This is a genomic window from Vibrio sp. NC2, from assembly GCF_025195005.1.
GTDB lineage: Bacteria > Pseudomonadota > Gammaproteobacteria > Enterobacterales > Vibrionaceae > Vibrio > Vibrio splendidus.
On the sequence record NZ_JANVFC010000029.1, the window covers coordinates 1 to 52,469 of the forward strand.

The window sequence follows — 52,469 nt, forward strand, 5'->3', positions numbered from 1 at the left end:
GAGTGCGCTTAATGTAGTGTTTATTTGGAATGGTCATCATTAGTCCTCAATGTGTAAACACATTTCAGGACGGGACAGCTTCAGATAGCAAAAAGCCGCTCATTAAGAGCGGCTTTTTTTGTCGCTGAAACCATAAGGCGTCCAACCAACCAATTTAATTTCAATAAGTTACATAATAACTAAAACCATAATACGTCCAAATTTAAAACCATAAGATGTCTTTTCTATACGTTTCAACGAAAACACTGAAGTTAAATGTAAAAAAGTTACACAACACTAAAAACGGTTACAATTTGCTATGAGTAGAACTTAATAATTAAGGTACGACAGAATCGCTTGGTGATCACAGCATAGTGAGCATGTATGAAACACACTTTTGGACAGAAATGAGCTACAGCTTCCCCTAAATTAGCAATTTATAGATAACTAAAGGTATGGAAAGTCGCTTAACGTATCGTCCAGTATTGATGGTGCAGATCACTTATCAAGCGTGTGTCGATTTAGACCAGTGGATACGTCGACGAGTACGTATGTGCTACTGGCGTCAGTGGCGTAAACCACGGACAAAGGTGCAAAACTTACTTAAACGCGGAGTCTGGATCCAAACTGCCGTTGGTTGTGGTATCACAAGCAAAGGGCCGTGGCGAAGTTCGAAAACACCTGGGATACAGCAAGCACTGAGTAATGATTACCTTAGGAAAGCGGGATTATTTTCACTGAAAGACGGATGGATCGCTGTTCAATATCCAAACCAGAAGATATAAGTTAGGCGTTCTGAATGAACCGCCCTGTGCGGATCCGCATGCAGGGTGGTGTGGGGGCTGGAGGGTAAATACCTCCGGCTACCCGATTATGTGTGTTGTTAATTTTTTTGACTTACCCATTTTTTTGAAAGCGATTAAGTTAGGTATAGAAAGCAGGATAAGTTAAGAATATGATTATTTTACGACTTTAAAACGAATAAAAAACAGACTAGTTTCTTTTGAGTAAATCTTCCGTAAAAGCCACTTTAAAATGAAAACAAATGGTAAATTTTCAGCTCTAGCGTGCGTTCGATTTAATTCATTAAACTCAACTGCTTCAATGCTAAGTATTTCAATCTGGCAAATCTTCTGATTACTCTCATAAGTATACGCATTCAAAACTTGACCTACAGAGAAGTTACTCTCGGAGTGATCACGAATGGTCGCAGTCTTTTTACCAGTGATTATTTGAGTTTCCAACCGTGAGAAAAAAGTGATTTTATCCAATGATTTATACCTATCCTTCAAATCAGTACGAACACATAACATTCTTAATAACAGGCCTGCTCGTTTTTCTGCTTGCCTAACTTTCATTCAGGCTAACATAAATCACTGAAATATAAAAAATATGCATCACATTCAGCATTTTGTCTTCACATAAAAATGAGCGTGCGTGTTATCTCTTTTTAACAATGCTCGTTATCTCAGATAGGACAAACAATAAGCTCATAATTAACAATGGCTTATTGATTTTTCTATCGACAAAACGAGAGTGAATCCTCGACAAAACCAGCCATTTTTATACTTTGCAGTCAGATAAACCCAATAAACTGTACAAACAGTCAGGTCATAAGACTGACATAGCTATTCCTACACATTAGAAAAACTTACTTCGATTGGTAGTAGTAAAATGTGTAGAGTAAATGCTCTAAGTGGTTTTGGGGCACTTTCAAGTTAGAAAGTGCCACGAGTCAAAATTCAGATCTATGAAGCCTCTGGACATTTCCGAGTTAGGGGTGGACTCCAACTCGTTTCATTCGGATAAGGAAAAGTATCTGAAGCCTAAACGCTGTATGCACACACTACTTACTTGTAGCTAAACGGGCAGCAAGTCCCAAAAATACCACACCCAATACACCATCGATATGACGGTTTAAACTAAAGTTACGACCTAGCAAAGAACCCAACTTACTAAAAGAAAGTGAGAAAATAGTATTGATACATAAAACAATACTACTAAGAATGATTCCAAGTATGAGTATCTGACTGGTTAAAGCACCATCAGAATGCGTAAACTGAGGCAAGAACATACTAAAGAAGAGTAACGCTTTGGGGTTCATAATATTGTTAAGCAAACCACGGTAGACTAGCTCTTTATTACCCAAAGACTGAATCGTCTGACTTGCAGATACGTCTCCTTTATTCTTTAGCCATCCACGTAATAAATTTATTCCAAGCCAAGATAGATAAATTGCCCCAACAATTTTGATTAGCAATACCAAAGGTGGCATCGCTTGCATCAGTTTTCCTAAGCCAAATGCTACCAATAGTGTTTGAATTAACCCCGCAATGAAAATACCAAGTGACACCATTACTCCAGCTTTAAAGCCACGAGTCGAAGAATATGTTGATATAAGTACTAAATCTGGCCCCGGAGAAATTGCTAAGAATATAGTGGTAACAAAGAATAGCGGTAATATCGTGGTATCAATCATTTTTTACTGGCTCCTTTCTGTTTGCCAGACTTTACCGACTAATCATTTGAGATGAAAGCTAAATGACTGCCACAGGTAAAAATTCAGCTTGTGAAGTTTCTGGACAGAAACGTGCTACCACTTTTTCTAAATTAGCAAATAATCAACAAGTGCGGGTATGGCAAATAGTATAAATGACATGCAGGACACACAATTTACTTATATAGAGGCTCGGGTTTGTTCAACACTTAGGATTTAACGTCGGCTACGCAACGCTTAATCCTTATTTGTTATAGCGCTTTGCCGTTTACAAGTGACCAATGATGAGGCATTAATTCTCGTATAGTTCTGAAAACCAATGCATTCTCTGGAGTCGTAATTGCTGCTTTGACATCCCCACCCCAGTGGACAAGGCGCTCTTGGCAAACTCCGCATGGTGACAAGATTAGAAATTCATCTCTCTCGCTCTCACGACACAGGCATAATGAGTGGGTCACTCGCTCATTTAGTTTGTGAGCCTCTAAATACGCTCCCACTTCCATGCATAGTGAAAGAGCATCGTTTTTAGTATCAGGAGCAATGCTTGTTAATATTTTTCCTGACTCTGTTCTAACAGCCGCAGCACCACCCCAACCAGAAGGATATCGCATATTTACCAGTTCTATCGCTGCTTGATAGAGCTCTTTTTCGATATTATCCATGACCATCCATATTCAATTTTATCGAGCGCTATAACGCTTTATCTACGGATTTTTTCCGTAACTATATGCAACTAATGGTACACCTAATTCTACTCACGTTCAATCTCATGCTCGTATTGCCTAGGATGTAAACTTCAGAAATTGCGGAAAGTTTCCGTATGACTCCGGCAGCTCCGTAACAATACGATTTTCAACCTACATACGCTCAAAATAAGCTCGGTCTGACTCTCTTTCATTGGATTAGATTTGCTAGGGAAGACGCATGCCCTCTAAAATGAGTAGAGCTTTTATTCTAAGTAGATTTGGGGCAAAGACGTGTTTGCTATAGTCGGTTCACATAACCTCTGCCAAGTGAACTGACAGAGGAAATATGACAAACTTTATTGGAATCGATCAAACATATTATCTTCCGGTAAGTGTTTTGTATTTTAGTAAGGTCTCACCATTAGTCTGAATTCTCATTAATTAGTGTAATTGACATTTACTTACATCAAATTACGCAACACAGCCTCAATGCGAAATAACACTTCTAAGGCACATAGAACTTTTAGCAATTGAATATACTGCAATTAACTTTACGTTAGTTGCAGTTGAACACCACTCTTAATTTGAACAATCGTTCAACAAGATGTATGATTCACCAAAACAACATTCATTTAAACAGAGGTTGCAGATGCCTTTAGCTCAGTTTATTAAAACCGCAGGCGAACCTACGATACTAAAACGCTCACTCAAGGTTTCTTTCATAGTTGGCACCATTCTTATGTTCATTAATCACGGTGACAAATTGCTCTCCAGCAACATTGACGCAACGCTGATCATTAAGATCTTAATGACTTACTGCGTACCCTTTTGTGTGTCTACCCAAGCCAGCGTTTCTGCAACTCTTCAATCCCGAAAGAAGGTCGTCTAATAATGATATTTTCGTTTAAAAAACCGTCATCGGATACTGTCGAAGTTCATACTAGCCATCTTGCAGAACTGAAGAAAACCTCTGAAAAGTACTCTCTATTCAAACAGAATGATCCCACCGACTATGCGAAGAAAATTCACGTCAATGCGGCCAATGTTCATAAAGCGTCACGAAGTCGTGCGAAGTCGATTGAACAGAGCTATGAGTTAGTGAATCACTTCATCGAGCAGTCAGAAAGTATTAACAAGCTGTCTTGTGAGAGTCATCAATACTCTAGTCAAACGGCAGAAACTGCGGCTAATACCATCGACAAGCTGGAGGCTTTGGAAGAACAGGTATTGGTTTCTAAAGAAAAGATCTGCCAATTTAGCGAACTGCTCGAATCACTGGATGAGATTAACAAGAACGTCACTCAATTGGTGGATTCTATTAAAGGTATAGCTGCACAAACAAACCTGTTGGCGCTTAATGCCGCGATTGAAGCCGCTCGTGCTGGGGAGCACGGTCGCGGTTTTGCAGTAGTCGCAGACGAAGTCCGTCAACTTGCGAATACGGCGAATCAGTCCGCTGAGAACATCGATACTGAAATGGCATCGATTTCAAAGATATCAGACAACATTTTCAACAAACAAAAAGAGGTTGAGGACGTCATTATTCTCAGCTCAGAAGTAACCAAAGACACCATGCATAACATGCAGAACTTGATGAACATGTCGCTTGATAGTAAAACAGCTTCTAAAACCATTATGGACGCCATTGAGGCTCAACTGTCCGACTCCAACACGGTTAAGCAAAACATGGAAGCCCTAGTTGAAGACACCAAGCTATCAATAAGCCTCTCGGGCAACAACCATGAACTCGCGGAACAAATCGTCAACTCTTTATCTTATCTGCAACTGAATGATAGAACGGAGCAAAAAAGAAATGCTTAGCTCCGATAGCGTGTAAGCAAATAAGGAAAATTGCGACATGAACCAAAGCCAAACACCACTTGAAACAGGGACTGCTGTTTCACTGAGTGATATCTTAAGTGAGCGTTCACTCTATTCATATGTTCAGTCTATTAGAGATCTTAAACGCCAGACCACTTATGGACATGAGGTTTTAGTTCGTGGTCCTTCAGACTCCTTATGGCATCGACCCGATCAGTTGTTTATCGCTGCTCAATCACAACAGCTCAGCAGGCAATTGGAAATTGTCATCCTCGAAGTTCATCTTGAAAACATTGCCGCCCATACATCTATAGGATGTTACACCGTTAATCTTGCTCCTAACCTGTTGTTAGATAACACAGTATTTCAGATACTAAACCGCTACGCACTGGCTGAAAGAATTAAGATTGAGCTCACTGAACACTTACCGATACAAGACTGGCAACCAATAAAACAGCGAATGGCTCAATTGAGAAAGCAAGGCTATCAGTTCTGGCTTGACGATGTTGGCTGCGGATTTTTTGATTTGGCGCTGATCGATGAAGTCAAACCAGAGGTAGTCAAACTTTGCATTAAAATCATCAGCAGGCTTACGTTTGATCCTACTCTAGTCGATGAAATAAAAGCGGTCGTCAAAGCGGTTCATGACTACGGTGGCGCTGTTTTAGCTGAAGGAATTGAGGAGCAAGTACAGCTCGATATGGCGGAGCAACTGAACATCGATCTAGCACAAGGCTATCTTTTTGATAAGCCACAGCCACTTATTTGAGTCACAAAAAACCAGCCCTCAATAAAAAGCGTACAGTTGGGTTTTGGTATCCTTATTGTTCTATTTATTGAGACTATAGATTGATATAGCTACATTTATCTAAAAATACCGACAAGTATACTTTGCTTCAAGTAGAACAAATCCACCCAACTTGAAGAGGTATACCAAATGTCAAAGCCACTCAACACTATCACTCGCGCATGCTCCGCTCTTTTGATTCTCGCAGTAACGCTGCAACCACAGAACACACTCATACAGAGCAAGTGTAATTGAAATTCCCGTACAATAGGGACACCGTTCTTGCTGGCTTTCTTTCGGTTAGTGCGCAGCTCGTTAAGGGCTACGAACCTGAACATTGTTCAATAATTAGGAAGGTAGATATGACTTTTTGCAAAGTTTTATCCAATAGTGTGCACGATCCTAATCTGGTATGACATTAGGAAATGTATGTAGAACCGGTGACGCTATCTACCGGCTAAAAAATTCTCTGGTTCATAAAGGGGCAGAAATAATTCACGAAACAGGTTGTTTCGCAATTGTGCAAGGACCTCTTGCACAATTGAGTCCGAGAGTTTGTCCAACAGCCTGTTGGGCAATTGGGAAACAGCTTGTTTCACAAATAAATCTCATGATGGTCTCTTGCGTTCTAAACACGCCTTGGGGCACTTTCGAGCTAGAAAATGCCACGGGTTAAATGGCCAATAGACTCGCCTCAGGCTTTTCTGTGCTATAAATTCTTCAACTCTCATTCCAGTGAAACTCTGCATCAACAGTCATTGGGAAACCATTTTTCATCGCGTCCCACAATACAGGAGCAAAGGTTTTAAGCGTTTCTATATTTGAATCTTTATACTGATCACAGCTTGAGTCTTTACCAAGTTCTAGCCATTGCTTTACCGTATATGCATCAGCACCTTCATAGAGCCAGTCTCCTACATCTTTTTTGACTGACTCCTCTGTACCTGTTTTGATAAAGACATGCCGGCCTTCACCAGTTGCATGATAGTCAATCACTACAACCTTAAATAAGTTATGCTCTGCTTGCATGTTCTCTAAAAACTCCTTTTAAAAGAATCACTTTAGCCATCAATACCAAGCCTATGTGTGAAGCAATTTAAAGTTTAGTATAACAAGATAAAGCTCTCACCAACTTTAAAAATAAAAAACCATCACGCCTAAACATGATGGTTTGATTATTAGCTGCTTGTTCAGCAGGTTGGTTGCTTTCTTCCTGGCCTATTCTTAGCTGCCTATGCGGCAGGACACTGATAGTAGCAATGGTTGATGCGTACGTAGAAATTCTTAGCTGCCTATGCGGCAGGACACTGTTAACTATAGTCACTAAACCGTTAATGCCACTGGTTTTACATCACAAAACCCCAAAATACCCTTTTTCTTCTTACTTCTGTAAGTCCTTGTATTTACTTCTCTGGAAAAGGGCTTCCAAAAAAAGGTTAAAAGCGTAAGTCGGGAACTGTTCCTCTTCTTTCTTGATTGGTGGCTAAACCATAGCTATTAAAGTTTGCTGCAACGCTCTCACCGACAAACTCCTTTTGCACGAACAAAATATAATCTTGTGCTGATGAGCCGCTAGAAACGGGGATTCGATGAAAACTATCGATAACTCGCTCTTCATTAGTGGCTGGTAATGATGGTTCATCGCCAGATAGTTCAGCTCTTGCCATACTACGTTTGATTCGGCGTTTCTTAGAGCCCAAAAAGTTTTTCCCAATCGCTTGGTTACGGACAAACCTCACCTCAGCCGCAGTGTCAGGCACCTCACAAACACTAGAAATCTCAAACAAACCTTCATTTACCATCACAGAGAAATAGGGCTGAAAAGAAAGTCCAACCATCATATCTTTATCTTCAGCAACAAAAGCTATGGTTTGGCCAACCGTAACATCACTCCAATCAGGAAAGCTCACACCAATCCTATTCATCGCTTGTCGGTTATTGGCCATAAACAAGTGCATTTGGGATATACACCGTCCTGTCAATAATTCATGGTCGGCTTGTTCAGGCATGTAACGTATTAATAAATAGTAACGCTTAGTCATAGCTCTCCCTTACTTAGCCTTCGCCTTCGCTTTTGACTTTGACTTTGACTCTGGATTTGAGCAATTAAACAGTCCACCCTTGATCAAGACCGACATAATAAAGTGAACGTCATTTGGGATGGTCTGAGAAGTTGTCATTGTATCAATCCAATTCTCTGTATTTCTGAGTAATTGGTAGAAGTCATTTCCATGGGACACGTGTCGCCTTGCTATAACGTATTCTCGGTCTGCCCCATATTCATTCACTCTTAAGGGTTTATCTGCGTCTTCATGCCACCAATCGTCAATCGATTGCAACGCTGCTCCAACTTTTTGACCATGAAAAGCGACTGTTTCCTTTCCGTTTGATAGTTCGACAGTGGCTAACTGCTTAGTAGGAACACCATCTTCTCGGCTATCTAAAAACTCTTGGCTTGGGTAAACCTCATCTCCCCAACCAACTCCAATTTTAGCTTTGACATCCATATAGAAATATTCGGTCGGATCAGAAAGGGCTCGCATCAAATAGGCTGTGAGCTTTTCTAGACACCCTGCTGAAGCTTCGTCCCAATGACCATACCAAGAAAGCCTTGTTGCGTTTTCTATAATCAAGGTTTGTGAATCACTGGTGGTCACTTCTATCGACAATTGTCGACACTCTCTATTTCTCCAAAGCCAAGTGCCAAGCAGGATGTTCTTTGCGTAACGTTGAGCGAGCTCTTGATACCCATTTAGCTCTTTATAAGTATTAGCCAGTAACGAGAGTTTAGAGCGGACTTCATCATCACTGCAGATGTCTGGGGTTAGAGAATTGGCTCGAATTCGAAGGGGGAATGCACAGTAGATATCATCGACACCTGGCTTTACGTAACACTCTTCGATGAACTGAGGATTGGAGTGAGCTAAATCTTGTGGAGCAACATTCTTTTTTACAAACTTGCCCCCTTTATAGGCTTCTGCATAACCACCCTTTGGTGCGCGCAACCTAGTTCTGTCAATTTCAAGGGGACACATCTCACCACTTTTCGAAAGGTGGTAGAAATATGCTTTGCCAGCAGAAAGAGAGCGTACGTAGTTCAGCTGAGTGCAAAGTTCCATAAACGATTAATCCCTATAGGTTTTTATAAGAATAGTTTCGCTACTGCATTCTATCGACCAAAAGGCATGATTTAAAAAGTGATCTCTTCCACTAAAACGTACTTCTATGGGGCTAACTCGCTGAGCAAGTCCTATCGCATTCTCTGCATAAGCGTGACAACTGGTGATTGAGTTGCCCCGTTTAGTTGGACGCTCTAACAAATGGTAACCAATAGAAACTGGTAAGTTATCAGCGTCTTTAGTGATTAAACGTTCTAGCTCATCAAAATCATTCGGCTGTTTTTCACTTGGATATAACCATCGCCCGTATGCTGGTAACCCTTTTAAGACATGGAAAAGCTCACTCCTGCTGGTAAATGTCTTAAGCCACTCAACCTGCGTCGATAGCTGCGGTTGGTATAATGCCCCTCCGGCGAAAGCAACGGGAAGAGCAGTTTTAAGCGCTGACTTAAAATCTGAAATACGACTATCACTATGGACTCTGATAACTAAGTCTATTTCAATATCCGCCAATCGTTCTGTGCGGATAGCAGGCCGTTTTACGCTAGAAACCGTTCGCGCTTTGGCGACTGAGTTAGGTTCTGTAAGCTTAGCTGTCGGTTGAATGTTCTCGCTTCGAACATAAAAAGAGAAACTCGAAAACTCAAACGGGGAATCACAATTAACTAGCTTATTAAACTCTCTTTGGTAATGGTGCATGAACCCCCAAATAGCAGTCAAAGAAGGAGCACCACACAGATATGGGCTACTCATTGCGACCGCATCTTGCACTCTCATTGATGACAAATAGATATACTGCTCACCCGTTACCTTATCTTCATTGCCATTTGGTTTACTGATTTGTTCAAGTACCCATACGATTTGGGCTTTGACGACCTGCATAAGCTTAGGGTGATAGGCAAACTTCGCGGCATACTTGTTATTCTGAAACGTGAGATGCAAGCGACGGTTAAACTCACTAGCTAAGGAGCCTAGATCCGCTTCTGGTCGGATCAAAAAGGCTTGAGCTAAAGTGTCATCATGTTCCAATTGCTGTTGGTTGGGGGCAGCGTCAACGATATCTCTTAACTCAATTAATGGAAGCATCCACAGGGCTATCTGCTTTCGCAATATCTTACTTCTAACCTTACGAGCGCTCTCTCTTTGCTTCTGTGTTTTTGATGGTTCTGATCCAATTAAGTGGTTTAACACCTGACAAATTTTAGCGTTAGTTACCTGATAGTCATCAAAGTAGTGGCCACTCTTTTTGCGACTTTCAGTTAACGTCCCATCCAGCGCTGGTTTGACGTCTAGCGGGTAGTTTAGGACTTTCATATGCCCACCTAAACTGCCACACAGATTCCCGATACTTGCCGAGTTTGGCAGCGATGAAGACACAAAGCTGAGCTCACTTTTTCGACTTCTCGATCTCACTTCTAACTCTCTTTGGATGGCATGACTTACCACTGGGGTCACCGAAACATAATCGTCCCCCCATGGAAACCGCAGTTGCTTGCTGTAAGTACTGACACTGTCAGGAAAACTATTTTCAGGAAGTTGTTCTTCAATTGTATGTTTTAAGCGAGCAAGTGAATTAGCACCTAAACCAAATTCTTTGAGCAGCTCAACCCAAACGGGGGTTTCTTGCTGAACAAGTGAAAGAATACATACGGACTGTGATTGCCAACGAAAAGGATTCAATAACCACAATGTATGACGATACACCGCGGAGTTATGAGCCCACCCTAACCGTTGCTCTAATACTGCGCTTGAAATAAACGCATCGGTTGTCACAAGAGGCTGTGCAACTATCCGCTGATCTTTAACTCGGCAGTCTGGAAACTTGAGATTATGGGTGTGGAACCATTTGATCTCATCAAGGGATGCCTCTAGGTTCTCTGCGGCTTTTAAATGCCTTTTAGCACGGGCAACATCCAACCAATCCGAGCATCTATCCGCTTGATGGCTTGAACTGAAATTAAGCAAGATCGTTAATGCTTCTTTTTCATACCCTTCAACACAGACATCTTCCGTATAGGGCATGAACATCTTCTTTAGCGCAGCCTGCTTTACTGCCTCGTCTTCAATTGCTAATAAGCCACTTAATTTCGTCATAATTACCACTCAGGTAGATACACACTTAAACCATCACTTTCAGATCTCATTCGAGTCAATTTTGTCTCGATGACACTTCTTAAAGTAAACGCCGATTCATGACTCGCTATCTTTGTATGCATTCGCGGTCTGATCGCGGCTTTAATCTCACCAAACTCATACAGCCGATACACTTCATCCGTTGTGCAAGATAGCAATGTAGAAGCTTCTAGAGGGCTGAGCAGTACATCACCGATATTTCCTTTCGCGCTTGAAGGTACTATTGCCATAAGCTGTGTAAAGTAAGCTAACACCTGTGTCAGCACGATATTGTGACTCAACTGCCGACTGGGTAACTGACGACAATCTTTAAGCAGAGCGCCAAATGCTTCATTGAAAAACATCATCTTCCAACCTTTGACTCGAACAAGTTCAGCCTTCTCTTTCAAGACATCAAGGTCTTGCCACAATGCTGTTGGCCAAGCGCCACAATATTCAATGAATGACTCAAAGCTGAGGTTTTCGATATCACCATAGCGATTTACATACCACAGTAAAAAACCATAGCGCTCAGAGAGGGTCATTTCTTCCTTCAGCAATCCCAAGGGTTTTGAATCATTTCCTGACAACCATCGGGCAACCAAAGTCTCAGCCTCTGGAGCATCTTCGACTGACGAGTTTCGGAGTTCAAAACCACATTCACATTGGCTAATACTCTCGGTACTTTGGTATTCAAGCCTCGACTTACACTCAGGGCAGTGATGAATCAGCTTACAGCCATGATGTTCACAAGCTTGGTGAGAGATAAATTGCCACTGCTGGCGAATGTAGGGTGCTTCGTTAACACACAGAGAGCAAATAGGCGTGAAGCGTTTGCGAAGAAAAGCATAAGGGTAGTCAACGCCAAATCTATGAACAGCTTTGTATTGCGGAGAGAATTGAGCTTTTGAATGTGATAGCGCTAGGCGCAATACACCAAAATTGTTGAGCTTTAATTGGTTCTCAAGATGGATAAGCACTCTCACCCGCATTTGGCTTGTGGTTTGAGCGTGGTAGATATTGACTCGTTCGAGCTCTAAGGGGAAAGAACCAGCAATCGCTTCATGCTGATCCATGGTGTCGAACCAAATGTCTTCTGCGAAATGAGAAAATCGCTCGTAACCTTGCTCTTGCGATAAACGCAACAAGAAGCTTTCGAGCGATTCGTCAGGGTAAAGTTGAATGTCCGTTTCCACATGCCACCACTAAAACTTAGAATTTCTAAGTTTTAGTATTGCCGAAAATCTCATTAGGTCAATTGAATCAGCGAAAAATTATCATTTAATTTTTTCAAAACATGAACATTACTCAACAAATGGCAAAAGCAAAGCTGTCAGCGTAAACGTAGGCTTTTCATAAGGTAAACTCATTGAAGCAAGTTGTTGTTCTAAATACGAATCATAACGGGGTATTTCCTCGTCAGCATCGAACACATAACTTGTATCCCAACAGATCTCTCTCGTTGTTTTCGGCATATGGTCATACAACCCGATAAGCTGCAACATTAGAGCTTCATCTGAAAGAACCCTCAGGTCTTCGGTTCCAGTAACAGCTATCGCCGTAAATGACTGGTTACCATCATCACCAGTAATCAAATCTTTTACCGTATAGACAAGCACTGGATCTTCAATCCCTTTAGCTACCGCAACACTTCCCTCAAACTCTTCTGCTTCGGCAATTGCTTTATTAAAGATCATGTGACCAATACCAAGAACATCAACATTCTTATCTTTGATTGAACGATCAAATGTCAGGCTCTCATAGCGTCTCTTTATACCATACTGGCTTCTCCAAGCACTCGGTGTTTTAAAGCTCATCAAACCGTCTTTATTTTCCAACAAATGCCCATTAAGCTTTAACATACTCTCGAAAAATTGCTGCATATTGATTAGATCTAATTTTGGCACTTCGTCTAGGTTTTGGTATTCAAACTTATCAGCATTACCAACCAAATCTTTGACAACTTTAACAGCAGATTCCCCTCCAAACGTCCCAGACCTAGCATCGAACCATTCTCTCAACTGCCCAGAGCCTTGAGCAACACCTTCGGCAAACAGTTGATTGAAGAAACCTTTGTCTGTCATCCCCAGAATCAGTTGCAGAAGATCTTCAGGCTCATCCATAGCTGACCCTAATGAACGCATAACACTTTCGATCTTCGAGTTAAGCAAACTCCAAATTCGCGACTCTACAGTTTCAGGATTTCTAAGCGTATAAACTTCAACACCATGTTGTTGCCCATAACGGTTCAAACGACCCACTCGTTGATGCAAGCGCATTGGATTCCATGGAAGATCAACATGTACCATCGAAAAACAATTATCTTGCAAATCAATACCTTCACCACCCGCTTCAGTACAGACGATGAATCTGACTTTCCCTTCTTTAAACTGACTTGCAGCCTCATACCTATCAAGTGACCAAGTGTAGGTATCTCCTTGTTCACTCAAAACATTGTCTAAACGACCGTCTCCGTTAATAAAGCTACTGCAACCAAATCCAAATTTACTATTCAAGGTGTTGATAATGAGTGCTTGCGTAGATTTATATTCGGTAAAGAACACAACTGTTCTATCTTTAAACTCATCATCCAACAGTTCGATTAAAGTGCTGATCTTTGTCTCGGATTGAACCTTGCCAGACAACTCTTGCAACTCTTCTAGCATTGGGAGTTCATTTTCCATCAAAGAGACTTTAACTGATGTGCTAACGTACTCAGCTTCTAGCTCCACGTATCTATCATCAAGCTCAGGGGCTTCTAGATCTTCACCTAGATTAATCAGTTCCTGACCGATAACCTCTAAGAGCCGTTTGCTATCTCCAAGTCTATTAATACGCCTACTTATTGCAGAATGGATAGCAGATACGGAGCTCGCGGCCAATTTTTGCATCGCAATTAAAACAAGCTGCACAGCTCGCTGATCGACTTTTGCTAAAGATGACGCATAGGCTTGCCCAGTTAAAATAAAGTTTGTTAATTTGTCATAGAATGCTTGTTCTTCAGAAGAGTAGAAATAAGTCTTAGAGCTAACATTAACTGGCTTAAAAAGCGTATTACCATCCATGTCTGTCACAGACTGCTTATTATTTCTAATCACCACATCCTTAACGTATTGCTGTTGTAAATGAGCCTTTTTCTTCGGATCAAAACAATCTGGGCGCAGCAACTTTAATAGTGCAAAGAAACCATAATCTTTTCCTCGGTGAGGCGTCGCGGTAAAAAATAACTTTGACTGAAACTTGTTATGCTCGATTAGTGACTGAACGAAACGATAACCGAGTGTCGCACCAGAATCTTCTTGTGCATTCAGATGATGCGCTTCATCAACAATCAGCAAATCCCAATCTTCCGCCTTAAGCATCCTTTCATGCCTACCGTTAATATCCTTTCGCAGAGTTGGCAAAGAAGCTACGACAAAATCATGCGTATTCCAGTAATCTGAGCGCTCTGTATCCAGCTCTCCAGAGTACATCGTCAAACGAATATCAAACATGATTCGTAAACGCTCTTGCCACTGAGGAGCAAGAGAGGCCGGTGTTAATATCAGAATACGGCGCACTCGCTTCTTAGCAATTAACGGCCATAGAATCAGCCCAGCTTCAACGGTTTTACCCAAACCAACATCATCTGCGATAAGTTTATTAACCGGCCACTTTCTAAGTGTCTTATGGCAAACCCAAAGTTGGTGTGGCAGGAGGTTTATTCGGGATGTAGAAAATACTCCCCAACTATCATTGATCGATCGAATTGCTAATGCCTGGCAACGGGCAACGACTTCTCTGAGATTATCCTTCTCCCCTTCAGACACGACATCAAGTGCTGTTTTCACTAGCTCTAGCTCTGTAATTGGCCGCTCTTCAAAGCCACTTTCAAATCGCACTAAAGCAGTATCGCCTCGTACCAGTTGTACTTCACCAATACCAAAGCGTTGGTGACGAACTGTGCTGCCATCTTTTAACTCAATATTTGATTCAATCATTTCAGTTCCACACACCAATTTCTAAGATGTTTTCAAGTAGCTTATCATCCCTCGCAAGCAAGCGAAGCGGTATATCGAACCCTCCATCGAAAGTGGCAAATTCTTCTCCCATGTGTAAACACAAGTAGCTATAAATCTTCTCTGAACTGTCCGCAGATGCCTTATCGAGTTCTAAAGGATCATGTAATTTTTTACTCAAGATATCTCTCACACCTTGAGATGCAACAAAGCAATGTTTCTCAACCGATTCATCTGAATAGACACCATAGCGATATAGTTCTCGCAGTATAAAGTTAGCACCTATCCCCAATGTGGCTTTTAACTCTGGTGGAGCAAAACTACTACCGGCACCAGAGAGTTCAGCACTTGATGCTGGTTGTATTAGTGCTTTGATATTCGGCATTCCCTGTTCAGCCATCCAAAACAGTTCTATGTAATCCTCTAAGTGACTCGAGAATCGGTATAGAGGCAATATCTGAAGCCATGTTCTATACATATCTGATGTAACGGCTTGTTCGAGATACTGATCCATAACATCAAACCATTTAGAGGGATCGTTCACATCTGAGAATACAGACCACCAACCTTTGTCCTCGAAGTGCTTAAGAGCTGCGCTATGTTGCTGTTCTGTAGTACGCCCAATCGTCTGACATGACCCCAAAAAGAATAATTTTAGCCATGCCGGCTTGTAAACATCTGGCTGCTCATCTAACTTAATCGACTCCCAATCAAAAACACCTGATGGGTAAAGTCGATTCTGGTAGTTGGTAAGTTCTACATCCCGGTTAGACACCCACCAATTATAGATCTTCATCAAGGCTTCTTTTGTCGATAAGCTCGATTGCCCCTCGGATTTCAACTGCTGGCTAACTCGACGTTCGACCTCTTTGTCTGAAACCAAACGTACGTTCCTAAACATATCTATTTGCTTTTTATTCCAACCCCATTTTTCGAGGTGCTTCACATCTATATCCCAGATCCAATTCGGTTTGGCGTGTGTCTTTATAAGCTCAGCGAGTTTGCCAGATAAATCTCCGCTTACAATGTACTCACAAAGCGCTCGTACCTTATTTGGGTTTTCCTTGAGATCATTACGACAGGCCCAGTCATGCAACATATCAACGTTGTATGGCGTGGTATCTCTACGACAGAATTCAAGCAGCTTCTTAGAGTTGGTGTATGACTCTGCTGCAATATATTCATCCGGAGTAAATTTGATTACTTTCTCCTCATCTGAATTTGCAGCTTGTTTATCAGTAAGTAATGTATGCTTTATCCCTCGATAAGAGCCATTGCGGGTTTGAATTTTTAACTCACCAAGCTTTTTACGGAAATCGTCCACCTGCTCATGTGTCGCCTTGTTATTTTTAAGAGCCTTTTCAAATTCAGGGTTAAAAACAGGCTGCAACTGCTCTGCTAAAGCTGGCGTAAGTTCACCATTATCAAGTGTCATGTCGAGCACCTGACTCAAATCGAGAGTGGCTAGTTCTAAACCAAGCTTATTTAGTTGTTTACCGTAGTTGTTACAAACTAATTTGTTTGATTCTAGTAATCGAGAAACGGTAGGAATGCGTTCCAAATGAGCTAAAAGTTGTTCGAGTAGATCACTCGTTTGATACGTGAAAGATTTAAGTGTCGTAAGTTTGGTGCTGCCCGACTTTAGTCCCGTCGGAAAAACAGGGAAAGAGTAATAAAAGTCCACGATCCCCCCCTCGCCTTGGAAAAGGCGATAAGTATGATCAACGGTTTTCTCTCCATCGACTGGTAGTTTCGGCCCACCGCCCCACATTGCTTTCCACAAACTACCCCAGAAATCGATAATGCTTAGGTCTTCATCCAACTGGAGCTCAGTTCTGACTGCTTGCCAGTTTAGTTTGGTTTCTTGGTATATCGCTTCTAATCTTGATTTTAATTCACGCCCCAGCTTTTCAAACAAAGGGTCATTGCTTGTTGAAGATACATGAAGATGGTTGCGTCCCTTGTCGACTTGAAAATCTGCATTAATAGCGATTCCGATACCAAAATCCCCCATCAATGGTGCTAAATTCCAGAGCTTCGGAATCTTTTTACCTAAGGGGGTAAAGCCTTTCCCGCTAAGCCCAAAAATAAATCGCCCTGAGTCAGTCTCAATTTGTAGAATTTTAGTTAGTTGATAGCCCTTCTTGGACGGAAGTTGAATATTGCCGACTTTCAAGCCTTTCATTGACGACAGTAAGGTCGGCTCCCAGGTAAATAACTCGCCATTAAGTTCAATAGTATGAATTTTCTTGGCAAAAACAGAAACTAAACCCGCTCGTATCTTAAAGCTTTCGAGCACTCTGTTCGCATTAACGCCCTTATTCAAAGGAAGTGAAATGATAGTCGGTCGAATCGGCTTGTTTAGAGGCTCATTCCTGGCTTGCTCAAACAGTTCCTCGTGCTTAGGGCTCAATACAGGTAGCAGTCCGCCTTCAATTTGCACAGCCAAGCGACCAGAAATAATATTAGGCGTATCAGAAATCAGTAGGCAGCTCTTAAAACCTAAACCAAATTTACCCGTCGCTGAGCCTTCTTTATCAGATTGATTTCTTACAAGCATCTTTTGCAAGTCCATTTTGAAGGTACTGCTTTTGGGCGATGAGGAAATGTGTGAAGAGCTATGTTGGTTAACCTCTCTCCCCCAATGCATAAAAGATAAAACTTCATCATTTACAGAAACCTTGAATACACCACGTCGATGTATTTCTTCCTTAGGATAACCAAGGTCTTCAAGCTCCAATACGGCATCATCGGCATTTTGGAATAGTTCAAATGGAACACTTGCTGGCTCGTACTGATCACCCAGTACCTTTTCTTTGATTGCTGTCAACAGCTCTGCTTTTGTACTCTCTTGTTCGATTTCTTCACCGATCTCAACTAAGACCCTATGTTTAGCATCTTGATCGTATAAGCAGTTGCTTTCTGCACTTGCAACCAATAAGTCATTGTTTTCGGATAACAGGCTTCTAATTTTAGGAGCTTCTAAACGCAATTCTTTAAGCTGTTGCACAATCCCATCTAAAACAATCAACTTCGCAGCATGGATATCTAACTGCTCCGCACCGGAGAACTTATCCCAAATATGATCGAGAGTGATTCTTTGGAGGTAAATTTTCTCAAGAAATAGCTCTGCACTTCGTTTTAAGATTTTAAGTAGCTTTTCCTCGCTCATTTCATAAATGGGCAATTTTCTCAATTGCACAGTTATCGGAGCAGAGTAAAACACTCGTGTTGCGCTCCAAACGAAGATTGAGTCAGCTTCTTCACTCAAGTTAACCTCAATGCGCTCTCCGAGAATAGAGTCTTCCTCTATGGTCGACCCACTATCTGGTCGAATATCAAAATCGACCTTCGATACAAAGTTAGCTAGATTGTCGGGGGTCCCTGACTTTGGTCTCCAGTTTTCACCAATGGAACCAATAAACTGCTCAATGTTTCTAGATCCTATGTAACCCTCACACAGAGCTCTGATACCTGGGTTTCCAGACATAAGAGCGAGAACCGAACCAATGGCAGTTGTATTAGTGATAAAGGGGGCCCAGTCAACGAAGTATCGCTTTATTTGCTCGTAGGAAGAAGTTTGGTGACTAGTTTGATTTCTTGGCGCATTGAAATGCTGCTCCAACTCCTCCCCACTGATACTAGACGGTTCAACGATCTTAAGTACATGCTTGATGGCAGAGTAATCTTGTTCGTGTAGCAGCGACGAATGAGTTATACCTTCCACACCAAAACACAACATTCGGCTTTCGATAAACTCATTGCTTTTTGAACGCAATGTGAGATTAGCAATAGATTTCAAAGGCTCAGGCTGACGACAGATCATCGCTAATATAACCGCACGCAATTCCTGTACTGAATCAGGGCTTGAGATTGCCTTAACCAATGCCTCATGCAGAGCGACCAATTTATTCGTATCGTCGGCTGAGCTACTCAATTGACTTAACTCATCATCACTCAAAATCCCCTCTGGTGCGTTGTTAAAGCACTCAACAAGTAGTTCCCAGCCTTTGTAGTCAAGCTGCCTAAATATTTGTGGATACTTACAAGCTTGTTGAAGCACACTAGTAGTGACTGGTGCCTGGCCTATCGCGTAGCCTTGTGAGCGACTGGCTGCCTTAATTGCTAGCTTTGCAATATCAACGTCACTCACTACCAACATATTTCGGATACTATCAAAGCATGTTGAGCCATAAGTATCGAGTTCATCAACAAAACAAAACTCACTATTTACTTTGCTTAGTTCTGATATCGCTGGCCAATCGGTTTGCTTTGAATCTAAAACCATATTCGGCGAAAGTACTTTGTTACCGCTAGTTAGCCAATTGGTGGTAACAAGTAACTCAAACACAGGATCGTCTGAGGCTAGCTTGCCAACCAAGGTCAAGATGTAGTCTTGAAATTGTGAAGGGTTTTCGTGTTTCAAAACCAACTCGATGATCTTTGAGTGATCAAGCTTCTTAATATTATCTTTTTGTTGTCTCTGCACAGCTTGCGAGTGTGCAGAAACTATCCAGGTGATCTGATTTCTGATTTCGTCAGGGAGCTCAATATTTGTTTCTAGGAAGCAATTGTCATTGACTGAGTGATATTTTCCTTCCACGCAGCGATGAAGAGATAGTTTTCGCCATAACTCAGCATCTTCTATCTTCTCGAGGACAATTTCTGCATCATGCTCATCGAGGCTTAGCTCATCAAATTCAAGATATTGAATATCTTCACCCAACTCAGCAAGAACAGATTGCGCATTTACTTCCTCTAGATTAACTACTTTTTTCTCCTGCGGAGTGAGCTTTAAAGTAGCTGCCAACTCGTGTGAAATAAGAGTCCAGCTTTGCTCTATACTGAGACAATTTTTGTGAAGTCGAGACCAGACCTCATGATCTCCACCGATTGACCAAAGTTGCTCTGACAGGCTGTAATCATTCTTGTGACCATGTATGAGGTACCGTACTGCGAGCTTTTGCTCAGAGCTAAGACTTTCCGAAATTTCCAGTTTTGAAATTAGATTCGAACGGTCTTTGGGGGCCTTCAATTCTGGCTTTGTGGCAAGCAATTTTAGTACAGGAACCGTGTTACAAAGCTCAACTCTCCCGTCGAATAGTTGTTGGTTTACTTTGCTATTGATAAAAACAATTTTGTTGTGTTCTAAGGCTTCACCGAGCACTTCGCCAAGTATGAATCTTTCACCTGACGATATCGAAAATAAACGTTTTTGTTGGAATAGGCTCATTAAGTTTGCGAGAGACTCTCGGTACGCACTTTGACTTCCAGCCACATAAGCAAGAAACAGTTTCAATGAATCGTGATGCTGAAGAAGACGTTGCTTTTCTTTACCTTTGAAGTTATCCAGAATCGTGTCTGTTACTTTACCTAACTGCTTGTCGTTTAGCTCTTGCATCCCTAGCTGTGAAAGTACGCCGTCTGCATCATCAAAGCTAAGTGCTCCCGAACTTCTTCTAATCTCACCATCTAAGAATGCGGGTACAAACAACTTACTAGATTTGACCGATGCAAATACATTCCAAAGTGGCTGCTCTTCTTTGTCTAATTTCACAGCCCATCGTGACGAGCTTCGTATATATCCGACAAACCTTCGAATTGCAGCGCCATTTAGTGACAACTTTGTGAGCGGTATTGATTTGAATGCGGATTGTGCTAACTGAATCAACACAGATTGACAGCGATCTGAGTATATGGATTCGTGGTTTAATGAATGTAGAAAGTCAGCCAGGTAGCCCAATAACTTTTGAGACTCAAATATTTCACTTTTCACTGACTCGAAAAGTCTAACGAGCTCATGCTGTTGCCAGCAAGCATTATTGCTCGAGATAATGTTTGGCTTTTCGTTTTCGATATATACGAATTCGTCAGCGCTTTCCATCAAGGCTGGTAAGGTTTGCCAAATACGCTCATACTCGTCAGAATTCGGTTTGGGTAGTATTCGTACAGGGCGTGATATATCAACTAAATCCCAAGATTTTGAACTACTCTGTAAACGGTAAACCCATTGGTTTTTACTCGTTATCGGTTCGTGACAGGGACTTCCCATACGATGTTTTAAAAATTGTTGGATCCCCCAGGCTAGGCTGTCAACTTGTTGTGTATTTAACCTCCACTTTGAGGCAGCTAGTGCGACAGATACAAGTAACGACGGCAGGGTACCCTCATTCGCAAGAAGGCGGTTCCACTCTTGAGTTGCGGTATCTTCAGAGTCAATATCTAAAGCTTCTCGATAACCTATCGATTTTCGCCCGTGAATACCTACACGACCGGCATCGATAAAGAAGTATCCATGCAGCAAAATATCAAAGCTCGTGTTCCCTGCGATAGCGACTTCAAATACTTGCTTCTCTTCTGAGGTGTCTTGCTCACCAAGTGGTAAAAACACGGCCCAACGGACAGTCAACTTTGCTTGTGCCGCAGAGGGGGTAGCTAACAATATAGTGGCTGAATGCGGTTGTGCCTTATCCTGTACTTTTTGTTCTTTGCCTAAAGCGTCACGAGCGTAACTAATCGGCCAGAACTTGTTTTCTTTTAGCTGATTGAGTTGTTCGGAAACAAGAATGGATTCATTACCTACGTAATTGATACTCTTAGCTTGCTCAGCCGAGTAGCTATTTACACGTATAGAGCCAGACCATTCCTCCTCCCCGTTGATAGTAGGGAAATGTATACGGTCAATAGGCTGCTCTATCTCTGTAGAGAATAGTTCTCTGGGATCCGATTCGTTTGCAGCAAATGAGCAACCTTGGATTGTTCTGAGGTGTTTTAGCATTGGGAATAATTGACCCAATTGAGAAGCTAGGTTTGAATCAGTTAAGAAGTTTGGCACTTCTCGGCCATAATCTTCACTGTTGTAGATGTAATTGTTACCATCCTCACCTCTCGCTTGTGCGATAGATACAGACCTTAACGGAATCCAAACAATGAAGACATACGCATCGTCATTAAATGCGTTGGTGACTGGTGATAGAGCTTGCTGAATTGCTTTTTTGTCTAAGTCAGAAAAAGAGTTCCACTCTTTCCTCAACTCATCCCAAGGGTTTAGTACATCGGCTTTAGGATACTTACCCTGGTACTCTTGCCAATCGCTACCAATAAAAAAGTAAAGTTCCCCTAAATGAAATAAGCTTTTCATGCCTAAGCCAAATTTACCAACGGCATTGGTATCATCGGCTTTAGACCCCAAGCCTAAAGTTCGTATTCCTTTAACGTCTGCTTCAGTAAGTGGCGCATCATTGACAAAGAAAAAACCAGGGTCTTTAAGTAAAGGGTGGTCAACATCTTTGAGCCCAGGGTGCCAACCGATAATTAGATTTTGTGCCTTAGCGTCATCGGCATTCTGGACAATTTCTTTCAGGATGGGAAAGCCACTTTTGTAGCGGTCTCTCAAGTTATTAGCAATCGATTGAACATCACTAATTGGGTTGTGTAAAAAAGACATGTCGTCCTCATTTATAATTCTAAGTTAAAAGTGAGTACAACAGTCTTTCATCCTGAAGGTCGTTATTACCACTTGTTGTTTAATGCGGTCTAAGCACTCTTACTCTCTTCAACCACAGCATTCGCATTCACCTTGCGAATCACTCCAAACAGCTCCACTACGGTTCCTTCATCGAAGAAGCCGTAGGCGCTTTCGCCGTGGTTATCAGTAAATGGTGGCTCGAAGAGTTGCGACATATCTAAGATGCCGTTATTAACGAGGTAGTCGATCACTTGATCGACGAATTGAATCTGTTCAGCGTTGTAAGACTCTTCATCAAGGAAACTGCTGAATGCTTCTTTGGCTGCATTCATGTCTAAACCGATGAGTTCACGGATAAACGTGCCTAGCGGCTTCTCTTGTAAGATCTTCTCACGGTAAGCTTCCATGTCACTCATACCGCTTGCATCCAGTAGTAAGCCTTCTAGGACGTCTAAATCGGCTTGAGTGATGGATTTATTGCGCTTGAGCTTTTGAATCGTTAGCTGATCTTGGTGGTCTTGAATATAGAGCTCAATTTTCTTGCGATACTGGGCTAAATCAACGCTTGGATTCTTGTACACGTTTGTCACGTCATGGACACCTTGAACTTCGTCTTCAAAGTTGGTGTACACCATCTCTTTTTTATCTTTGTCCAACGCGAACATTAGATTTCGTAATTTACGACGTAGCTCTTCGAGCGTCACTAAATGGATATCCTGCCAAAACTCTTGGGTCTGAATATCTTGAATAAGTTGCAGCTGCGCTTGTACTGCTGGAATCGTCGATTTCGCTTCAAGCTGCTCAGCAAACTCAACCACTCGTCCGCGGCTTGTTTCCGACAACATACCTTTCTCTAACAGATCCAATTGCATGGTTAACACCAAGCTATCGAAGCGGTGTGATAAGTGATTAAGTTGCTCATCAGAATTAAACGCTTCAGCTTCAGTTGGTAGCGCAGAGATTTGGCTCTCTAGCTCGGTAAACTTGGTATCATCAATATTGTCCCAATGATCTCTTTCTAAGAAGGGCTCTACTGCTTGGCGCTTGGGTCTTACGATAAAGTTATCGAGATTCATGCCACTCACAAGGTGGTGCAACATGTCTAATTGATAGCGGTTTAGCTCTGTATAACGCTCACAGTCTTCAGGATTCTGTTCGCAAAACTCTTCATTATTTAGCTGGTCATTAAGCAATGTACTAAGCAGAACGCGCTTCTCGAATACCTGTTGAGTCACGGGTTTTGCTACACCCACAGCTATGCCTTCGGGGTTAGCATCGAAATACTCAAAGTTCTGACAGTAATCGAAGACCTTGAACGTCTTTTTGTCGTCATTAGGACCAAAGAGGTCTTTACACAAACGTGTGCCACGACCAATCATCTGTGTGAATTTCACTTTAGAACGGATGACTTTGAAGAACACAAGGTTGACCACTTCTGGTACATCAATACCGGTATCCAACATATCTACAGAAATTGCGATTCGGCAGGTTGGGTTCTTCGGGTCGAACTCATCAATTTTGTTTTCATCGCCACCGAACTCATCGATTAGGCTTTGGGCGTAGGTTTCTTTGAAAGTAATGACGCGTGCGAGCTTGCCTGCCCATTTCGGATAGTTCTTGTTGAACATCTTCTCAAGGAAAACGGCGTGGTCATTATTGGCTGCAAATACGATGGTTTTACCGATAACATCGCCACCTTCAACATGGATACCACCTCGATCATCTTTACTCATTAACTGAGCAAACATTTTTTCTGCGGTATCTTCGTTAAACAGAAACTTATTCACTTCTGATGGCAATACTTCGTCGCGATCTTCCAGTTCGGCTTTGTTTTCCCACTCTTCCTGCTCTTCGTCTGACAGGTCTTTATACTTCACGCCCTCACGTAAAAACTTAGTCGCAACAGAGATTTTGGTCGGTGGTACAAGATAGCCTTGGTCATACGCTTTATCGTCTTCATAAGCGTAGGTTGGCATCCCTTTTTGTAGTTCGAAAATGCCATAAGTATCTTTTTCGACTTCATCTTTTGGTGTCGCGGTTAAGCCCACTAAGAAGCCGTCAAAATACTCAAAAATTTGGCGATACTTGGAATAGACTGAGCGGTGCGCTTCATCGACAATAACCAAATCAAAATGACCGACACCAAACGGGCGTTCATCCGCACCACGATCCAATAGGTTCTTCATTGTTGGGTAAGTAGAGAAATACAAACGGCTGTCGATGTTGTTCTTACTTTGACCTGAATCCAAAATAGAACAACTTACACGAGGCAATAGCTTAACGAAGTTCTTCTTAGCTTGGGTAAGCAATGCGTTACGGTCGGCAAGGAACAGAACGTTCTTAACCCAATCGTTTTTCACCAACAAATCAACAAGGCTAATCACGGTACGCGTTTTACCCGTACCCGTTGCCATTACAAATAACCCTTTGCGCTCATGCTCTAGCTCAAAGTCTTGTAATAGTTTAGTAATGGCTGATTTTTGATAGTGACGGTTGGTGATCTCGTTATTAATAACAAGATTGCTGTTAGGCATACCATTTTCAAAGAAAGGTTTACGATCGGTACGGCGCTTCACCATAAGCTCAAGTTCGGCTTTGGTGTAAAAGCCTTGAACTTGACGCGGCGGGTAGAAATGATCATCCCACAGATGGGTATCATAGCCATTGGTGTAGAAGATAACTGGGCGCACACCACATTGCTCTGCTAGACAATTAGCATATAGTTCAGCTTGTCGCTTACCTTCTTCTGGACTGATGTTAGCTCGTTTTGCCTCCACCACCGCTAAAGCTGTGCCGTCGTCTCCCCAGAGTACATAATCGACAAAACCGTTTCCTTTAGGGTTGACCTTTGAGATAGGCATACCTGATACAGGGTATTCACGGTCACGTTTATGTTCTAGCTTCCAGCCAGCTTCGTGTAGCAGTACATCTATAAGATAAGTTCGAGTTTCTTCCTCGTTATAGTCGTGCGCATCCGTGACTTTTTCAGCACTTTGCTTGGCTTGCTCTATCTGCTCAAGTAATGCTTGGTTTGCCGCTTTTAACGTTTCGTTCTCTTTAAGTTGCTGTAAGTAGGCTTCACGCTCGACTTTGTCGTCTTGCTCTAGCTGCTTCTCTAGCTCTTTAACTCGTTTAATGCTGCTCAAGGCTTTGGTCGCCACGGTGGCATCAATTGAGACTTGTTGTGGAATAAGCGCTTCATCAAACGGTTGAACTACAAACTGTTTACGGTCTAGGTTGGGCGTATAGGTTCGAATAAACCAATACAGCACATGGTGCAGCTCTTTCACCGCTTGTAGGGCATCACGCTGTGGCAGCATGGTTTTACTGTGTACCGCTTCGTTACCCACTTGGATCACCAGCTTGAGCTTGGGAAACAAGTGAGTTTCTAAATTTTGCTTAAAGCCCTTGTCATGAATAAGCGACATTAAAGTCGCATCATGACGTGGACGAGTAAGCCAATTATCAATATCAAATACGGTTTCAACCATTAACTCCAATGCATTTCGAGCATAAAAGCCTGCAATGCGCGGATCAGTTTTGATGTTGCTTTCCGCATTTTGGGCACGAGTTTGAATCTCGGCACAACGCGTGGTGTACACATCGTTGCCACCGTTAAGGGCAACATCCATAAAGCCGAAGTTGCTCGTTGAACCGTTAACCGTATCTGACATTGAATTTCCTTTTTACATCACAGCTCTTTAGGTAAAAGCTATTATTCGTTATAGGTTTAACTCGCCTTTGAAGGCTTTTTGCATTAGAGCGTTGAATAACAAGTTATACTCAGCTTCTTGCTGCTTAACGTCAGCAACCTTAGTTCTTATAGCGGCAACTCTTATTGCAAACTTTTCTTGTAACTCTACCGGAGGCTTTGCAATTTTGATTTTCTGGAATTCTTTAGCGTTAATATTGGCCATTCCAACAATACTTTTACACATTGACTGAAGAGTCTTTTTCCCGTATTTCGAGTTCATAAAAGAAGAAATATAGTCTGGATGAGCTAATTCATTACAGCGAGCTCGGACTAAATAACCAGCATAAGCCATAGAGGTAGCCTCTCTATAAACCGCAGTTTTACCAACCAATTCCTTGCTGTTTGTTCGATTGAATAAGATATCTCCACTTTTAACTAAGTACTTATTTTCATCTTCCTTACTCATATCCATGTATTTCAAAGCTGAGAAATCCCAATTACCTTCATAGGTAATGTTATTCATTCTTAGAACTGGAAATTTTTTCTTTTCAGTTGAGGATTTTTCAGACGTACCGTAGTTCGCAGATGACAACATTTCGCCAATGATTCCAACATCCCACCCCTTAGGGTTCGTCACCGGATCACCAAACATATCGATAAACACTGACTGAGCGAGGTTGTTTAGCTCTTGCTCCATTTGCTGGCAGTCTTTACGTAGTTGATCGGCTTTTTCTAGCACCGCTGCGATTTGCTTTTGGGTTTCTAGTGAGGGGAACGGGAAGTCAACTGTCTTAAGGTAGGTAGCTGAAATATTGGGTTGAGCACCGCCCACTCCATCTCTAATAAAGTCATTTTTCTTAGACTTCAAAAAGTAGTAAAGATAGTTAGTATCAACTTTTTCGTTCGGTACAAATGCAGCACATGCTTGGTTTGTTGCTGCTTCAATATCCAATATCGAACAAGCCCCAATAGTTGCACCATACATTGCCAGCAGCACAGTGTCCTTGGGAAACAGTTTTGCTGATGACTTATCCAAACCTAATTGAGTTATATACTCCGACGCTTGTTGAATTCTAACTTTGTGTAAATCGCCAGTTTTTATCCAAGGTATATCTCCATTATCGTAATAAGATTTTTCTCTACGACTGGGAGTACCGCCGGAGCTAATTTTGAACAAATCACCTAGAGTAACAATTTCCATTACAGTAATTTCTCCAACTCAACCACACCCTTAGCCATCTTATCCTGCAAGGCTTTAATACGCTTCAAGATGTCTTGCGGCGCATCGTATTGAACTTCCTCGTACACCACTTCTTTGTAGCGGTTAAGGCTTAGGTCAAAGTCGTTACTGGTAATGGCATCCACCGGTACCATAAAGCTCTGCTCGGTCTTTATACGCGAGTATTCAGGGCTTTCGCTGTTTGGTGTGTTGTCTTCATTAGTTAGCGTATTGAACCGCTCAATGATATCAGCAATGTTGCTTTGCTCGTGGGTTGGGGTTTCACCATCTTTGGCTTTTGTTGCGTCAAAGAGGGGGGTACGCTTATCGTCGAGTGAGTAACCATCGGCCTGCATGTCGTAGAACCAAACGTTGTCTGTACCGCCACTGTTGGTTTTGGTGAATATAAGAATGGCTGTACTTACCCCAGCGTAGGGCTTGAATACACCAGAAGGCAGTGAAATGACCGCTTCGAGTTTTTGTTTAGAAACGATTTGTTCACGAATCGCTTTATGTGCTTTGGTTGAACCAAATAACACACCATCAGGGATGATAACCGCCGCACGACCACCCACTTTGAGCATGCGAAGAATTAGGGCTAAGAACAGCAACTCTGATTTCTCAGTTGGCTTTTTCTTTTTGACCTCAACCTGAATTTCATTGCCGTCTTCGTCAATTTCAGTTTTGTAGGTTGGCTTAGCTTTCTTAACAATAGGGTTTTTACCCAATGCACGCAGCAAATCTGGTGCGACAATGTCAAAATCAACAGAGCCTTTAAACGGCGGGTTCGCAAGAATGAGGTTGTAGGCTTCGGAGATGTTCTCGTCACCTTGGTCTTGCAAGCTATCACGGTAATGCACGCTTGGATTTTCAATGCCGTGCAATAGCATGTTCATTGCACCAATGCGTAGCATGTGTTTGTCAAAATCAAAGCCAGTAAACATTTCATTGTTAAAGTGTTTACGGTTATCAGGCTTGTTCACTTCTTTAGCGTGATGCTCTTCAACGTATTCAACTGCCGCCATTAAGAAACCACATGTCCCTGATGATGGGTCACAAATGGTGTCATCCACTTTTGGCTGCATCAGCTCGACCATCATTTGGATAATGTTACGCGGGGTGCGGAACTGACCATTCACACCCGACTGTTGCAGCTTACTTAGCAGGTACTCGTACAGATCGCCTTTGGTGTCTTTGTCGTCCATGTTAATGGCGCTGAGCAATTGCACGACCTGATCCAACAACTTTGAAGATGGGATCATAAAAATCGCATCTTTCATGTGCTCAGCAAAGCTACCTTCATTTTGTAGGGTTTTAATCTTTGGGAACACACGGTCGCGGACGATTTCCATCATCACATCTGGATCTTTGTCTTTAAAGTTGCTCCAGCGTAGAGCTTGCTCATCAGGCGTAAAGGTTGGGTTATTCAGTGGTAGACCTGTCGCTTGGCTGCGACGCTCAGCCGTCTTTTGCAATTCATCTAAACGACGAATGAACAGCAGGTAGGAGATCTGCTCGATAACGGAGATTGGGTTAGCGACGCCGCCTGTCCAAAACATTTCCCAAACTTGGTCGATCTGATTACGAATTTTGCCTGTTAGCATGGTTATTCTCTTTGGTAAATTGTTACCTTCTTAACAAGAAGAAAACAACTTAGTGATGTGTAGGTCTATCGCGCGATTTTATCATACATAGCCAGCTATACGTTAATGTGCATCACATTGAATTGATCATAAATAAAAGTGCTATTTTTTATTCAGTTAGATAGTATCTAGCGCATCGATTATTGTTAAAAGTGAATGATGATGACTAGAGGAACGCAACTCAAAATATACTTGGCGAACGGCTCTGTGACAGGTATTCGACATGCTGAAATTGTGAACTGGACGGGTCAGGCTATTGCGGTTCCTAGAGTACATATCAAAGAACTCTCAGAATGGGAAGAAACTCAGCGGCCTGGGGTTTACTTTTTATTTGGTTACAACGCAGAGAGTGGCAATAGCCTTGTTTACGTCGGAGAAGCAGAGCATATTCAAAAACGCTTATCACAACATTTAGCAGGCAAAGAATTCTGGAATGAAGCCATTTGTTTTACCAACAAAGATGAAAACTTAACGAAAGCACACGTTAAGTATCTTGAAGCTCGTTTGATCGAAATCATCTTAGAGTCAAAACGATATGACCTCGATAATGAAAAGCAGCCACCGACATCTTCATTACCCAGAGGTGAAAGAGATGCCATGGAGACTTTTATTGACAACATTCGCACTGTTATCGGTTCTTTAGGGCACAAGCTGTTGGAATCGAAGGTGTCCCAAACGAATGCTCCCTTACCAAGCGAACCAGAAAGTATGGTGCTGCAGCTCAAGGTAAAAAAAGTCAATGCTAAGGCAATGCTTACGGATGAAGGTATTGTCGTTTTGAAAGGATCTCAGGCATTAACAATAGCTCAACCTAGTTTATCTAAAGGCTATACGAAGCTACGTAGTAACCTAGAAGATAAGGGGATTCTAGCGTCATCAGGAGACCGCCTAGTAGCAGCCGAAGACATTCTATTTACTAGCGCCTCTCAAGCCGCCGCAGTACTGCTTGGTTACCCTTGCAGCGGGCCCGATTACTGGAGAAGTGCTTCAGGTAAAACACTGAAAGAGATTGAAGCGGAATCTATTTAGATAAATGCGGCGATAACTCGCTGTTTAAATTGGCCTAACCTCAGTTCATCAAATGCTAAAATGAACCCTGCATTATTTGAATTAATCATATCTGAAGTTTCTCCCCAACTGAGTAAGCTTGGTTGGGATCGATTAGATTGAACGCTTTCCGATACAGTGCTTGATGGTAGGCGTTTTTCATCAATAGCACTTGGCACGTTATTCTCTTGTTTAATGTACATGCAGCTATCAGGAATATCCTGCTCAATTCTTTCAGCAAACCCAATCAGACTTTCTTCAGCAAAGGTATACAACCACGCTTCTTGGTTGGGGGAATCATTGATTCTTAAAATTCGCCCGAGCACTTGCCTGAAGTAAAGTTCCGTTTTTACCGAGCTCATATGACAACAAACCTGCAGCCTTGGAATATCCGTTCCTTCACTTATCATCCCAACACTGACTATCCATTGAACCGTTGAGTGACGAAAAGACTCAATTTCGTGTAACGGATTATCATGGTGATAAGTCACTATGCATGCTGATTGATTAAACTGCTCAACAAGTCGCTTTTGAATGTCTTTAGCGTGCTTGATAGAAGATGCGACCACTAAGCCTCCAGCTCTTGGGGACTCTTGCCTTATCTGCGCTAGCTTTTGGCAACCACTATTCAATATGTAATTCATAGCGTCTTCGTTATGAATTACACTTTGATAAGAGACATCGGATTGTTTAAGGCAATCAAGAATAGAGGCGAAGTGTTGATTGTCACTGCCAGCTTTAACGCTTAGGTGTTCATTATCGATTAAAACGATTTTAGGGCGGCGGCATACTTTATCTTCAACGGCCTGTTGCAAGCCGTATTGATAATCGCAAACAACCTTGCCATCAGGGTCGGAATACTCAGCCATGACAATCGGTAGTCGATCAGAACGCCAAGGAGTGCCCGACAGCGCTAATGTGTAACGGGCAAAACCTTGGATCTTCGAGACAATTTCTAGCCCCCATGAATTTGACCGCCCCTCATCATCAAACGAACAATGGTGGATCTCATCAAATACGACTAAGACTCGATATTTACTGACTGTGTTCCAGAAGTTCTCATCTAAAAAACGGATCGATTGATAGGTGTAAGAGCCCCCAAGAGAACCCAAACCTCCATTAAAGGAACATTCGAGCTTCCATGAAAAGGTCTTTTTCATCCCTTCCGCAACAGTCAGAGAGGGCGAGAAGCACAGCACTAGGTCAATCATGCCTTGTTCAAATAACCGACTCGCAACCTCGGCGGCCATAACGGTTTTACCAGCTCCAGGAGTCGCTTGGCAGAAGAAGTGTGAATACTTGTTTGAAGTGAATTTCTCGATAACTTGAGCTGCACACTCGGCTTGCCATGCTCTTAACATTGAGGAGCCTTACTTTGCGCGACTTGCATCCAGTTGGTTAGTGCATTAATTCTGCCTAATAGCTTGGCTGAGCGTTCTCTTGCCGCATTAAATAGCGGCTGCATATCTTGCTTATCGTTTGGGAAACGCGTTAACAACGATTGGTATTCCTCAATCTCGCCCAAAGTAATCGCCAGTTCGCCTTCATGCTGCTTCTTCTCTTGCGCTAATGCATTTAGAGAGCACTTTGGAGTTTGATCATCCATTGAATCGACCTTAGCTTGCCTATTTCTAGCTACTCTAGGCTCAATTGTGAGCGCTTTGAATTCGTTAGTTTGATGGTAGCGTTTGTCTCTACGAGCCCCAATGACAGAAAGCCAGCCTTTCTCCTCAAATGATAGAAGTTGCTTATAAACATACTTCCGCGCATCGTCCTTGCTCGGGAAGGCTGAAGCACTGTTTAGCAAAGCATCTCTAGCTTCTGTGACGGAGAAATTATCCATCCCTTTTTCAATCAATAGGTTAAACATGTGAGGGTTAATTCTGGTTACTTTCTTCATGTGACTCTTACAGGCAATAAAAACTTAGGATTGCTAAGTATACAAAAATCAGTAAAACTTAGACAATCTAAGTTATCTAAAGGTTGAAAAGAAATGTGTAAGTGCAAAAAGACAACCCCATCCCAGCGAGGCTCAAAGCTGCGCGTAAAAAAGCCAAGATCACCCAAAAAGATTTAGGGGTGAAAATTGGTATGGAGCAAAGTTCTGCTAGCGGTCGTATGAATCATTACGAGAAAGGCAGACATGTACCCGATATTGGTACGCTTGAACGTATGGCTGAAGAGTTAGATGTGCCGCTGAATTACTTTTTCTGTAGGAGCGAATTGAGCGCTGAGTTAGCGTGCGCCATTGATAAGATGAGTGATGAAGAGAAGGCGGTGTTACTGGAGAACCTAAAGAGCGAAAAGTAATACTTAAGCTTTAAGTCCATTTATGCTCAATAACATGCTCAACGGAATTGCATCCGTAAATCGTGGAGCTAGTATCTTATCTTCTGAAGTAATGCCATTTAGGTTGTAAGACGATCCAGAGTCAATTTGATGAAGACGAAGCTCCTCGATAGAACAATTAAAAGGGTTCTCCAAGTAGGGGAACTTAAATGAAAAGGTACGTGACAATATCGCTTTATCTATCGTATCAGCGTTCTCACTGAAACTCATAAGTAGTGCGTCTTTCAAGAAGTGCTTTAACGCTCGACATTCCCCTCTACACATAATAAACAAAGGATATAACACTTCATTTTTTGTAAGCACCGGCGGTTCATCAAAGCCCATTCTCGCACTCAAACCAGCGACAAATTTAGCAAAGTGCTTTTTTTGCTCCAAGTCAAAACTATAAGATGCCGTTCCACTCGAATGGCTGTTAGCTTTCAACAGCTTGAAATAGTTAATCTTTCGTCTCCAACTTAATCGTGAGTTCCATTGCGGCTCTGTCGCTATCACATCAGCATAAGGCATACCAACCAACACAAACGAGACTTTTGCTTCTTCACTTATGTATTTGAACGTATTAGCAATAGCCTGCCTTTCTTCTGCTGTAGAAAACTCCACAAGCTCTTGAATTTCATTGACGATAATCAGCTCAACAGATTTACGTTTAAGTTGCTTTACGACAGCCTCACCAAGAGCAATTTCATTACGTCGTCGGGTACCTCTTCCACCTGACTTTCCATCTAAATCGACTAAAAACTGCGTAAGCGTGTTCTGTTCATTTATGCGGCTTGGAACTCTAGTGCTAAGAACAGGTTGTTTACTCCAAGTTGAACTCGGCGGAAAGCGTGATAGATAGTTGTTAATCAAAGCCGTCTTTCCACTTCCGGCCTCACCAGTTAACAAGAAAGACTCCGGTTCACCGCCAAGGGAGTGATTAACACGAAGCTGATCGAAAATGGAGTAGATTTCAGTTATAGCTGGATACTCGATAAAGCTGGTTTCAAAGAATTTTAGTTGCTCAAACTGTCTAGATGTTAAGTTCAAATCAATACCCCTCAATATCTTCAAAATCATCATCAGCTACTTGTTCTGAAACATCGAACACGACCGCAGCTTCTTTTTTGGCCGGAGCCGTACTGATTGAGCTTGGCCCCTCTGAGCCCACATCATTAAATTTTGCTAATTTCGAAGTGTTACCCGTTTTAGGCAAGCTACCCTTATTACTTTTGGCACTGCGGAACCTATCGGTTTCTTCCTGAATACGCTTCTTCATATACAGAAATGTATCCGCAAGCGCCTCATCATCAGCAAGCTGCTTAGTGTTAAGCCTGCGTACTTTTTGTATGCGCTCATGTTCAAAAAGGGACAGTCCTTTTGTATATCCACAGTTGTCTACCGCTGGAACTTTTATGTACCTCTTTTCCGATTCTAGGTAAACATGGATGTAGCTGATATCAGAGGGGTCTGTTTTGGTCCTAACAAAAAGCTTTTTACCATTGTTAGATGCCCAATATTTACGGTATTCAATAAGTTCGGAGGACTGATAACGTAAGTTATGTAGTCTAATCCCTACCACTCCAATAGTTCGGTGTCTAAGCAAACCTAGCTCAACTCTCAACTGCTCCTTCTCAGCACCAACGTAGTAGGAGGGAGTCCATTCCGATTGGTTCCACTTGTGGTATGGAATATCACGTTCTCTTGAATCTGGTGCCATGTGGTAATAATCGACAATCCATTTATGAAGTAATTCAAGAAATACAGAAACTCTAACCACCGCATCCTTCTTTGGGTTGTAATCTTGTAGTTGAGTAGGGTTGGTGAATGTTTTTCCAGGTAGTGAATTCACTAACCCTTTATTCATCTGATCAAACAGCTTTTCGATCCCTGACTTTCGCCAAGGTTTAGCTGCTTGACTGTATTGGATGTCAGACACTAGAGGCCGTAACGAATCTTCCAAGCTTTGACTCCAAAATTCAGCACCATTATCGACAACTAAACAGTCAATTTTGCCGTGACAAGGCCATTCATTATCAATGGATGGATACCTTTGCTTTACCCAACTCTTATCTAGTAGCGAGTTCAATAGCGCCTTTCTGACAGAGTCAAAACTAGGCTCTCTAAAGTTGATACTGCACCCAACGATACATTTACTGAAGCGGTCATATAGCATCGTCAGATAGGGTCGTCCCAAAGGAATATCTAGCTCGTCATCAATCAAAATTACTGGGACTGGTGTATGGTCAATTTCGACATACTCCATTGGTTTGGTCGAAACTACTTGCTGACCAACCGAGCGAAATTCTCGGTCTGCGTATCGTTTACCAAACCTTGCAATCGCTACCTCATAAGGAGGTAAGTCGTGTATTCGATTGTAAAAAGAACGTTCGGAAATTGGTTTTATTTTCCCCTCGACAATCCCACGATTTAATTGAATCACTCGACTCTTATAGTATCGGTATGCTTCAGCAGCACTTAAGCGTTCACGAGTCAGGTATACGCTGTTAATTGCTTCATCAACTAAAGATTGAGAATCGAACTCTTTTTGTCGATTGCCTTTAAACGTATGCTTAGGAATAAGCGCACATGGGTCTTTACCCGCTTCAAAGTAAGATTTTTTCCAAGTTGCTAAAGTTCGCCAACTCGGGGGAATGAGTTGTAATTCCGATTCCACAAGAGTTAAGAGAGGGTTCAAGTTTTTCTCGGTCCATCCGCCTTTTAAACGCTTCTCTACGAACGCGATGATTTTGATACGACGGATAACTTCTTGCTGTACCTTCGGTGATTGAGAATCAATAGTTGAGGAGATTTCAATAGGTTCATGAATTAGCTCTATTGGAAGCTGCTGAGACTCTCCCTCTGAAGCTTCAAATTCATCAAAGAACCCAAATATGTTGTTAGAGTCCGATGGCATAGTTAACACCAAACGTAGGTTTCGAGGCCAAAGCCAATATTGTTGAGGTCTGTTTTGATTTGCCCCGAAGAGATCCAAGGAAGAGTAGAGATAAGTGTGTCTTGCTCCGATAAACCGAAATACAAAGACACCTCTTGTAGCTGCACCATTTGTTTTCGTTGAATAAACGCCAATACTAGCTTTTGAAACTCAGTCACGGTTCGCAATCCGGAATAACGGTGTAGTAACTTAAAGTTATCTAACGTCGGTCCCATTCTAATTTGTTTCTCAGTAACCAAAACTAAGCGTCTGTTGAACTCATTCAACGCAACCCTTTGTTTCTCTTCAAATCTATTCCTGAAATCAGGTTTGAGAATCTGACTAGAGTGTTTTACTTCGAAGAGGGTTGACTGCTCGTTGTGATCTGTTACTAAAAAATCTGGGGTATATCGGCACTTACGATTATTGAATTGATAGTGGAAGCCAAAAGGTTGAGAGGTAAAACTTTTAATGTTTGCGTTATATTCGAGGTGAAAGCAGAAATCGAACTCCAAAATGGAGAGAGTGCGAACAACAGCATCATTCTTCAAGCTCATGAACTTACAGATGTTGTGTACGTGAGATGATTTCTTGGTTTGGTCGAACATAGCAAATCACTTTTGTTGTAAACCTACAACAAAAAATAGACTATGAAGACTTACTTATGGTGCAAATATGAAGACTTATGATGCAGAAATGAAGAAAGCCTGCAATTTATGCGAACATATATTGCAGGCTTCATAAGGGGTGGGAACCCAGCCACATCCCGGCACACAAGTCACTCGCTGCGGCTGCTCCCTTCCAGGCCTGACCGAGTTCACGAGTTATTGTTGCGGGAGGACCAGGCCCCCATAGATTCGTTTTCTAAGAGGCTTGCCTCAAAGAGTGATTGGATTATTAAGCATCACAGCAACCATTGCAAGCCCTTCCACCCTATTTTTGAACAATTGCTGTCTAAGTGCTTATCCTTTATTCAAACCACTAGAAAATCGCAGGTAAATTCACCATTTACCTGCATTTGTAAGGTTCGGGTTATCTACGTACTAGATATCGATGTCTTCGTTATCTTCTGTACGAATGATGTAGTCTGTCATCCACGCGGTGCCTAATAGACATAACCACACCACAAAGACTGGACTAGGCACTTCGATACTTGGGGTAATCACCAGTGCCGCAAAACCAACCGTCGGCAATGTCCAACACAATAGTTTATTCCAGCGGAAGGTTTTCAAGCGCGTCAGTGTTTCCATCGATGCCATGATGCCCGTTACACACAAAGCAACCAAAGCGGCATAAGGTAAATCGGCCATCCATAATGGAAGTATCAAGCCTAATGACCACCAGCTGTGTCGGCTGGCTGGCTTAAGATGATTTGCCGCCCACCAAATAACGATGATTGACAAGGTTTGTAGTGTGGTAACCCAAGGAACGCCTTCAAGCTTACCTGCTGATTGCGTGACCATAATCCCGACTTGTAGCGTTGCGACGATCAAGCCAGAAATAATCACGACCGACAAACTGCTACGTTTTGAAAAGACCACCATCAATAGTGGGAATAATACCCATACACTGACTGATAGCGTGATGGGTTGTAGCGGTAGCGTTAATCCATAAGTGGTCATGGAGACAAGCAAAGCTAATCCTGCGATACCTCCTTGCGGCAAAATCCATAAAGCAGGAATGACCATTGCAAGTACTGGGATATCTCCCTCACTTAAACTGATTGCTCTCGCGCAGACAACCGCTAATAATGTGGTTATCAAGAACTGAAACGTTGTAAATACCATAGCCCTCTCCTTCTACCGATCCGTGGTATTAATGAACTAGGAACATTTAGTATGGACCAATTTTTGCCTCAAATCTTTGCTGTGATTCACCAAATTCCATATGGGAAAGTAACAACTTATGGAGACATCGCATGTTTTTCAGGATTTCCGGGCTATGCGCGCCATGTTGGTAAAGCGCTGGGTAACCTGCCAGAAGGTAGCAAACTGCCTTGGTATCGGGTAATCAACAGCAAGGGTGAAATATCTTTAAAGGGTGATTCGTTCGACCGACAAAAGCAGCATTTGGTTAAAGAAGGGGTTGAGGTGAGCGATGCAGGAAAGATCAAACTCAGAATATACAAATGGCAGCCCTAGAGCTGCCACTAATCGCTAATTCAACTGGCTAAGTTAAGCCAATCAAGATGCCTTAACAATGGCATCGATTTCTTGTTAACGAACACCAACTAAACGTAGGTCTGCTTGCTGTGTATTTTCTACATCAGTAATTACTGACTTAATAGTGTCAGTAGTGAAGCGCAGTTTACCGTCAACGTGAATCGTTGCGCGCATGTTGTAACGGTGGTTAGCTTTAATCTTGTTATTGTCGTAACTCAGCTCGAATGCGAACGGAACTTGCTTACCGTCAGTGGTGAACTCTTGAGTTGCGATAACCGTCGATGGTGCGTCAGCCAGTGAGATGTCTTCTAGCGTAACAGTCACCACGGCATTCTCTGGCAATGCAATTCTTTCACGGTAGCTTACTGTTCCTGAAATCACTTGAGTGTTCTCTGCAACCACTTCCTGAGAAGCGTTCGTTTCTGATGTTGCTTGGCAACCAACAAGTAGGCCAAACGATACTAAAGACGTAATAAGAATTAGAGCCTTTTTCATATTCAATTTCTCTCAACATGTTTGCCGGACTCGGCAAATCTACTCACCAATTATAAGAGAGCTTTCATATTCTGTCTTGAAACCCTATGATTTATTGACAGATATCTGACTAAGCTAAATGATTAACACAATAATCTGACATCCATTTTACCAAGAGGCATGCTGGCGATGAGTCAACCTTTACAAGAATTATTAAGTTTACTTCAGCTAGAGAAGCTGGAAGAAGGTCTGTTCCGCGGGCAAAGTGAGAACCTAGGTCTACCACAGGTTTATGGTGGTCAAGTATTAGGGCAAGCGCTTTCTGCTGCTCGTTATACCGTTCAAGATGACCGTAGTGTGCACTCGTTTCATAGTTACTTTCTATTTCCTGGCGATCCTGAAAAGCCAATTATTTACGATGTTGAGAACCTAAGAGATGGACGCAGCTTCAGCACGCGCCGTGTGAAAGCGATTCAAAATGGCCGCCCTATTTTCTATCTCACGGCTTCTTATCACGGTGATGCTCCAGGCTTTGAGCACCAGATTTCAATGCCTGATATTCCTGGGCCAGAGAACTTTGCATCTGAAACCGAGTTAGCGAGTCACATTGCGGAGTTCCTACCAGAGAAACTGCGCAAAACCTTCTGTGGCGAAAAGCCAATTGAGATGCGCCCTGTGACGGTCGTGAATCCACTCAATCCTAAGAAGGCGGAAGCGAAGCAGTACCTTTGGGTAAGAGCAAATGGCGCGATGCCAGACAACCAATTGATCCACCAATACCTGCTTGCTTACGCGTCCGATTGGGGATTCTTGGTGACGGCACTTCACCCACATGAAGTGTCTATCATGACGCCAAATTTCCAAGTGGCGACAATTGACCACTCAATCTGGTTCCACCGCCCGTTCAAAATGGATGAATGGCTGCTTTATGCGATTGAAAGCCCGACAGCGGCTAATACTCGCGGCCTAGTTCGTGGCGAGATCTTTAATCAAAAAGGTGAGCTCGTAGCGACAGCAGTACAAGAAGGTGTGATGCGCTTTACTAAATAGCGCTCAAATAAATAGCGAATAAACGCTTTTTATAAGCCCAAAATATGTACGAGAAAACAAAAAGAGAGGTTAGGTTTAATACCTAGCCTCTCTTTTTTATAACACTAACGAAAAGCCGTCACTTAAGAGTGACTAAAATCTATTCTGCTTCTAGCGTAGGCTCAAACTCGCTTTGTACTCGTGTTTTGATGCCATCTCCGGCATCTCGCAGAAGGTTAAATGGTGATAGCACCACACCTTTCACAGCGCCTTCTGCAGCGTCCTGAGCCAAAGCTTGACTCTTATCTGCCAACAAATTAGCTTGCACTAAAATATTCGGCACTTCCGCTCTTAGCATTTCAGATTCAGTAACAACAGCGGGGATAGTTTGCTCGCGGTACGATTTACTTTCAGCGAGCATCGGTGGCATGACATCCACACGGTATCGTTTCAGCTCAGTCAATGCTGGTGGGATGACATCGGTTCTGACCTGCTCGACTTCCGTTCGGACATTTTTCACTTCATCTAATATCGCAGGGATTTTGTTGTCGACCGATGAAACGGTTTGATTCACGTCATCTATCGTCTTTCTGACCTCTTCGACTGTGTTCAAAACTTGAGGAGCAAGCTCGCTGACATGTTCAGCAAACGCTAGCAGCTCTTCCACTTTTAGCCCTTTCGTGAGACCGGATAAATCTTCGATAACCTGCGGATAAGTATCGACGATCTCCCCTACTTTATTAGTAAACGAATAGATGGTGTAGCCCAAGTAAAAAATGGCGACCGCCAATACCAGCTGGATAGCGGTAGATACTTTTGCAAACATGAATAATCCTTTTCTTTTATCGCAGAGGCGATATCTAAACTGAGACGATAGTTAAACTCAGACGATTGTTAATGCGTAACTAGGCGTAGCTTAAAGCGGCAATGCTGTCGTGTACTTCAATGGTTCCATCGCAAATGTCGAGGTCACATTAGAGATACCATCAATGCTATTCACCAAGCGCTTGTAGAAATCATCAAAGCACTTCATGTCTTTCACCTGAACCTTCATCATATAGTCATATTCGCCAGCCATGCGATAGAACTCCATCACTTCTGGAAATTCCGACACAGTATTCACAAAACGACCATACCATTCGTGAGAATGATCACTGGTTTTAATCAATACGAACGCGGTAAAAGAAAGATCGAGCTTTTCTGGGTTCAGCAGCGCGACTCTTTTCTCAATAATGCCGTTCTCTTCGAGGCGCTTAAGCCTTTTCCAGCAAGGCGTTGTGGTGAGATTGACCGCTTCAGAAATGTCATTCAATGACAGGGTGCTGTCTTCTTGCAGTAATCCTAATATTTTTTTATCTACGGCATCTATCACACTTTCACCAAATCGCATTTAAAGAGAATTATTTTCTACAATTTAAGCAAAACAAAGCAAATATGGCAAAGTTTTTCTCTCTGATTGTAGCTAAATTAGAACCATACCAATTACAAAGAATTCCTACACTCGATCAGGAGAACGCTTATGTGCACTGACCATCAATGGATTAACAACGCGATTCGTAAAATTGAAGCGGACTACCAACGCTCAGCGGATACGCACCTTATCAAGCTCGAACTACCAAGTATCGAAGGCATTGATGTTTACCTTAAAGATGAAAGCACACACCCAACGGGCTCTTTGAAGCACCGCTTAGCGCGTTCTCTGTTCTTATACGCTATCTGTAACGGTTGGGTTGGCCCAGAAACGACGATCATTGAATCTTCATCAGGCAGCACAGCCGTGTCTGAGGCTTACTTTGCTCGCCTACTAGGTCTCCCGTTTATTGCGGTAATGCCAAAATGCACAGCGAAGAAAAAGATTGAGCAGATTGAATTCTACGGCGGCCAAGCGCATCTTGTTGATCGCTCAGATGAAATTTACGATGAGTCACGTCGTTTAGCAGAAGAGCTGAATGGTCATTACATGGACCAATTTACTTACGCTGAGCGCGCAACCGACTGGCGTGGTAACAACAACATCGCGAACTCTATTTTCAATCAAATGCAGATGGAAGATCACCCAGTTCCAGCTTGGGTAGTAATGAGCCCAGGTACTGGCGGTACTTCAGCGACGATTGGCCGCTTCATTCGCTACCAACAGCATGAAACTAAACTATGTGTAGTTGACCCTGAAAACTCGGTATTCCACGAATACTTCCAAACAGGCAATGCGAACGTGAAAGGCTATACATTCAGCAAGATTGAAGGCATTGGTCGCCCACGAGCAGAGCCAAGCTTCATTCCTGGTGTGGTTGACGAAATGCGTAAAATTCCAGATGCAGCAAGTATCGCAACGACACATTGGTTATCTGAAATTCTTGGTCGCAAGGTTGGCGCATCAACCGGTACTAACATGTACGGTGTGCTTCAGCTAGCCAGTGAGATGAAAGCACGTGGCGAGAAAGGTTCTATCGTGACTTTGCTATGTGACAGCGGTGAGCGTTACCTAGACACTTACTTCAATGACGAGTGGGTAAATCTGAATATCGGTGACCTACAACCTTATGCAGCGAAGCTAGAAGCTTTCTCGCAAACAGGTGAGCTGGCTTAAGTTCATTAACTAACAAGTTTACAATGACAAAAAAGGACGAAGTTAACTTCGTCCTTTTTCTTTATAACAAGCCCCTATTAAGAAGCTTATTAATCGCTATTACTGTGTTATTTTTGTCACTACAGACAAAGACGCATTATCACTATAAGTATCTACAAACAAAAACCCTTCCAGTTTAACTTTACCTTTTGTGTTGAACAGAGTTTCAAACGCATTATGAATATATTTATCTAATGAACAACATGACACTAGAAAGTTATCTGTTTGCACTAAAAAACTACACCCTGGATAAGACATATCATCGACAGGTTGAATATTTTTTTTAGTAAGGCTACTTTTCACAATAAAACCAGTCACGCCAAATTGATTCATATTAATACCCTGAAAGCTTGATTATTAATCGTAAATATTTAGAAATAATAGGCGAACAATAAAGTTCACTTTAACAATGGATGATTATGAGCTCACTTCAAATGCTTCTGATAACGCCTCTACAGAAGTTTCAGAGACAAACTCACCATCAACAAAGTAGTTAACGTTTGCACCTTCCTTCACGCCGGTTACCGTTGAAGAAGTGCCGTCAACATAAGTCACTTCCATCTCAATAGTATTTTCGTCAATGGTTCTTATGTGACTGTCTTCAATGTTGTGGTACGTCAGAGGATCAATCGGTGCATCACGCAGTGAAGGATCAAGATCACCGTTAATATCAATCATTGTCTCGACTTTACTATCAAAGATATGTGGAGTGCCGTCGAAAGGGTTTGACCCCGTCCAGAACTCGATTGAGTTAACAACGAAGTAATCTGCCAATGTTGTAAAGCCATAAACGGGTACCAATAAGAAGTTAACACCGCCACGTGCATAGCGGTTATCAACAACCTTTACGTTGAATTCCATTAACTTTTTAGTCGTGAAATTGCTACCGACACAACCGTTAAGAACTGGGGCAAGTAACAGGATACCCGCAAGCTTGATCGTGCTATTTTTACTGAAGATTTTCATTTCATCTACCTACGACTTAGAAATAGTAACCGAATTCAATACCAACAGAGGTATCGTCAAATTCATACATAGTTACGGATGCATTCACATCAACATTGCCGTTAGTCCAACCCAGAGCATTTTCAAACACAGTGTCGACATCAGAATCCAAGAAGTAAGTAAAATCACCGCGGTAATACATGTTACCAAATGGCACTAAGACACCAGCCTCAACATCAAGGCCATCGCTCACATCGCCACTCGAGTAGTTTGCACCCACATTCCACACACCAAAACCTGTATCAGCAACATAATTACTACCAATAGTGAGATTGTCGAAGTGTTCAGAAGTATTCCATTCACCGTCAAGAACAATGTTATCAGAAAGGTAATACTGACCAGAAAGCGTTACTACGTCATAATCTTCATCGCTAACATTATCAGAACCAAATGCACTATAGCTCAAGCCGACACTGGCTTTATCATTAATACCATATGTTCCTTCAATTGATAGTTGCTCTCCATATTCATTACTATCATACCCAGTCTTAATATTACTCTGAACATTTCTAATATCTTGGTTGTGATATTTTGTTTCAGATTGTACCCCTTGCTCTACATTTTCTTTATGCGTTGTATCGTTTGCAGATACTACACTAGAAAAAGAAATAACAAATAAAGAAGATAATGTTATAAGTTGTTTTTTCATGATATTCCAATGGTTAAACTTCAATGCCAAAATGGTAGTGCTAAAATTAGGCTATTAAATTAGCCGTTGTTTTTAGGTAATAAAAAGCCATGCCATAATTTAAAATAACCATGGCTTGTTATTAATATGAATTAATTAGATGTTAATTATCGATACAAATAGTAAGGCGATAGATTATTTTCCTACCGCACCGCCGAGAGTTTTACCTAATCGAAAGTTGATGACCTTATGAGAAATTGCATTGTCCTGATAATGGAGTTCAGACATGTCGACAATATTATTGTAAGCAACCGTCACTTGACCATTTTCTTCAGTCACTAATACTTTTTGGCCAAAAGCATCCAATCCAATACTTGGGAAATCGGTCATTGCTTTTGCACCTGGCGCTGGCCCACCAAAAACGAGTAAGGTCGCATTAGGTAGAGACTCCCCAATCGCTTCTGCTCTAGCCTTAAAGTCCCAGTTCATAAACCAAACCGTGTCATCTTGAGCAAGAACATCTCGTTTAATATTGTTCAGTGTCGTTTCAAAATCATACTCTGATACCAATGTTTCAATGCCGTAGTTCTTTGTTAAGCCTTCGCTCTGAACTGGTGCAATGTTATCTAACCCATTCGTTAGCGATGCCGTTTTTTCTGCGTACTGCTCAAGGGCTTCGTTATCCATTATTCCGTGTCGCTTTTGAATAAACTGAGCATCGGTATAAATTACTTTTTGCTCACCATTTTCAACATAATTCAAAATACGAAATGGTAAATCGAGCCCCACCTGTAAATTGTCTTTGAGCAACTGGGTATTCAACTGATCGTCGGTATAAAAATCCACCCGACTTGGCACCAAATATTCATTTGCCTGTTCAGCTAATCGAGAATGGTCGATAGTTAACACTTTATCTAGCCGTTTATCTTCAGCGTTTCGATCAACAATGAGCACACTCTCATCAACGGCATTTAGTTGAGATTGATGAGCGTTCTGATCAACGGTCGTTTCACAACCTAGAATGGGCAGAACAAACAAAGCAATTAAAGACAGTTTTTTCATAGATAACCTCTCTAGAGTTTGAAAATGATTGAAGGCAAAACGAAATAATCAAATCTATTGAATATTATGCTCGGAAACAAAGTCTTCAAGGAGCGAATGGGCGCGCTTTGGGTCACCATCATTCAAGTGGACTAAGTACCCATACAGTGCTTTTTCATGCTCTACCATATAAGTCATTTCTTTTTCATAACCGACTGGGCTGGATGCTTGAATATCCTTAAGCTGGTGAACAAATCGCTCTGCGCTGCCCTCTAAATATTTCGCCCCTAAATATGGCATCACTTTCAAAGACAACGTCACTGTTTTAGCGAAAAACCTATCTTTACAACGAATAGTGCTATCAACACCGTACTGTTCGCGAACAGGGTTCATCACAATGGTATTGTGTTGTTCCATTTTGCTGAGCAAGTCCAAACTGTTTGCTGTCATACTGCCTGGCGGGTTGTGTTTGAGTTCAGAAAATACCTGTTTACCTAAATTTCGAAATACCAACTCATACTTAAGTCCCTTCGCAAACTCTCTGTATTCAGCTTTATCCGTTCTCGTCATCATATTTTCTCCACTCATAGCAACGAACGATGGCAAAGTTAGCACCATTATCATGAGGAACTTGCCCCAATTTAGTTGGCTCTTATAGCAAATCATCAACAGGGGTCTCGCCTAGCCAGATATTCCTTAAAGCAACACTCTGTTTTGAAGATGCTTTAGCCTGATACACAACGTCATTGTTATATTGAATCTGCATCGCTTCCCCTTTGTAGATAATGGCAATCACATCGTCTTTAATGAGCGGCATGGATAGGCTATCCACTAGTTTTTGAATATTTGAGTCTTTCATATTGATGCCAGGGTTTGACTCTTCTAGCGCCTCAATAGTGGATGTTGTGACTTTTTCTTGTGTTAACTTATCCGGCGTAAACGTCAATAGAAGTGCGCTATCACCTTCTTTGCTTTTCAAGTGACTAATATCGTAATAGTCGACAAACCATAATGTGCGAGTATTTTCTGCGACCATTCGATAATCATCGTATGCCCACGATTCAAATTGCGCGTGCGAAGGCTCGGCTTTTAGCTCATGACTGAACGCTTCCCCGGCCATCACAAGAATCATCAGCAAAAATGTTACTTTGTATCTCATTAGTATCTCTTCCTACATTCAGGTTTAAACATCGCAGACGCTCGCTCATGCCGAGATGGGGCTAAGACGCTAGCTTCATCATGTCGAGAGAATCTAATCTCTCCACCTTTCTAGAGCTCGGAAATGTCAAATGAATCAAAATGCTGTTTGCAATATTCGATACTTGAATTGGTCGATATTTTTTCATACTGCCGATCATCATCGGCTTAAGTACTTTCAGAGCACCTTGAAGTAACTTTTCGTCAGTTCTCTTCTCCTGTCGATCCCCCGCCAACGGGCCCGGGTGTAGGAAAGTCGTTTTCTCAAAATCAAGTAATTCAACGTCATTTTCCATCTCCCCTTTGCAGCGAAGGTAATGCGAGCGAGCTTTGCTATCAGCTCCAAGACATGACACGACGATCAGGTGTTTCACTCCAAGATCTTTCATGTTTGCTGCGGTCGACACGACTAGGTCAACATCAATTGCGCGAAGTTTATCTTTGGTACCCGATTTTTTAATCGTGCTACCTAAAGCGATAACCCCAACGTCCGGAAGATCTGAATCTAAACGGATTGCAGGAACACTTAGATTACTGTCAATTATCTGCTTCAATTTCTGATGCTGCGTATTAAGTTCACGTCGAGACAGTGCGTAAACAGTACTGATATTCTGACTGCTTAATAAAGTACTCAGCGTTTCTCGTCCAACTAAGCCACTCGAACCAGCAATAATGATTGATCTATTCATATGAAATTCACCGTTTAAAGTTATGTCGTCTCGACGTTGTATATATATAATAAACGCAACAAACCGACCGGTCTAGTCATAATGTTGTCAACTTTGTCAGGATTAGACTGATCGGTTTACACATTCGAAGCTGAAACGCATTGGCCTCTGGAATATAGATCTGATTAGTGAGGGGCTAAGACGTGAACGCTCGACAAGATTTGGTGAGGTCATTACTGACACTCCAAGAACCGGAGAGAGCCGATTCAAGTATCAGTATAGATTCAGATGACTTGGTCATTAAATGAGTCGTTGAAGTGTTTGTACTTAAAACCGAGCGAGAGCTCAATGATGATATCTAGGGGGACAAGCTTTCAAATCGCCAATGGCGACGAAGCAACATGAACACTTCACGTGTTAGGAGTTAGACTCCGTTTCGCGCACTGCAAGTAGTGTAAATTAATCTATTTATTGCTGAATATTCTCAAGAACAGAATCGGGAATAATGTTCTCTATCGCCACATACTGACCAACATCTAGGAATGCAAAACAGCTATAAGCCAAGCTACTCCAGCCTAAAATCGACAATGTCAGCATGCCAAATGTTTTCACGCCACTTTGATTCAATCGTTTGGAAACAAAGGTATAACTCGGAATTCCGACTAAAACAGGAGCCAAAATAGCCATCGAAAGTTGACCATATTGATTCCATTTTTTCATGAATTTTCTGAGTTTAGGTTTAAAGACAGCGCCTTTTTGTTTCTTAAATAAAGTTGAATAAACGGGAGCAATTTTCCAACCTGCATACGCAGCAATCATCGCTGGGATTAAATTAAACAACAGCATTTCTGGGTAGGAGTAAGATAGAAACGCGGCAATAGCAGGCCCTGAATAGGTTTTCCAAAGGCTTAACAGCGCCATCGATAAACCAATAGCCAAGTATGTTTCAAATGCTAATGTCATGCTTTGCTCTCCTCTCACCGGTTTACTGCTTCAGTGATCCGATGGTCCAATTTGAAGTGTTGAATGAATAATACACAACGCAGACCGATCGGTCTAGTTGTAATTTTCTTATCCTATGAGAACCTCGAAATATGAGGGGTACATACTCAAACCAGTGAATGAGTATTGGCGTCAATCTCGCAGCCGTGTAGACTCTAATTAAGGATAATCATTAACTTGAAAAGGAAAGAGTTTTGGCTGAATTCAAATACAAGCAACTAACTCAAGAAGAACAAGACAAGCTAGATGCCGCTTCATTTCGCCGCCTATTATCTCATCTAGACAACAATAAAGACGTGCAAAACATTGACCTAATGATCTTGGCTGGCTTTTGCCGAAATTGCTTTAGCAAATGGTATGCAGCAGAAGCTGAATTGATGGGAGTCGATTTAGATTTAGACGATGCACGTGAACGTGTTTATGGCATGACTTACGATGAGTGGAAAGCTAACCATCAACCAAAAGCGACGCCTGAACAATTGGCCGCATTTGAAGCTCGCCAAGCGAAAAAGAGTTAAGAAATTGGACACCAAATAAGAGTTCGTATCCTGAGCGCGTTTTTATTATCGATTGAACACATTGTTACTTTCAATCAGCAATATTTAGCAAACAAAAAGCCCAGTAATGAACTGCCCCCAATAGTTGGACACCAGTTACTGGGCTTTCTTTATCAAGCTTTAAACTTAAGGGCTATAACAACTATCTATAGTCTAGCCCTTCATTTGGCCAACTAACCGTGAGAGCTTCTTCCCACGTTGTCATGGCTCAGCTCTTTATTTAGAACCGCTTCCACATGACCTGGAGAACGTGTTGAGCCAGAAATCAGTCGATACATCGCTGGGATTACGAACAGAGTAACCAAAGTTGCAAAGCCCATACCAAAGAAGATAACCGTACCCACCGCCACTCGGCTTTCATAACCCGCGCCCGTTGAAGTAATCAATGGGATTGCACCGGCTAGTGTGGTAAACGCCGTCATCAAGATTGGACGTAAACGTCGAGCCGAAGCATCAATGATCGCCTTTTCAAACTCAATGCCACGGTCACGAAGTTGGTTAGCAAACTCTACGATCAAGATACCGTTTTTGGTCACCATACCGATCAACATGATCATACCAATCTGACTGTAGACGTTAAGCCCTTGATTCATCAACACCAAACCTAAGAAGCCACCAAAGATACCCATAGGTACGGTGAACATCACCACCAGCGGGTTAATGAAGCTCTCAAACTGCGCCGCAAGTACCAAGTACGCCACCAACATCGCTAGCGCAAACACCACTAAGATACTCGATTGGTTCTCTTTGAAGTCTTTTGACTCGCCAGAGTAGCTCACTGAGATATCGCCTGGTAACTGCTCAATCGCTTGTTCATCAAGGAAATCCAGAGCATCACCCAGCGTGTAACCTTCCATTAGGTTCGCTTTAATGGTGACCGATTTCTGCTTATTGTAGTGCGATAAACGAATCGATGATGCCACTTCTTCAATGTGCGTCAGCGTATCGAGTGTAACCAGCTCACCAGACTGAGTTCGCATGTAGATTTGGCTTAAATCGTTCGCGTTATTAAAGCTGTTTTCATCACCACGCAAGTAAACATCGTACTCTTCACCACGGTCAACGAAAGTGGTTTCACTACGGCCGCCAAGCATGATCTCTAACGTATCTGAAATGTCCGAAACGCTAACGCCTAGCTCTGCTGCACGCTGCTTATCTACGGTTACCAATAGCTCTGGTGTTTTCTCAGAGTAATCGATGTCCGCACCTTCCATCATTGGAGAGTCTTCAGCCGCTTGCTTTAACAGTTCGCCCCACTTCTGAAGCTCAGAGTAATCAGAGCCACCCAGTACGAATTGAACAGGCTCACTTGAACCACCTTTGAAGCCCGGCATGAACGGGAATACACGTACATCAGGAATACCATTTAAAGATTTACGAACTTCGTTCAACGCTTCCTGAGCGGTTTCATCACGTTCATCCCAATCTTCTAGGATCATGATAACGAAGCCCGTTTGGTCGCCCGCATTACCACCAAACGCTGGTGATTGAATACTAAATGACTTCAAGAAACCTTGACCAAGCAACGGCATTAGGCGCTCTTCAACGATGTCCATATTGGCAGACATACGGTTGTAACTGGTTGCATCAGCACCACGAACAAACGCAAAGATAACACCACGGTCTTCTTGAGGCGTCAGTTGCGACGGCACTTGTTGCATCAAGCCATAGCTACCGCCCATACACGCGATAATGATGATTGGAGCTGCCCAACGCCAGTTTAAAGCACGGCGCAATACCGCTTTGTATCCGGCTTCTAGCTTGCCAAACACACGTTCTACAAATCGATTGAAGCGATTTGGTTTCACGTTCGCTTTCAGGATCTTACTACCCAGAACCGGCGTTAACGTTAATGCTACGACAGACGAGAAAATCACTGACATCGCCAACAGTACCGAGAACTCCGTAAACAAGAGACCGACCATGCCATCCATGAACGAGATTGGCAGGAATACCATCACCAATACAAGCGTTGTTGCGATTACCGCGAATCCTACTTCACGCGTCCCTTTATAAGCCGCAAGCAGTGGCGATTCGCCGCGTTCAATATGGTGGAAAATATTCTCAACCACCACGATGGCGTCATCGACCACCAAACCAATAGACAGAATCAGTGCCATCAAGGTGATTAGGTTAATAGAGAAACCAAAGTAGTAAGCCGCAATAAACGACGAAATTAGAGATACTGGAACGGTTACCGCTGGAATCAGTGTTGCACGCGCTTGACCTATGAAGACGTAAAGCACGAGGATAACTAAACCACCCGTAATAAAGAGTGTGCTGTAAACCTCTGAGATCGAACGATCGATAAAGACAGTTGAGTCATAGTCGACCGCCAGTCGAGTCCCGTCAGGCAGGAACTTCTGAATCGCCTCAACTTCTTTGTGGACTAAGTCAGCAACCTCAAGTGGGTTCGCATCTGACTGAGGCACAATCCCCATACTAACGTTAACAACGCCATCACTCTTAAAGGTCGAGTTCTCGTTTTCTGCGCCAATATAAACATCCGCAACGTCTTTTAAGTAGATAGGTGTGTTATCAGAAGCACGTTTTACCACTAGGTATTCGAAATCTTCCGCTTCAGTGTAAGAACGAGCGGTACGAACCGACATCACAATCGCATCGTTACGTACTTCACCACCCGGGCTTTCAATGTTCTCACTGTTTAACGCAGAAGTGATGTCCGAAGTAGTAACGCCACGACCCGCCATCTGAGCAGGTTTCAGCTTCACATACATTACTTTGTACAAGCCACCCGAGATATCCACCGAGCTCACACCTGAGATCAAACTAAAGCGGTCAATCAACACACGTTCGGTGTAATCGGTTAACTGCGTTCGGTCCATCTCCGTCGAGCTTAAGTTGATGTAGACCGAGGCTTCACCACTACCATTGTTCTTATAAACAATTGGGTCGTCGGCTTCATCTGGCAACGAACGCTGAGCACGCGCTACGGCATCACGAACATCACTGACACCAGTATTGAGGTCGTAACCAAGCTCAAACGTAATCGTGATACGCGACATACCGTTACGCGTTGTGGATTCGATCTCATCGATACCACTGATGCCGGATAACTGGTCTTCAAGATTGGAGGTTATTTGACTTTCAATGATGGTGGCAGACGCACCCTCATAACGAGTACTGATCGATACCACCGGGCTTTCAATATCAGGCATCTCACGAACTGCAAGCTTATTGAAAGAGACAATACCAAACACAACCAAAAGCAGACTCAATACGACAGCCGCTACTGGTCTCTTTACAGAAACATCAGATAACAACATTAGTTAGCGCCTTCTTGTGCTGCTGTATTTTCATCAAGTTTAGCTGGGCGATTAACGGCGAGCTCTTGAACCAAGACGCCGTCTCGCATGTTCACGATACCTTGCACCACGATCTTCTGACCAATCTCGATGCCCTTGTCGATCACAACTTCGTTATCGATTCGTGCACCCAAGAACACTTCGGTACGAGTCGCTTTGTTATCTTCGCCAATAACATAGACGAAACGCTTAGTACCAGAATACTCAAGCGCTTGAACTGGGATAATCGGCGCTTCTACAGGAGGGAAATCCATATCAGCTGCCACTAGCATGCCCGGCTTTAGGTAATCATTATTGTTGTCAAAGTGGATTCGAACTCGAAGGTTCAAGGTTTCAGCATTAATACGAGAATCAATGCCTACCACTGTTCCAGTGAACTGAGTCTCGCCCCACGCACTGGTGCGAGCCGTCACTGTCATGCCTTTAGACAGCTTAGAAAGGTAACGCTCAGGAATTTGAAGATCTAACTGCATCACAGACAAATCATCTAAAGTCACAAGCTCAGTACCTGCTGTCACCATTTTTCCGCGGCTAAAGTCGATAAAACCGACCGTGCCAGAGAAAGGCGCGCTGATGTGTAAGTCTTTAAGATTGGCATTGGCGGCAGCTAGGCGAGCATTGGCGATCTCTACATTAGTTTTCTGAGCGTCAATTTCAGTTTGCGTAATCGCGTTGCGTTTCACTAGTCGTTGGAATTCCGCTAGCTTACGTTTCTCGTCTTTTAGGTACGCTTGCGCTTCTGCAACTGCAGCTTTTGCTTTGTCGTCATCTAATTGAACCAACATCTGCCCTTTGGTGACATCTTGATTGGCTTTGATGTTGATAGAGTCAACTCTGCCCGCTACTTCAGAGGTAATGATCACAGATTGTTCTGCTTCTAACTTACCTACCAAAGAAAGAGATTGGCTAACTTGGTGAATATCAACTTGCTCAGTAACAACAGTGACAGTGCTAGGGCCCATGCGTTTAGCTAGTGCGGCTGGAGACGCCATAAGAATAGACAAGCTAAGCAGGGTTAAAACAGATTTATGCTTCATAATAATGGTCTGCAAGTGAGATTTAATATCTATAAATGAAATTAACCGTATTCTATCAACTGATGAATGCTGTAACGTCAAGAAGTGTAAATCTAGATTAAATTCCATTTACGTTTCTTGGCGAATTGCACAAACCAAACACAATGTAGAAAGCGAGTTACCTCAAGGTGTTACCTATCACTACGTAAACCTTAGTACAGATGTTCACTTCCCGAGCAATATGCGTACTTTTCGCCATCTTTGCCCAAAAAGGCAGCATTCAACACAAAACCATAAGAAAAACTCTTTACAGGTTTAACGTGTTTGCTATGATGCGCTCCGCACTTGAGAGATGCGTTGGGAAAAACATCTCTTTAGCCTATCCATTATGAGTTAGGAAAAACACCC

42 protein-coding genes and 1 other RNA gene are annotated in these 52,469 nt (G+C 42.4%); 10 read left to right on the top strand and 33 right to left on the bottom strand.

Annotation, left to right across the window (positions count from 1 at the left end):
• Positions 1–434 precede the first annotated feature (434 nt).
• Positions 435–764, top strand: a complete 330-nt coding sequence (locus NX845_RS21920) for a group II intron maturase-specific domain-containing protein (RefSeq protein WP_258185727.1) — start codon at positions 435–437, stop codon at positions 762–764.
• Positions 765–938: 174 nt separating this feature from the next.
• Here the strand turns inward: NX845_RS21920 and yqfB are convergent, their stop codons facing one another.
• The 3 genes from yqfB to NX845_RS21935 form a co-directional block, all read right to left on the bottom strand.
• Positions 939–1,337: a N(4)-acetylcytidine aminohydrolase gene (yqfB, locus tag NX845_RS21925; RefSeq protein ID WP_258185728.1), complete on the bottom strand. Its 399-nt coding sequence runs from the start codon at positions 1,335–1,337 to the stop codon at positions 939–941.
• A gap of 488 nt (positions 1,338–1,825) precedes the next feature.
• Complete coding sequence (locus NX845_RS21930) at positions 1,826–2,458, bottom strand: LysE family translocator (protein WP_065612742.1); 633 nt, start codon at positions 2,456–2,458, stop codon at positions 1,826–1,828.
• 269 nt (positions 2,459–2,727) lie between these two features.
• A complete protein-coding gene (locus NX845_RS21935) occupies positions 2,728–3,138 on the bottom strand; it encodes a cytidine deaminase (protein ID WP_029405823.1) in 411 nt (136 codons plus the stop codon).
• A 673-nt stretch (positions 3,139–3,811) separates the two neighbouring features.
• Between NX845_RS21935 and nrtS the strand changes: the two genes are divergently transcribed.
• From nrtS to NX845_RS21950, 3 genes are read left to right on the top strand one after another with little or no spacing between them, the layout of a single operon-like run.
• A complete protein-coding gene (nrtS, locus tag NX845_RS21940; RefSeq protein WP_017095112.1) occupies positions 3,812–4,051 on the top strand; it encodes a nitrate/nitrite transporter NrtS in 240 nt (79 codons plus the stop codon).
• 2 nt (positions 4,052–4,053) lie between these two features.
• Positions 4,054–4,983 carry a methyl-accepting chemotaxis protein gene (locus tag NX845_RS21945; RefSeq protein ID WP_260257148.1) on the top strand — a complete coding sequence of 310 codons (930 nt, stop codon included), beginning with the start codon at positions 4,054–4,056 and terminating at the stop codon, positions 4,981–4,983.
• 37 nt (positions 4,984–5,020) lie between these two features.
• Entirely contained in the window at positions 5,021–5,752 is a 732-nt protein-coding gene (locus NX845_RS21950) for an EAL domain-containing protein (RefSeq protein WP_061024056.1), read from the top strand.
• Between the two features lie 738 nt (positions 5,753–6,490).
• On the opposite strand, the gene NX845_RS21955 is transcribed toward NX845_RS21950, so the two are convergent.
• The 10 genes from NX845_RS21955 to NX845_RS22000 form a co-directional block, all read right to left on the bottom strand.
• Entirely contained in the window at positions 6,491–6,799 is a 309-nt protein-coding gene (locus tag NX845_RS21955) for a hypothetical protein (RefSeq protein WP_260257149.1), read from the bottom strand.
• A 407-nt stretch (positions 6,800–7,206) separates the two neighbouring features.
• Entirely contained in the window at positions 7,207–7,812 is a 606-nt protein-coding gene (gene cas6f / locus NX845_RS21960) for a type I-F CRISPR-associated endoribonuclease Cas6/Csy4 (protein WP_260257150.1), read from the bottom strand.
• A gap of 9 nt (positions 7,813–7,821) precedes the next feature.
• A complete protein-coding gene (gene csy3 / locus NX845_RS21965; RefSeq protein WP_260257151.1) occupies positions 7,822–8,889 on the bottom strand; it encodes a type I-F CRISPR-associated protein Csy3 in 1,068 nt (355 codons plus the stop codon).
• Between the two features lie 6 nt (positions 8,890–8,895).
• A complete protein-coding gene (locus tag NX845_RS21970; protein ID WP_260257152.1) occupies positions 8,896–10,983 on the bottom strand; it encodes a type I-F CRISPR-associated protein Csy2 in 2,088 nt (695 codons plus the stop codon).
• A gap of 2 nt (positions 10,984–10,985) precedes the next feature.
• The gene (locus NX845_RS21975; RefSeq protein WP_260257153.1) at positions 10,986–12,197 is read right to left on the bottom strand and encodes a TniQ family protein; all 1,212 of its coding nucleotides are present in this window, start codon (positions 12,195–12,197) and stop codon (positions 10,986–10,988) included.
• A 108-nt stretch (positions 12,198–12,305) separates the two neighbouring features.
• A complete protein-coding gene (locus tag NX845_RS21980; protein WP_260257154.1) occupies positions 12,306–14,981 on the bottom strand; it encodes a DEAD/DEAH box helicase in 2,676 nt (891 codons plus the stop codon).
• A 1-nt stretch (position 14,982) separates the two neighbouring features.
• Positions 14,983–22,446 carry a sacsin N-terminal ATP-binding-like domain-containing protein gene (locus tag NX845_RS21985; protein WP_260257155.1) on the bottom strand — a complete coding sequence of 2,488 codons (7,464 nt, stop codon included), beginning with the start codon at positions 22,444–22,446 and terminating at the stop codon, positions 14,983–14,985.
• Between the two features lie 89 nt (positions 22,447–22,535).
• Positions 22,536–26,141, bottom strand: coding sequence for a DEAD/DEAH box helicase family protein (locus tag NX845_RS21990; protein WP_260257156.1), 3,606 nt, complete (start codon positions 26,139–26,141; stop codon positions 22,536–22,538).
• A gap of 48 nt (positions 26,142–26,189) precedes the next feature.
• Positions 26,190–27,362, bottom strand: a complete 1,173-nt coding sequence (locus NX845_RS21995; RefSeq protein WP_260257157.1) for a restriction endonuclease subunit S — start codon at positions 27,360–27,362, stop codon at positions 26,190–26,192.
• Positions 27,362–28,984 (bottom strand): class I SAM-dependent DNA methyltransferase, encoded by a 1,623-nt coding sequence (locus tag NX845_RS22000; RefSeq protein ID WP_260257158.1) that lies wholly within the window; start codon positions 28,982–28,984, stop codon positions 27,362–27,364. Before NX845_RS22000 ends, NX845_RS21995 begins: the two co-directional genes overlap by 1 nt.
• A gap of 201 nt (positions 28,985–29,185) precedes the next feature.
• On the opposite strand from NX845_RS22000, the gene NX845_RS22005 reads away from it, so the two are divergent.
• The gene (locus NX845_RS22005; protein ID WP_260257159.1) at positions 29,186–30,052 is read left to right on the top strand and encodes a GIY-YIG nuclease family protein; all 867 of its coding nucleotides are present in this window, start codon (positions 29,186–29,188) and stop codon (positions 30,050–30,052) included.
• On the opposite strand, the gene NX845_RS22010 is transcribed toward NX845_RS22005, so the two are convergent.
• On the bottom strand, positions 30,049–31,431 hold the full coding sequence (locus NX845_RS22010; protein WP_260257160.1) for a DEAD/DEAH box helicase: 1,383 nt from the start codon (positions 31,429–31,431) through the stop codon (positions 30,049–30,051). The two genes, NX845_RS22005 and NX845_RS22010, sit on opposite strands and share 4 nt — an antisense overlap.
• The gene (locus tag NX845_RS22015) at positions 31,425–31,970 is read right to left on the bottom strand and encodes a hypothetical protein (protein ID WP_260257161.1); all 546 of its coding nucleotides are present in this window, start codon (positions 31,968–31,970) and stop codon (positions 31,425–31,427) included. The genes NX845_RS22010 and NX845_RS22015 overlap by 7 nt, the downstream gene beginning before the upstream one ends.
• 101 nt (positions 31,971–32,071) lie before the next feature.
• Here NX845_RS22015 and NX845_RS22020 point away from each other — a divergent pair, with 101 nt between their 5' ends.
• Positions 32,072–32,380, top strand: a complete 309-nt coding sequence (locus tag NX845_RS22020; RefSeq protein ID WP_050634805.1) for a helix-turn-helix domain-containing protein — start codon at positions 32,072–32,074, stop codon at positions 32,378–32,380.
• 3 nt (positions 32,381–32,383) lie between these two features.
• Here the strand turns inward: NX845_RS22020 and NX845_RS22025 are convergent, their stop codons facing one another.
• From NX845_RS22025 to NX845_RS22045, 5 genes are all read right to left on the bottom strand, one after another.
• The gene (locus NX845_RS22025; RefSeq protein WP_260257162.1) at positions 32,384–33,478 is read right to left on the bottom strand and encodes a TniB family NTP-binding protein; all 1,095 of its coding nucleotides are present in this window, start codon (positions 33,476–33,478) and stop codon (positions 32,384–32,386) included.
• A complete protein-coding gene (locus NX845_RS22030; protein WP_102502386.1) occupies positions 33,447–35,312 on the bottom strand; it encodes a Mu transposase C-terminal domain-containing protein in 1,866 nt (621 codons plus the stop codon). The genes NX845_RS22025 and NX845_RS22030 overlap by 32 nt, the downstream gene beginning before the upstream one ends.
• 2 nt (positions 35,313–35,314) lie before the next feature.
• On the bottom strand, positions 35,315–35,938 hold the full coding sequence (locus tag NX845_RS22035) for a TnsA endonuclease N-terminal domain-containing protein (protein ID WP_017631046.1): 624 nt from the start codon (positions 35,936–35,938) through the stop codon (positions 35,315–35,317).
• 142 nt (positions 35,939–36,080) lie between these two features.
• Positions 36,081–36,177, bottom strand: an RNA gene (gene ffs, locus NX845_RS22040) — signal recognition particle sRNA small type.
• A 196-nt stretch (positions 36,178–36,373) separates the two neighbouring features.
• Entirely contained in the window at positions 36,374–37,117 is a 744-nt protein-coding gene (locus NX845_RS22045; protein ID WP_017080372.1) for a hypothetical protein, read from the bottom strand.
• A 51-nt stretch (positions 37,118–37,168) separates the two neighbouring features.
• Between NX845_RS22045 and NX845_RS22050 the strand changes: the two genes are divergently transcribed.
• The gene (locus NX845_RS22050) at positions 37,169–37,471 is read left to right on the top strand and encodes an MGMT family protein (protein ID WP_260257163.1); all 303 of its coding nucleotides are present in this window, start codon (positions 37,169–37,171) and stop codon (positions 37,469–37,471) included.
• A 75-nt stretch (positions 37,472–37,546) separates the two neighbouring features.
• Here the strand turns inward: NX845_RS22050 and NX845_RS22055 are convergent, their stop codons facing one another.
• A complete protein-coding gene (locus tag NX845_RS22055) occupies positions 37,547–37,987 on the bottom strand; it encodes a YbaY family lipoprotein (protein WP_029222253.1) in 441 nt (146 codons plus the stop codon).
• 168 nt (positions 37,988–38,155) lie between these two features.
• On the opposite strand from NX845_RS22055, the gene tesB reads away from it, so the two are divergent.
• Positions 38,156–39,016, top strand: a complete 861-nt coding sequence (tesB, locus tag NX845_RS22060) for an acyl-CoA thioesterase II (RefSeq protein ID WP_026012255.1) — start codon at positions 38,156–38,158, stop codon at positions 39,014–39,016.
• Between the two features lie 139 nt (positions 39,017–39,155).
• Here the strand turns inward: tesB and NX845_RS22065 are convergent, their stop codons facing one another.
• Both NX845_RS22065 and NX845_RS22070 read right to left on the bottom strand, forming a co-directional pair.
• A complete protein-coding gene (locus NX845_RS22065) occupies positions 39,156–39,821 on the bottom strand; it encodes a hypothetical protein (RefSeq protein ID WP_102569531.1) in 666 nt (221 codons plus the stop codon).
• A 90-nt stretch (positions 39,822–39,911) separates the two neighbouring features.
• Positions 39,912–40,385: an Lrp/AsnC family transcriptional regulator gene (locus NX845_RS22070; protein ID WP_017078855.1), complete on the bottom strand. Its 474-nt coding sequence runs from the start codon at positions 40,383–40,385 to the stop codon at positions 39,912–39,914.
• A gap of 129 nt (positions 40,386–40,514) precedes the next feature.
• Here NX845_RS22070 and NX845_RS22075 point away from each other — a divergent pair, with 129 nt between their 5' ends.
• Positions 40,515–41,582 (top strand): PLP-dependent cysteine synthase family protein, encoded by a 1,068-nt coding sequence (locus NX845_RS22075; protein ID WP_260257164.1) that lies wholly within the window; start codon positions 40,515–40,517, stop codon positions 41,580–41,582.
• Positions 41,583–41,681: 99 nt separating this feature from the next.
• Here the strand turns inward: NX845_RS22075 and NX845_RS22080 are convergent, their stop codons facing one another.
• The 8 genes from NX845_RS22080 to NX845_RS22115 all read right to left on the bottom strand — a co-directional run bounded on the left by NX845_RS22080 (position 41,682) and on the right by NX845_RS22115 (position 47,123).
• Positions 41,682–41,954, bottom strand: coding sequence for a hypothetical protein (locus NX845_RS22080; protein WP_017094020.1), 273 nt, complete (start codon positions 41,952–41,954; stop codon positions 41,682–41,684).
• An 84-nt stretch (positions 41,955–42,038) separates the two neighbouring features.
• Positions 42,039–42,587, bottom strand: coding sequence for a DUF3332 family protein (locus NX845_RS22085; RefSeq protein ID WP_017094021.1), 549 nt, complete (start codon positions 42,585–42,587; stop codon positions 42,039–42,041).
• 16 nt (positions 42,588–42,603) lie between these two features.
• On the bottom strand, positions 42,604–43,275 hold the full coding sequence (locus tag NX845_RS22090) for a hypothetical protein (RefSeq protein ID WP_260257165.1): 672 nt from the start codon (positions 43,273–43,275) through the stop codon (positions 42,604–42,606).
• 174 nt (positions 43,276–43,449) lie between these two features.
• Positions 43,450–44,316, bottom strand: coding sequence for a DUF302 domain-containing protein (locus NX845_RS22095; RefSeq protein WP_102446072.1), 867 nt, complete (start codon positions 44,314–44,316; stop codon positions 43,450–43,452).
• Positions 44,317–44,370: 54 nt separating this feature from the next.
• The gene (locus NX845_RS22100) at positions 44,371–44,868 is read right to left on the bottom strand and encodes a hypothetical protein (RefSeq protein WP_241909908.1); all 498 of its coding nucleotides are present in this window, start codon (positions 44,866–44,868) and stop codon (positions 44,371–44,373) included.
• A 79-nt stretch (positions 44,869–44,947) separates the two neighbouring features.
• On the bottom strand, positions 44,948–45,454 hold the full coding sequence (locus NX845_RS22105; RefSeq protein WP_260257166.1) for a chalcone isomerase family protein: 507 nt from the start codon (positions 45,452–45,454) through the stop codon (positions 44,948–44,950).
• A gap of 61 nt (positions 45,455–45,515) precedes the next feature.
• Positions 45,516–46,181, bottom strand: a complete 666-nt coding sequence (locus NX845_RS22110; protein WP_260257167.1) for an NAD(P)H-binding protein — start codon at positions 46,179–46,181, stop codon at positions 45,516–45,518.
• Between the two features lie 447 nt (positions 46,182–46,628).
• The gene (locus NX845_RS22115) at positions 46,629–47,123 is read right to left on the bottom strand and encodes a hypothetical protein (protein ID WP_260257168.1); all 495 of its coding nucleotides are present in this window, start codon (positions 47,121–47,123) and stop codon (positions 46,629–46,631) included.
• A 233-nt stretch (positions 47,124–47,356) separates the two neighbouring features.
• Between NX845_RS22115 and NX845_RS22120 the strand changes: the two genes are divergently transcribed.
• Positions 47,357–47,680, top strand: coding sequence for a DUF1244 domain-containing protein (locus NX845_RS22120; RefSeq protein WP_017094028.1), 324 nt, complete (start codon positions 47,357–47,359; stop codon positions 47,678–47,680).
• 212 nt (positions 47,681–47,892) lie between these two features.
• Here the strand turns inward: NX845_RS22120 and vexH are convergent, their stop codons facing one another.
• On the bottom strand, positions 47,893–51,006 hold the full coding sequence (vexH, locus tag NX845_RS22125) for a vibriobactin export RND transporter permease subunit VexH (RefSeq protein WP_017084563.1): 3,114 nt from the start codon (positions 51,004–51,006) through the stop codon (positions 47,893–47,895).
• Complete coding sequence (locus NX845_RS22130) at positions 51,006–52,082, bottom strand: efflux RND transporter periplasmic adaptor subunit (protein ID WP_029406216.1); 1,077 nt, start codon at positions 52,080–52,082, stop codon at positions 51,006–51,008. Before NX845_RS22130 ends, vexH begins: the two co-directional genes overlap by 1 nt.
• Positions 52,083–52,469 lie beyond the last annotated feature (387 nt).

What these genes read in the sequence shown, in the direction of transcription:
- NX845_RS21920 (WP_258185727.1), top strand. Translation starts at nt 435, where the DNA reads ATGGAAAGTCGCTTAACGTATCGTCCAGTATTGATGGTGCAGATCACT.
- yqfB (WP_258185728.1), bottom strand. Translation starts at nt 1,337, where the DNA reads ATGAAAGTTAGGCAAGCAGAAAAACGAGCAGGCCTGTTATTAAGAATG.
- NX845_RS21930 (WP_065612742.1), bottom strand. Translation starts at nt 2,458, where the DNA reads ATGATTGATACCACGATATTACCGCTATTCTTTGTTACCACTATATTC.
- NX845_RS21935 (WP_029405823.1), bottom strand. Translation starts at nt 3,138, where the DNA reads ATGGATAATATCGAAAAAGAGCTCTATCAAGCAGCGATAGAACTGGTA.
- nrtS (WP_017095112.1), top strand. Translation starts at nt 3,812, where the DNA reads ATGCCTTTAGCTCAGTTTATTAAAACCGCAGGCGAACCTACGATACTA.
- NX845_RS21945 (WP_260257148.1), top strand. Translation starts at nt 4,054, where the DNA reads ATGATATTTTCGTTTAAAAAACCGTCATCGGATACTGTCGAAGTTCAT.
- NX845_RS21950 (WP_061024056.1), top strand. Translation starts at nt 5,021, where the DNA reads ATGAACCAAAGCCAAACACCACTTGAAACAGGGACTGCTGTTTCACTG.
- NX845_RS21955 (WP_260257149.1), bottom strand. Translation starts at nt 6,799, where the DNA reads ATGCAAGCAGAGCATAACTTATTTAAGGTTGTAGTGATTGACTATCAT.
- cas6f (WP_260257150.1), bottom strand. Translation starts at nt 7,812, where the DNA reads ATGACTAAGCGTTACTATTTATTAATACGTTACATGCCTGAACAAGCC.
- csy3 (WP_260257151.1), bottom strand. Translation starts at nt 8,889, where the DNA reads ATGGAACTTTGCACTCAGCTGAACTACGTACGCTCTCTTTCTGCTGGC.
- NX845_RS21970 (WP_260257152.1), bottom strand. Translation starts at nt 10,983, where the DNA reads ATGACGAAATTAAGTGGCTTATTAGCAATTGAAGACGAGGCAGTAAAG.
- NX845_RS21980 (WP_260257154.1), bottom strand. Translation starts at nt 14,981, where the DNA reads ATGATTGAATCAAATATTGAGTTAAAAGATGGCAGCACAGTTCGTCAC.
- NX845_RS21985 (WP_260257155.1), bottom strand. Translation starts at nt 22,446, where the DNA reads ATGTCTTTTTTACACAACCCAATTAGTGATGTTCAATCGATTGCTAAT.
- NX845_RS21990 (WP_260257156.1), bottom strand. Translation starts at nt 26,141, where the DNA reads ATGTCAGATACGGTTAACGGTTCAACGAGCAACTTCGGCTTTATGGAT.
- NX845_RS21995 (WP_260257157.1), bottom strand. Translation starts at nt 27,362, where the DNA reads ATGGAAATTGTTACTCTAGGTGATTTGTTCAAAATTAGCTCCGGCGGT.
- NX845_RS22000 (WP_260257158.1), bottom strand. Translation starts at nt 28,984, where the DNA reads ATGCTAACAGGCAAAATTCGTAATCAGATCGACCAAGTTTGGGAAATG.
- NX845_RS22005 (WP_260257159.1), top strand. Translation starts at nt 29,186, where the DNA reads ATGACTAGAGGAACGCAACTCAAAATATACTTGGCGAACGGCTCTGTG.
- NX845_RS22010 (WP_260257160.1), bottom strand. Translation starts at nt 31,431, where the DNA reads ATGTTAAGAGCATGGCAAGCCGAGTGTGCAGCTCAAGTTATCGAGAAA.
- NX845_RS22015 (WP_260257161.1), bottom strand. Translation starts at nt 31,970, where the DNA reads ATGAAGAAAGTAACCAGAATTAACCCTCACATGTTTAACCTATTGATT.
- NX845_RS22025 (WP_260257162.1), bottom strand. Translation starts at nt 33,478, where the DNA reads ATGATGATTTTGAAGATATTGAGGGGTATTGATTTGAACTTAACATCT.
- NX845_RS22030 (WP_102502386.1), bottom strand. Translation starts at nt 35,312, where the DNA reads ATGCCATCGGACTCTAACAACATATTTGGGTTCTTTGATGAATTTGAA.
- NX845_RS22035 (WP_017631046.1), bottom strand. Translation starts at nt 35,938, where the DNA reads ATGTTCGACCAAACCAAGAAATCATCTCACGTACACAACATCTGTAAG.
- NX845_RS22045 (WP_017080372.1), bottom strand. Translation starts at nt 37,117, where the DNA reads ATGGTATTTACAACGTTTCAGTTCTTGATAACCACATTATTAGCGGTT.
- NX845_RS22050 (WP_260257163.1), top strand. Translation starts at nt 37,169, where the DNA reads ATGGACCAATTTTTGCCTCAAATCTTTGCTGTGATTCACCAAATTCCA.
- NX845_RS22055 (WP_029222253.1), bottom strand. Translation starts at nt 37,987, where the DNA reads ATGAAAAAGGCTCTAATTCTTATTACGTCTTTAGTATCGTTTGGCCTA.
- tesB (WP_026012255.1), top strand. Translation starts at nt 38,156, where the DNA reads ATGAGTCAACCTTTACAAGAATTATTAAGTTTACTTCAGCTAGAGAAG.
- NX845_RS22065 (WP_102569531.1), bottom strand. Translation starts at nt 39,821, where the DNA reads ATGTTTGCAAAAGTATCTACCGCTATCCAGCTGGTATTGGCGGTCGCC.
- NX845_RS22070 (WP_017078855.1), bottom strand. Translation starts at nt 40,385, where the DNA reads ATGCGATTTGGTGAAAGTGTGATAGATGCCGTAGATAAAAAAATATTA.
- NX845_RS22075 (WP_260257164.1), top strand. Translation starts at nt 40,515, where the DNA reads ATGTGCACTGACCATCAATGGATTAACAACGCGATTCGTAAAATTGAA.
- NX845_RS22080 (WP_017094020.1), bottom strand. Translation starts at nt 41,954, where the DNA reads ATGAATCAATTTGGCGTGACTGGTTTTATTGTGAAAAGTAGCCTTACT.
- NX845_RS22085 (WP_017094021.1), bottom strand. Translation starts at nt 42,587, where the DNA reads ATGAAAATCTTCAGTAAAAATAGCACGATCAAGCTTGCGGGTATCCTG.
- NX845_RS22090 (WP_260257165.1), bottom strand. Translation starts at nt 43,275, where the DNA reads ATGAAAAAACAACTTATAACATTATCTTCTTTATTTGTTATTTCTTTT.
- NX845_RS22095 (WP_102446072.1), bottom strand. Translation starts at nt 44,316, where the DNA reads ATGAAAAAACTGTCTTTAATTGCTTTGTTTGTTCTGCCCATTCTAGGT.
- NX845_RS22100 (WP_241909908.1), bottom strand. Translation starts at nt 44,868, where the DNA reads ATGATGACGAGAACGGATAAAGCTGAATACAGAGAGTTTGCGAAGGGA.
- NX845_RS22105 (WP_260257166.1), bottom strand. Translation starts at nt 45,454, where the DNA reads ATGAGATACAAAGTAACATTTTTGCTGATGATTCTTGTGATGGCCGGG.
- NX845_RS22110 (WP_260257167.1), bottom strand. Translation starts at nt 46,181, where the DNA reads ATGAATAGATCAATCATTATTGCTGGTTCGAGTGGCTTAGTTGGACGA.
- NX845_RS22115 (WP_260257168.1), bottom strand. Translation starts at nt 47,123, where the DNA reads ATGACATTAGCATTTGAAACATACTTGGCTATTGGTTTATCGATGGCG.
- vexH (WP_017084563.1), bottom strand. Translation starts at nt 51,006, where the DNA reads ATGTTGTTATCTGATGTTTCTGTAAAGAGACCAGTAGCGGCTGTCGTA.
- NX845_RS22130 (WP_029406216.1), bottom strand. Translation starts at nt 52,082, where the DNA reads ATGAAGCATAAATCTGTTTTAACCCTGCTTAGCTTGTCTATTCTTATG.